58 protein-coding genes (2 of these 58 only partly in view) are annotated in these 56,169 nt (G+C 69.3%); 27 read left to right on the plus strand and 31 right to left on the minus strand.

Annotation, left to right across the window (positions count from 1 at the left end; all coding sequences use genetic code 11):
• The 9 genes from AB0L91_RS14275 to kstR form a co-directional block, all read right to left on the minus strand.
• Nucleotides 1-107: the beginning of an enoyl-CoA hydratase-related protein gene (locus AB0L91_RS14275; protein WP_357346201.1), read on the minus strand. Its footprint begins 694 nt before the window's first position; 107 of the gene's 801 nt are visible here — the first part of the coding sequence; it begins with the start codon at nt 105-107; the stop codon falls past the left edge of the window.
• Between the two features lie 79 nt (nt 108-186).
• A complete protein-coding gene (locus tag AB0L91_RS14280) occupies nt 187-1,359 on the minus strand; it encodes an acyl-CoA dehydrogenase (RefSeq protein ID WP_365010012.1) in 1,173 nt (390 codons plus the stop codon).
• Between the two features lie 63 nt (nt 1,360-1,422).
• The gene (locus AB0L91_RS14285) at nt 1,423-2,289 is read right to left on the minus strand and encodes a metal ABC transporter permease (protein WP_365010014.1); all 867 of its coding nucleotides are present in this window, start codon (nt 2,287-2,289) and stop codon (nt 1,423-1,425) included.
• Complete coding sequence (locus AB0L91_RS14290; RefSeq protein WP_365011299.1) at nt 2,289-3,101, minus strand: ATP-binding cassette domain-containing protein; 813 nt, start codon at nt 3,099-3,101, stop codon at nt 2,289-2,291. Before AB0L91_RS14290 ends, AB0L91_RS14285 begins: the two co-directional genes overlap by 1 nt.
• A 44-nt stretch (nt 3,102-3,145) precedes the next feature.
• Nucleotides 3,146-4,009, minus strand: coding sequence for a zinc ABC transporter substrate-binding protein (locus tag AB0L91_RS14295; protein ID WP_365011301.1), 864 nt, complete (start codon nt 4,007-4,009; stop codon nt 3,146-3,148).
• 93 nt (nt 4,010-4,102) lie between these two features.
• Entirely contained in the window at nt 4,103-4,357 is a 255-nt protein-coding gene (locus AB0L91_RS14300) for a hypothetical protein (protein WP_365010016.1), read from the minus strand.
• A 411-nt stretch (nt 4,358-4,768) separates the two neighbouring features.
• Entirely contained in the window at nt 4,769-5,194 is a 426-nt protein-coding gene (locus tag AB0L91_RS14305; RefSeq protein ID WP_365010017.1) for a hypothetical protein, read from the minus strand.
• A gap of 87 nt (nt 5,195-5,281) precedes the next feature.
• On the minus strand, nt 5,282-7,852 hold the full coding sequence (otsB, locus tag AB0L91_RS14310) for a trehalose-phosphatase (protein ID WP_355270749.1): 2,571 nt from the start codon (nt 7,850-7,852) through the stop codon (nt 5,282-5,284).
• A 313-nt stretch (nt 7,853-8,165) separates the two neighbouring features.
• Nucleotides 8,166-8,780, minus strand: a complete 615-nt coding sequence (gene kstR, locus AB0L91_RS14315) for a cholesterol catabolism transcriptional regulator KstR (protein ID WP_218720591.1) — start codon at nt 8,778-8,780, stop codon at nt 8,166-8,168.
• 127 nt (nt 8,781-8,907) lie between these two features.
• On the opposite strand from kstR, the gene AB0L91_RS14320 reads away from it, so the two are divergent.
• The 8 genes from AB0L91_RS14320 to AB0L91_RS14355 all read left to right on the plus strand — a co-directional run bounded on the left by AB0L91_RS14320 (nt 8,908) and on the right by AB0L91_RS14355 (nt 16,823).
• Nucleotides 8,908-11,031, plus strand: coding sequence for an acyl-CoA dehydrogenase (locus AB0L91_RS14320; protein ID WP_365010020.1), 2,124 nt, complete (start codon nt 8,908-8,910; stop codon nt 11,029-11,031).
• 4 nt (nt 11,032-11,035) lie between these two features.
• A complete protein-coding gene (locus AB0L91_RS14325; protein ID WP_365010022.1) occupies nt 11,036-12,118 on the plus strand; it encodes an acyl-CoA dehydrogenase family protein in 1,083 nt (360 codons plus the stop codon).
• On the plus strand, nt 12,103-13,266 hold the full coding sequence (locus AB0L91_RS14330; RefSeq protein WP_355270755.1) for an acyl-CoA dehydrogenase family protein: 1,164 nt from the start codon (nt 12,103-12,105) through the stop codon (nt 13,264-13,266). The genes AB0L91_RS14325 and AB0L91_RS14330 overlap by 16 nt, the downstream gene beginning before the upstream one ends.
• On the plus strand, nt 13,263-14,207 hold the full coding sequence (locus AB0L91_RS14335) for a MaoC family dehydratase N-terminal domain-containing protein (RefSeq protein ID WP_357346217.1): 945 nt from the start codon (nt 13,263-13,265) through the stop codon (nt 14,205-14,207). The genes AB0L91_RS14330 and AB0L91_RS14335 overlap by 4 nt, the downstream gene beginning before the upstream one ends.
• Nucleotides 14,204-14,626: a MaoC family dehydratase gene (locus AB0L91_RS14340; RefSeq protein WP_365010026.1), complete on the plus strand. Its 423-nt coding sequence runs from the start codon at nt 14,204-14,206 to the stop codon at nt 14,624-14,626. The genes AB0L91_RS14335 and AB0L91_RS14340 overlap by 4 nt, the downstream gene beginning before the upstream one ends.
• Complete coding sequence (locus tag AB0L91_RS14345) at nt 14,623-15,792, plus strand: lipid-transfer protein (protein ID WP_365010029.1); 1,170 nt, start codon at nt 14,623-14,625, stop codon at nt 15,790-15,792. The genes AB0L91_RS14340 and AB0L91_RS14345 overlap by 4 nt, the downstream gene beginning before the upstream one ends.
• Nucleotides 15,793-15,869: 77 nt before the next feature.
• Nucleotides 15,870-16,355, plus strand: a complete 486-nt coding sequence (locus tag AB0L91_RS14350) for a GNAT family N-acetyltransferase (RefSeq protein ID WP_365010032.1) — start codon at nt 15,870-15,872, stop codon at nt 16,353-16,355.
• 27 nt (nt 16,356-16,382) lie between these two features.
• Nucleotides 16,383-16,823 carry an NUDIX domain-containing protein gene (locus AB0L91_RS14355; RefSeq protein WP_355270763.1) on the plus strand — a complete coding sequence of 147 codons (441 nt, stop codon included), beginning with the start codon at nt 16,383-16,385 and terminating at the stop codon, nt 16,821-16,823.
• Here the strand turns inward: AB0L91_RS14355 and AB0L91_RS14360 are convergent.
• Nucleotides 16,793-17,458, minus strand: a complete 666-nt coding sequence (locus AB0L91_RS14360; protein WP_365010035.1) for a transcriptional regulator — start codon at nt 17,456-17,458, stop codon at nt 16,793-16,795. The genes AB0L91_RS14355 and AB0L91_RS14360 overlap by 31 nt on opposite strands.
• Nucleotides 17,459-17,522: 64 nt before the next feature.
• Here AB0L91_RS14360 and zapE point away from each other — a divergent pair, with 64 nt between their 5' ends.
• The 6 genes from zapE (at nt 17,523) to AB0L91_RS14390 (ending at nt 22,765) form a co-directional block, all read left to right on the plus strand.
• On the plus strand, nt 17,523-18,488 hold the full coding sequence (gene zapE / locus AB0L91_RS14365) for a cell division protein ZapE (protein WP_365010037.1): 966 nt from the start codon (nt 17,523-17,525) through the stop codon (nt 18,486-18,488).
• A 138-nt stretch (nt 18,489-18,626) separates the two neighbouring features.
• Entirely contained in the window at nt 18,627-19,562 is a 936-nt protein-coding gene (locus AB0L91_RS14370) for a DUF4129 domain-containing protein (RefSeq protein ID WP_365010039.1), read from the plus strand.
• Nucleotides 19,559-20,086, plus strand: coding sequence for a hypothetical protein (locus tag AB0L91_RS14375; protein ID WP_365010041.1), 528 nt, complete (start codon nt 19,559-19,561; stop codon nt 20,084-20,086). The genes AB0L91_RS14370 and AB0L91_RS14375 overlap by 4 nt, the downstream gene beginning before the upstream one ends.
• 17 nt (nt 20,087-20,103) lie before the next feature.
• Nucleotides 20,104-21,066: a MoxR family ATPase gene (locus AB0L91_RS14380; protein WP_357346233.1), complete on the plus strand. Its 963-nt coding sequence runs from the start codon at nt 20,104-20,106 to the stop codon at nt 21,064-21,066.
• Nucleotides 21,063-22,337 carry a DUF58 domain-containing protein gene (locus tag AB0L91_RS14385; protein ID WP_355270773.1) on the plus strand — a complete coding sequence of 425 codons (1,275 nt, stop codon included), beginning with the start codon at nt 21,063-21,065 and terminating at the stop codon, nt 22,335-22,337. Before AB0L91_RS14380 ends, AB0L91_RS14385 begins: the two co-directional genes overlap by 4 nt.
• Entirely contained in the window at nt 22,334-22,765 is a 432-nt protein-coding gene (locus tag AB0L91_RS14390; RefSeq protein ID WP_355270774.1) for a hypothetical protein, read from the plus strand. The genes AB0L91_RS14385 and AB0L91_RS14390 overlap by 4 nt, the downstream gene beginning before the upstream one ends.
• Before the next feature lie 7 nt (nt 22,766-22,772).
• Here AB0L91_RS14390 and AB0L91_RS14395 read toward each other — a convergent pair whose 3' ends face one another.
• The 3 genes from AB0L91_RS14395 to kstD form a co-directional block, all read right to left on the minus strand.
• Nucleotides 22,773-23,189 carry a pyridoxamine 5'-phosphate oxidase family protein gene (locus AB0L91_RS14395; protein ID WP_365010043.1) on the minus strand — a complete coding sequence of 139 codons (417 nt, stop codon included), beginning with the start codon at nt 23,187-23,189 and terminating at the stop codon, nt 22,773-22,775.
• Nucleotides 23,190-23,292: 103 nt separating this feature from the next.
• A complete protein-coding gene (locus AB0L91_RS14400) occupies nt 23,293-24,153 on the minus strand; it encodes a MaoC/PaaZ C-terminal domain-containing protein (RefSeq protein ID WP_365010045.1) in 861 nt (286 codons plus the stop codon).
• Nucleotides 24,154-24,188: 35 nt separating this feature from the next.
• Nucleotides 24,189-25,868, minus strand: coding sequence for a 3-oxosteroid 1-dehydrogenase (gene kstD, locus AB0L91_RS14405; RefSeq protein ID WP_365010047.1), 1,680 nt, complete (start codon nt 25,866-25,868; stop codon nt 24,189-24,191).
• 253 nt (nt 25,869-26,121) lie between these two features.
• On the opposite strand from kstD, the gene AB0L91_RS14410 reads away from it, so the two are divergent.
• From AB0L91_RS14410 to AB0L91_RS14425, 4 genes are all read left to right on the plus strand, one after another.
• On the plus strand, nt 26,122-26,907 hold the full coding sequence (locus tag AB0L91_RS14410; RefSeq protein WP_365010050.1) for a 2-keto-4-pentenoate hydratase: 786 nt from the start codon (nt 26,122-26,124) through the stop codon (nt 26,905-26,907).
• Nucleotides 26,908-26,930: 23 nt separating this feature from the next.
• Nucleotides 26,931-27,836, plus strand: coding sequence for an acetaldehyde dehydrogenase (acetylating) (locus AB0L91_RS14415; RefSeq protein WP_365010054.1), 906 nt, complete (start codon nt 26,931-26,933; stop codon nt 27,834-27,836).
• 12 nt (nt 27,837-27,848) lie between these two features.
• The gene (dmpG, locus tag AB0L91_RS14420; protein WP_365010057.1) at nt 27,849-28,904 is read left to right on the plus strand and encodes a 4-hydroxy-2-oxovalerate aldolase; all 1,056 of its coding nucleotides are present in this window, start codon (nt 27,849-27,851) and stop codon (nt 28,902-28,904) included.
• A gap of 293 nt (nt 28,905-29,197) precedes the next feature.
• Nucleotides 29,198-29,449: a helix-turn-helix transcriptional regulator gene (locus tag AB0L91_RS14425; protein ID WP_365011303.1), complete on the plus strand. Its 252-nt coding sequence runs from the start codon at nt 29,198-29,200 to the stop codon at nt 29,447-29,449.
• Between the two features lie 58 nt (nt 29,450-29,507).
• Here AB0L91_RS14425 and AB0L91_RS14430 read toward each other — a convergent pair whose 3' ends face one another.
• Entirely contained in the window at nt 29,508-30,266 is a 759-nt protein-coding gene (locus tag AB0L91_RS14430) for an SDR family oxidoreductase (protein WP_365010058.1), read from the minus strand.
• A gap of 71 nt (nt 30,267-30,337) precedes the next feature.
• Here AB0L91_RS14430 and AB0L91_RS14435 point away from each other — a divergent pair, with 71 nt between their 5' ends.
• Nucleotides 30,338-30,697, plus strand: coding sequence for a helix-turn-helix domain-containing protein (locus AB0L91_RS14435; RefSeq protein WP_365010060.1), 360 nt, complete (start codon nt 30,338-30,340; stop codon nt 30,695-30,697).
• Nucleotides 30,698-30,995: 298 nt separating this feature from the next.
• Nucleotides 30,996-31,655 (plus strand): GNAT family N-acetyltransferase, encoded by a 660-nt coding sequence (locus tag AB0L91_RS14440; protein WP_365011305.1) that lies wholly within the window; start codon nt 30,996-30,998, stop codon nt 31,653-31,655.
• A 141-nt stretch (nt 31,656-31,796) separates the two neighbouring features.
• Here the strand turns inward: AB0L91_RS14440 and AB0L91_RS14445 are convergent, their stop codons facing one another.
• The 5 genes from AB0L91_RS14445 to hsaA all read right to left on the minus strand — a co-directional run bounded on the left by AB0L91_RS14445 (nt 31,797) and on the right by hsaA (nt 35,977).
• Nucleotides 31,797-32,342 (minus strand): YdeI/OmpD-associated family protein, encoded by a 546-nt coding sequence (locus AB0L91_RS14445; protein WP_365010063.1) that lies wholly within the window; start codon nt 32,340-32,342, stop codon nt 31,797-31,799.
• 100 nt (nt 32,343-32,442) lie between these two features.
• Nucleotides 32,443-33,018 (minus strand): 3-hydroxy-9,10-secoandrosta-1,3,5(10)-triene-9,17-dione monooxygenase reductase subunit, encoded by a 576-nt coding sequence (gene hsaB, locus AB0L91_RS14450; RefSeq protein WP_365010066.1) that lies wholly within the window; start codon nt 33,016-33,018, stop codon nt 32,443-32,445.
• A gap of 17 nt (nt 33,019-33,035) precedes the next feature.
• Nucleotides 33,036-33,941 (minus strand): iron-dependent extradiol dioxygenase HsaC, encoded by a 906-nt coding sequence (gene hsaC, locus AB0L91_RS14455; RefSeq protein ID WP_355270786.1) that lies wholly within the window; start codon nt 33,939-33,941, stop codon nt 33,036-33,038.
• On the minus strand, nt 33,938-34,810 hold the full coding sequence (hsaD, locus tag AB0L91_RS14460) for a 4,5:9,10-diseco-3-hydroxy-5,9,17-trioxoandrosta-1(10),2-diene-4-oate hydrolase (RefSeq protein ID WP_355270788.1): 873 nt from the start codon (nt 34,808-34,810) through the stop codon (nt 33,938-33,940). Before hsaD ends, hsaC begins: the two co-directional genes overlap by 4 nt.
• Before the next feature lie 3 nt (nt 34,811-34,813).
• Nucleotides 34,814-35,977, minus strand: coding sequence for a 3-hydroxy-9,10-secoandrosta-1,3,5(10)-triene-9,17-dione monooxygenase oxygenase subunit (hsaA, locus tag AB0L91_RS14465; protein ID WP_365010070.1), 1,164 nt, complete (start codon nt 35,975-35,977; stop codon nt 34,814-34,816).
• A 194-nt stretch (nt 35,978-36,171) separates the two neighbouring features.
• On the opposite strand from hsaA, the gene AB0L91_RS14470 reads away from it, so the two are divergent.
• Both AB0L91_RS14470 and AB0L91_RS14475 read left to right on the plus strand, forming a co-directional pair.
• The gene (locus AB0L91_RS14470; RefSeq protein ID WP_365010073.1) at nt 36,172-37,350 is read left to right on the plus strand and encodes a Rieske 2Fe-2S domain-containing protein; all 1,179 of its coding nucleotides are present in this window, start codon (nt 36,172-36,174) and stop codon (nt 37,348-37,350) included.
• A gap of 2 nt (nt 37,351-37,352) precedes the next feature.
• Nucleotides 37,353-37,685: a hypothetical protein gene (locus AB0L91_RS14475; protein WP_357346246.1), complete on the plus strand. Its 333-nt coding sequence runs from the start codon at nt 37,353-37,355 to the stop codon at nt 37,683-37,685.
• On the opposite strand, the gene AB0L91_RS14480 is transcribed toward AB0L91_RS14475, so the two are convergent.
• The 8 genes from AB0L91_RS14480 to AB0L91_RS14515 form a co-directional block, all read right to left on the minus strand.
• Nucleotides 37,686-38,435 (minus strand): DUF427 domain-containing protein, encoded by a 750-nt coding sequence (locus AB0L91_RS14480; protein ID WP_365010075.1) that lies wholly within the window; start codon nt 38,433-38,435, stop codon nt 37,686-37,688.
• A 131-nt stretch (nt 38,436-38,566) separates the two neighbouring features.
• Complete coding sequence (locus AB0L91_RS14485) at nt 38,567-39,817, minus strand: MFS transporter (RefSeq protein WP_365011307.1); 1,251 nt, start codon at nt 39,815-39,817, stop codon at nt 38,567-38,569.
• 23 nt (nt 39,818-39,840) lie between these two features.
• Nucleotides 39,841-40,293 (minus strand): MarR family transcriptional regulator, encoded by a 453-nt coding sequence (locus tag AB0L91_RS14490; protein ID WP_355270798.1) that lies wholly within the window; start codon nt 40,291-40,293, stop codon nt 39,841-39,843.
• Nucleotides 40,294-40,411: 118 nt separating this feature from the next.
• On the minus strand, nt 40,412-41,464 hold the full coding sequence (locus tag AB0L91_RS14495; RefSeq protein WP_365010078.1) for an acyl-CoA dehydrogenase family protein: 1,053 nt from the start codon (nt 41,462-41,464) through the stop codon (nt 40,412-40,414).
• Nucleotides 41,465-41,477: 13 nt separating this feature from the next.
• Nucleotides 41,478-42,485, minus strand: coding sequence for an acyl-CoA dehydrogenase (locus AB0L91_RS14500; RefSeq protein ID WP_365010081.1), 1,008 nt, complete (start codon nt 42,483-42,485; stop codon nt 41,478-41,480).
• 82 nt (nt 42,486-42,567) lie between these two features.
• Complete coding sequence (locus tag AB0L91_RS14505; RefSeq protein ID WP_365010082.1) at nt 42,568-43,710, minus strand: acyl-CoA dehydrogenase family protein; 1,143 nt, start codon at nt 43,708-43,710, stop codon at nt 42,568-42,570.
• A complete protein-coding gene (locus AB0L91_RS14510; protein WP_357346251.1) occupies nt 43,711-44,580 on the minus strand; it encodes an enoyl-CoA hydratase in 870 nt (289 codons plus the stop codon). It abuts the gene before it with no gap.
• Entirely contained in the window at nt 44,577-46,127 is a 1,551-nt protein-coding gene (locus tag AB0L91_RS14515) for a FadD3 family acyl-CoA ligase (protein ID WP_355270806.1), read from the minus strand. The genes AB0L91_RS14510 and AB0L91_RS14515 overlap by 4 nt, the downstream gene beginning before the upstream one ends.
• A gap of 55 nt (nt 46,128-46,182) precedes the next feature.
• Between AB0L91_RS14515 and AB0L91_RS14520 the strand changes: the two genes are divergently transcribed.
• The 4 genes from AB0L91_RS14520 to AB0L91_RS14535 all read left to right on the plus strand — a co-directional run bounded on the left by AB0L91_RS14520 (nt 46,183) and on the right by AB0L91_RS14535 (nt 50,047).
• Nucleotides 46,183-47,370 (plus strand): acyl-CoA dehydrogenase family protein, encoded by a 1,188-nt coding sequence (locus AB0L91_RS14520; RefSeq protein WP_355270808.1) that lies wholly within the window; start codon nt 46,183-46,185, stop codon nt 47,368-47,370.
• Nucleotides 47,367-48,164, plus strand: coding sequence for an SDR family oxidoreductase (locus AB0L91_RS14525; RefSeq protein ID WP_365010086.1), 798 nt, complete (start codon nt 47,367-47,369; stop codon nt 48,162-48,164). Before AB0L91_RS14520 ends, AB0L91_RS14525 begins: the two co-directional genes overlap by 4 nt.
• 64 nt (nt 48,165-48,228) lie before the next feature.
• Nucleotides 48,229-48,840, plus strand: a complete 612-nt coding sequence (locus tag AB0L91_RS14530) for a TetR/AcrR family transcriptional regulator (RefSeq protein ID WP_355270812.1) — start codon at nt 48,229-48,231, stop codon at nt 48,838-48,840.
• A 46-nt stretch (nt 48,841-48,886) separates the two neighbouring features.
• A complete protein-coding gene (locus AB0L91_RS14535) occupies nt 48,887-50,047 on the plus strand; it encodes an acetyl-CoA C-acetyltransferase (protein WP_357346610.1) in 1,161 nt (386 codons plus the stop codon).
• A 54-nt stretch (nt 50,048-50,101) separates the two neighbouring features.
• Here the strand turns inward: AB0L91_RS14535 and AB0L91_RS14540 are convergent, their stop codons facing one another.
• Nucleotides 50,102-50,437 (minus strand): hypothetical protein, encoded by a 336-nt coding sequence (locus tag AB0L91_RS14540; RefSeq protein WP_355270813.1) that lies wholly within the window; start codon nt 50,435-50,437, stop codon nt 50,102-50,104.
• A gap of 179 nt (nt 50,438-50,616) precedes the next feature.
• Here AB0L91_RS14540 and AB0L91_RS14545 point away from each other — a divergent pair, with 179 nt between their 5' ends.
• A complete protein-coding gene (locus AB0L91_RS14545) occupies nt 50,617-52,587 on the plus strand; it encodes a molybdopterin-dependent oxidoreductase (protein WP_365010090.1) in 1,971 nt (656 codons plus the stop codon).
• Between the two features lie 10 nt (nt 52,588-52,597).
• On the opposite strand, the gene AB0L91_RS14550 is transcribed toward AB0L91_RS14545, so the two are convergent.
• From AB0L91_RS14550 to AB0L91_RS14560, 3 genes are all read right to left on the minus strand, one after another.
• Nucleotides 52,598-53,848: an arginine deiminase gene (locus AB0L91_RS14550; RefSeq protein ID WP_365010093.1), complete on the minus strand. Its 1,251-nt coding sequence runs from the start codon at nt 53,846-53,848 to the stop codon at nt 52,598-52,600.
• A 26-nt stretch (nt 53,849-53,874) separates the two neighbouring features.
• Nucleotides 53,875-55,314 carry a basic amino acid/polyamine antiporter gene (locus AB0L91_RS14555; RefSeq protein ID WP_365010096.1) on the minus strand — a complete coding sequence of 480 codons (1,440 nt, stop codon included), beginning with the start codon at nt 55,312-55,314 and terminating at the stop codon, nt 53,875-53,877.
• Nucleotides 55,315-55,679: 365 nt separating this feature from the next.
• Nucleotides 55,680-56,169: the end of a nitronate monooxygenase gene (locus tag AB0L91_RS14560; protein ID WP_365010098.1), read on the minus strand. It continues 596 nt past the right edge of the window; 490 of the gene's 1,086 nt are visible here — the last part of the coding sequence; its start codon lies off the right edge, out of view; it ends in the stop codon at nt 55,680-55,682.

Below are 56,169 nucleotides of genomic sequence, written 5' to 3' on the forward strand. Positions count from 1 at the left end.
CTGAGCTCGGCGGCCATCGTCGGGGTGACGGCGTTCTGCTGGGCCGGCCGGTTGAGCGTGAGCACGGCGACTCCGGCAGAGACATCGACGAGCAGTTCCGAACTCATGGGATCGAATGGTACTAGCGGGCGGGCGTCAGCGGCCGGAGACGGTGGCTTGCGTGGCCCCGGCCTGCCGCGCCCGAGGTCATTCGCGGAGCAGATGCTTGCCGATGGCGTACTTGTGCACCTCGGTCGGGCCGTCGTAGAGGCGGAACGCGCGCATGTCCCGGAACAGCATCTCCACGACCGTCTCGTCGCTGATCCCGATCCCGCCCAGCACCTGCACGCAGCGGTCGGTGACCTTGAACAGTTCCTCGGAGACGTAGGACTTGGCCATCGACGACTCGTGCCTGGCCTGCTGCCCCTGATCCATCAGCCAGCAGCTGTGCCAGATGGTCAGCCTGCACTGGTGCAGCGCCACCTCGTTGTCGGCGAGCATGAACGACACGCCCTCGTGCTCGCCGATCGGCCTGCCGAACGCGGTGCGGGTGCGCGCGTACTCGACGGCGATGTGCTGCGCCCGTTCGGCCGCGCCGAGCCAGCGCATGCAGTGCGTGAGCCGGGCGGGCGCCAGCCGCAGCTGGGCGTAGCGCAGGGCCTGCCCGGTGCGGCCGAGCACGGCCGAGGGCGGCAGCGTCAGGTTCTCGAACCGCACGACGGCGTGCCCGCCGACGTAGTTGCGGTCCATCGTGTTCATGATCCGCTCGATGACGATGCCCTCGGTGCCGCCGTCGGCGAGGAACAGCGTCGGCCCGGCGGGCAGGTGCGGGTTCTCGGCGAGGCGGGCCATGATGATCCAGGTCTTGGCGCCGTCGGCGCCGGTGATCAGCCACTTGCGCCCGTTGATCACGAAGTTCTCGCCGTCGAACACCGCTTCGGTGCGCAGCTGACCCGGGTCGGAGCCCGCGCCGTCGGGTTCGGTCATCGCGAACACCGAGCGCTGTTCGCCGCGGATCATCGGCATCAGGTACCGGTCCACCTGGTCCGGGTCGGCGACTTTGCCGAGCAGGAACATATTGCCCTCGTCGGGCGCGGCGCAGTTCATCGCGACCGGGCCGAGCGTCGACCAGCCCGCGGCCTCGTACACCACCGCCTGCTCGACATGGGACAGGCCGAGCCCGCCGTACTCCACCGGGGCCTGGACGGTCAGCAGCTTCTCGGCCCTGGCCAGGTCGACGAGTTCGGCGCGCAGTTCGTCGGTCGGACCGTGCGCGGTCAGGCGCGGATCGCGTTCGAACGGCACGATCTGTTCGGCGACGAAGGCGCGAACTCGATCCCGCAGGGCGGCCAGATCTTCCGGGACGGCGAAGTCGATCATGCTGTGTAGTCTGCTCGCCCGCGCCCCGGTTCGGGCAATTTCGGCCCCAAGTGGCACCAAATTTCAGTGGGCGGTGGCCAGCCGCCGATTGCGGTGGCCGACGAACCGGCACACCAGATAGATGGTGAACGAGATTCCGGTGACGAACGTCGACACCGGCACCCCGGGCGCCAGCGACAGCAGCAGTCCGCCCACCGCCGCGACCTCGGCGAAGACCACCGACAGCACCGTCGCCCGCAGCGGGCTCGCGGTGAGCTGCGCCGCCGCGGCGGCCGGGGTGATCAGCAGCGCCAGCACCAGCAGCGCGCCGACGATCTGCACGCCGAAGGCGGCGGTGATGCCGAGCAGCACCGCGAACACCACCGACAGCGCCCGCACCGGCACCCCGCGCGCCACCGCGACCTCGGGGTCGGAGCTGGCGAACAGCAGCGGCCGGTAGATCACCGCGAGCACGGCGAGCACGGCCGCGGTGCAGGTGACCAGCAGCGCGAGCCCGTCGTAGCCGACGCTGGCGACCTGGCCGGTGAGCAGCGAGAACTTCGAGCCGGCCCGGTCCGGTGCCAGCCACAGGAACAACACGGACAGGCCGAGGCCGAACGAGAGCACCACCGCGATCACCGAATCGCGTTCCCGCGCACGGGAACCGAGCCAGCCGAACAGGACGGCGGCGACCACCGAACCGGCGATCGCGCCGATCCCGACGCCGACACCGGCCAGCAGCGCCGCCGACGCGCCGGTCAGCGAGAGCTCGCTGGTGCCGTGCACGGCGAACGACATCTGCCTGCTGACGATCAGCGGCCCGATCAGGCCGGCGAGCAGCCCGAGCAGCGCGCTCGCGAGCAGCGCCTGCTGGACGAAGTCGTAGGTGAGCAGGTCGGCGGTGGTGCCGAGGTCGAACATCTGGTGCAGCACCTTGTTCAGCTTGTCCATCAGGCGGTACCGCCGAGCGCGTCCATGTCGTCGCCGGTGCCGACGACGACGAGCCGGTCCCGCACCCGCAGCACCTCGACCTCGGTGCCGTAGAGCTCCGAGAGCGTCGCCGAGGTCATCACCTCGTCGGGGGTGCCGATCCGGAATTCGCCGTCGACCAGGTAGAGCACCCGGTCGACCATCGGCAGGATCGGGTTGATCTCGTGGGTCACGAACAGCACGGCCGTGTCGTGTTCGCGGCGGCGCTTGTCGACGAGTTCGGCGACCAGCCGCTGATTGGCGAGGTCCAGGCTGAGCAGTGGTTCGTCGCAGAGCAATACCGCCGGGTCGCCGACGAGCGCCTGCGCGACCCGCAGCCGCTGCTGCTCACCGCCGGAGAGGGTGTCCAGCGGGGCGTGCGCGAAACGCTGCGCGCCGACCGCGGCCACGGCGGCCTCGACCTTGCGTGCCCGCTCCCGGCGGCCACGCCAGCCGAGTCCCCACCGGTGCCCGTCGACGCCGAGTCCGACCAGATCGACCCCGCGCAGCTGCACCCCGGCATCGATCGTCTTCTGTTGCGGCACATAGCCGATGCCCGGATTGCCGACCCCGGCCGGCGCGCCAGCGACCTCCGCGGTGCCCGAGCCGAGCTCCAGCAGGCCGAGCAGGACGCGCAGCAGCGAGGTCTTGCCGGAGCCGTTGGGGCCGAGGACGGCGATGAATTCCCCTGGCGCCACATCGAGATCGAGATCGCGCCACAGGGTGCGCTCGCCGAAGGACAGGCTTGCCCCGCGCAGCCGGATGGCCCCGCCGACGGGGTCGGCGGGGGCGATCGGCGCGGCGGGCGGGGCCGCTCCCTCGGTCGTGGACACGGCGATCAGCGCAGCGCCGCGGCGAGCGCCTTGGCGTTCGCGGTCTGCCACTGGATGTAATCGACCCCGGCGGGCAGCGTTTCGGTGACCTCGACGACGTTGACCCCCGAGCTCTGGGCGGCGGCCCGCAGGTCCTGGGTGATCTTGTCCTGGGTCTGGGTGTTGTAGATCAGCGCCTTGACCTGCTTGCCGGTGATCAGGTCGCGGGTGGCGGCGACCGCGGCGGGCGCCGGGTCGGTCTCCTGCTCGATCGCTTCCTGGAACTCGTGCGGGGTCTTGTCCTGCGCGGTCGCGGCGAGCAGCAGGTAGTGCGCGAGCGGCTCGGACTGGGCGACCGGCGCGTTCGGGTGCTGGGTGGCGATGGTGCCGGTGATGGTGCTGACGCCGATCAGCTGGTTCTTGAAGGCGGTCGCCCGCTCGGTGTAGGCGGCGGCGTTGGCGGTGTCGACCTCGCCGAGCTGGGCGGCGATCCGGTCGGCGACCGCGGCGACGGTGGTGACGTCGTACCAGACGTGCTCGTTGTCATCGCTCTTGTCGGTCCGCTGCTCGAACGCCTCGACGGTCCGCTTGTTCTTGCCCGAGATGGCCTTCTCGATGAACTCGTCGTAGTGCCCGCCGTTGAACACCACGAGATCGGCGTCGCTGATCTTGGCGGTATCGGTCGCCGAGGTCTCGAACGAGTGCGGGTCGGCCGCGGGATCACTGATGATCGAGGTGACCTGGACATCCGGCCCGGCGACCGCCGTCGCGATGGACCCCCACACATTGGTGGAGGCCACGATCGAGAGACCGTCGCCATCCTTCGAGCTGCCCCCGCAGGCCGTGAGCACGACCGCGGCCGCCACTCCCGCCGTGAGACCGGCACACATGCGGGCGAATCGACTGTTCACGCGGTACTCCTGGCCGTGCTCGATCAGGCACGGGGAGCTGTGCCCTAGATCATAATGGAAATCGTTACCGTTTTACTTTAGCAGGATCGAGTACTCGGTACGAACCACACGGAAATCTGGACCCGAAGTCCGGGCCGGCTGCTGGTCCTGCTCGTAGTCGCGGCGTACTTCGTGTGCGCCTGCCGACAGTTCTGACAGGGTGACCGTGCTGATCGCCATGGCATCGGGCAGGGGCGCCGGGTCGATCCACCGACGCAGGATCATGATGTTGGTGTCGAGCAGGCCGATCCGGGATCGATCCGAGTTCTCAATCGTGAATGAGATCACCCGGCTGCACCCTATTTGATATGGATTCCGAAAAGACAAGCGTGCAGAAACCTGGCTTCTGCCGGTGCAGGTTGATGGCTTCGAGAATGCCTGGCACTGTGGTTCCATCCTGCTGGCGAAGCGTAACGCTCTGCCCGATTTCAAATACTCCGACCATCCTGCCGACAATGAAGCGCTTGCTTATGGAGCTCATCCAAAATACGTCTGTAACATGAAATTCGCTAACGGTAGGCTCCGCTCTACTTGTTCCCATGCATGCTTCGTAGTTGTCCCGCAAAGATCGCCCGGCTCGTCAAGGCGATCGGCGCTTTCAGGTCCGCGAGCGTCAAGTCGCTGCGGCAGGATGTAGATGGCTCCGTGAACCGGTCGGTGACCGCCGACGTCGCTGTCGCCGACGTCGCGATCCGGTGGTCACCGGGGGTTGTGATGTCCCATATAACGCTCGATCTGGGCCAGCCCAGCGCGAAAATCGTCGGTCTCGGCGAGGACGTCGAACGATCTCAAAGTGTCCAAGATCGGCACCTCGCCGAGCGCTTCGAGTTCCTCGATCTTGTACATGATGTAGTCGGCATCCGGGTCATCGGGAGTCCGGCCGATCTCGGCCGCGATGGCTCGGATGCCGGCTTTACCCCCGGTTCGAGCCAGGGCCTCCGTGGCGTCGATCATCACGGTCACGTTCTGGTCATGGAGCATGTCGCTGAGCCTGGCCAGTACGGCCGATTGGCTGGCCCATGGAGCGAGCTTCTCTATTGCGTCGATTCTTACGCTGGTATTTGCGCTCATGGAACGTTCGAGTGCGCTGCTCACGGTATCGGTGTAGCCATCAGCGGATGGCATCGTGGTATCTCCTCTGGTGCGGCGGACCAGTACGAACCACACGGAAAAGCCGGGCTCGGAGTCCGAGCCCGGCTTTGCGGTGATCCGTCAGACCAGGACGTCGGCCGGCTGGCTGAGCAGTTGGGCGCAGCGCAGCAGGCCGAGGTGGCTGTAGGCCTGGGGGTGGTTGCCGAGGGAGCGTTCGGCGACCGGGTCGTACTCCTCGCTCAGCAGGCCGGTCGGCCCGGCGGCCGCGACGAGCTGGGCGAACAGCGCTTCGGCGTCGGAGCGCCTGCCGATGAGCAGGTAGGCCTCCACCAGCCAGGCGGCGCACAGGTGGAACCCGCCCTCGCCGCCGGGCAGGCCGTCGTCGTGGTGGTAGCGGTAGACCGTCGCGCCGCTGCGCAACTCGGCCTCGGTCGCGACCACCGTGGCGGCGAACCGCGGGTCGGCCGGGTCGATCAGCCCGCTCAGGCCGATGTGCAGGGTCGCGGCGTCGAGGTCGGTGCCGTCGTAGGCGGCGGTGTAGGACTGCACCTCCTCGTTCCAGCCCTTCGCCTTCACCTCCTCGGAGATGGTGTCGCGCAGCGTCGCCCACTCGGGATCGACCGGGCGGTCGAAGCGCGCGGCCAGGGTCAGCGCGCGATCGATCGTGAGCCAGCCCATCACCTTCGAGTACACGTGGTGGCGCGGGTTGCCGCGGATCTCCCAGATGCCGTGATCGGGTTCGGTCCAGCGCCGCTGCACCGCCGAGACCATGGCGTGCACCAGTTCCCAGTCGGCGTCGGGCAGCGCCTTGACCGCCTCGACCGCGCCTTGCCGCTCCCGCTCGTGCGCCATCGAGGTGATCAGGTCGACGATCGGCCCGAACACGTCGAGCTGCACCTGCATGTTCGCCGCGTTGCCGACACGCACCGGCCGCGAACCGGCGTAGCCGGGCAGCAGGTCGATGACGGCCTCGGGCGGCAGCGTCTCGCCGTAGATCGTGTACAGCGGGTGCAGGCGCTCCGGACCGGGCAGGGTGTCGAGGACCCGGTGCACCCAGCCGAGGAATTCCTCGGCCTCGGTCAGCGAGCCCAGCGTCACCAGCGCCTGCGCGGTCAGCGAGGCGTCGCGCAGCCAGCAGTAGCGGTAGTCCCAGTTGCGCACGCCGCCGATGTCCTCGGGCAGCGAGGTGGTGGCCGCCGCCAGGATCGAGCCGGACGGGCGGTGCACGAGCCCGCGCAGGGTCAGCGCGGAGCGCTTCATCAGATCCGGCTTGAGCGGCGGCAGCTGCAGCCCGGCCGCCCACTGCGACCAGTACTGCTCGGCCAGCTGACGACGCTGGTGCTCCGGCGTCATCGACGGGGCCAGATCAGCCGTGCCGCAGCGCAATTCGAGGATCACCGGCGCGCTGGCCGGATCGACGACGGCGCGTGCCTGCTCGTTGGTGCCGTCGGAGGAGATCTCCCACTCCACGCCGGGCGAGCGCAGCACCATCGGATCGTTGGTGCCGCTGACCCGCAGGCCGTTGGGCACCGCTTCGATGCGCACCGGCACCTGGCCGAATTCCGGTCGCGGCGCGAAGGTCACGACGGCCTTCGCGTCACCGGTGATCACCCGGGTCAGGTCGGTGCGGTCGGGGGCGACGTCGTGCGGCAGGTAATCGGTGACCTGCAAACTGGCCCAGCGGGTTTGGACGGTCATCGTGCCGTCCACGTACCGCTGCGACAGCGGCAGGCCGGCCCGCTCCGGCGCCACGGTGAAGTGGCCTGCGCCCGCGCCGCCGAGCAGGTGCGCGAACACCGCCGCGGAATCCGGCTCGGGGTGGCAGAACCAGGTGACCGTCGCGTCGGGGGTGAGCAGCGCGACCGAGCGCGGGCTGGCCAGCATGCTCAGCCGCTCGATCCGGGGCGCGCTGGCGCCTGCCAGCCAGGTCCGGCGCTCCTCCACCAGGAACGCCAGCGCGCGCGCCACGTCCTCGGTCGAGCTCACCCGCAGTTTGGCCAGGCTCTCGCCGTCGCCGACCTTGATGCCGACGTCGGGACCCGACAGCACCCGGAACGCCTTCTCGTCGGTGACGTCGTCACCGAAGAACACTGCGGCCGAGGCGCTTTCCTGATGCCGGATGGTGTCCAGCGCGGTGCCCTTGTCGGTGGGAATCACCGCGAGCTCGATCACCGCCTTGCCTTCGGTCACCTGGACGCCGACCCAGCAGGCCGGGCCTTGGCGCACGGAATTCAGTGCGCGCCTGCCGATCTCGGGGCTGGCGTTGCGCACGTGCAGTGCGGCGCTGGCCGGTTTCGACTCGACGGTCACACCGGGGTTCTCGGCCGCGATCTGCGCGAAGGCGGTCTGGATCTCGGCGAGCAGTTGTTTGGCGTCGTTGTCGATCGCGTGCACGAAGCCGACGTCGAATTCCGAACCGTGACTACCGATCAGCTGCACCTCGACCGGCAGGCGCGACAGCGCGGCCAGATCGCGTAGTGCCCGACCGGAAATCACCGCGGCGGTCGTGTTGGCCAACCCCGCCAGCGCGCGTAAGGCGCTGACCGATTCCCGTTGGGGAAACGCTTTCGCGGGGTCGGACACGATCGGGGCAATAGTCCCGTCGTAGTCCGAGGCAACCAAGAGCCGTGGCACGCGCGCAACCGACGCCAGTGCACGGCGGACATCCAAGGGCAGATCCTGTGCGCTCACGCATCCAACCTAGTGATGGGAGGAGTTGATCAGGGGGCGCGAAAAACAATACTGCGTCAATTTTGCCGCGCGAGCGGCGCGGCGGGTTGTGCGCTCGGGTGTCGGCCGGGCTGCTCGCGACCGCGTCGCTAATTCCGGGCCTTTCGCCCATCGGGGTGGACCGTGTTCGCCGAGCTCATCGGGCCCGCGGGCCGGTCGGGGAGGCCCGCGGGGCTGGTAGATGCATGGTTCCGCATATGCGACGTCGGCTATGCATCTTCTCAGGGGAAGACGCGCAGCCGACGCGTGTCAACGGGCGTGGGTGATTTGTGGTCTATCCGCGATCGCCCAGCAACAGGTCGACCGTGAGCTCGAGCCGTTCCGTGACGTCGGTCGCCGAAGCGCGGCGGGTGAGCCACGCGACGAGGTTGGACAGCCACACATCGGAGATGACCCTGGCGATCGCGAGCTGACGCTCGTCGGGCTCGCCGTCGCTCATCGCGCGGGCGAAGACCCGGTCCATCACCTTGCCGACCCGGTCCACCTCGGCGGCCGCCGAGGCGTCGGCGAACATGAACGCGCGCGTCATGGCCTCGGTGAGCAGCGGGTCGCGCTGCATCATCCGGGTGATCTGGGTGAGCAGGCCGTGCATGCGCTCGGACGGGCCGTCGCCGGGTAGCGGACGGCGCTTGCCCTCGAACTGCTCGAATTCCCTGGCCAGCGCCGAGACCAGCAGGTGCACCTTGGACGGGAAGTACCGGTACAGGGTGCCGACGGCGACATCGGCCCGCTCGGCCACCGCGCGCATCTGAACAGCGTCGTAGCCGCCCTTGGAAGCCAGCGACAGGGTGGCGTCGAGGATGCGCTTGCGGCGCTCCCGCTGCGCGTTGGAGCTCAGCTCGTCCTCGGACAGTGTCGTCACGGTGGGCGTGGGGGCCGGACTGTCCATCGTGGAAACCCTTTCGCTGCGAGCGCCTGAAAACACGGGCCAAGTGTAGGTCTCTTGACTTACACCCGGCCCGGATATTAGAACATGTTCTAGGAGTGGGAGCCACGCCGGAAGGGCGGTTTTTCTTGTGACCATCGCCACCACTGACGAGCATAAAGCCGCCGCGGAGTCGCTGCGGGGCTGGGCGAGTTCGGTCGCGCCGATTGCAACAATGCGGGCCGGCGGCGCCGGTAGCTGGCGCCAGTACTGGCCCGCGCTGACCGAGTTCGGCCTGTTCGAGGTCGCGCTCGACGAACAGCACGGCGGCCTGGGCGGCACCGTGGCCGACCTGGCCGTGCTGCTGGAACAAACCGCCGATGACCTGGTCGGCGGTCCGGTACTGGCCACCGCGCTGGCCGCGCTGATCACCCGGGGCGCGGTCGCCGAGGGTGCCCCGTGCGGTATCGCCGTGCCGACCGAGGAGCCCACCGCGAAGGCGGTCGGCACCGACGACGGCTGGACCGTCACCGGCACGTGGGACTTCGTCTACGGCGCCGACGCCGACACCCAGGTGCTGCTGCCGGCGAACACCGTCGACGGCGTGCGCTGGCTGCTGATCCCGGCGGCCGATGTGACGATCACCACGCTGGCGAACAGCGATCACACGGTGCCGCTGGCCCGCGTCACCGCCGCCGACGTGACCGTCGCGGCGGCGCGCGGCTTCGAGGCCGCGGCCGATGTCACCGACCTGTTCGTCGCCCTCGCGGTCGCCGAGCTGGCCGGCGTCGCCGGCTGGTGCCTGCGCACCGCGGTCGACTACGCCAAGGTCCGCGAGCAGTTCGGCAAGCCGATCGGCAGCTTCCAGTCGATCAAGCACATCTGCGCCTGGATGCTGTGCCGCACCGAGCTGATCCGCGCCGTCGCCGCCGACGCGGCCGCCGCGATCGACGAAGGCGGCGCCGAACTGCCGATCGCCGCCGCCGTCGCCGCGGCCACCGCGCTCGACGCCGCGGTCGACACCGCCAAGGACGCCATCCAGGTGCTCGGCGGCATCGGCTTCACCTGGGAGCACGACGCGCACTTCTACCTGCGCCGGGCCAGCGCGCTGCGACAGCTGCTCGGCGGGTCCGCCCGCTGGCGGGCCAGGGTCGCCGAGCTCACCAGGGCCGGGCAGCGCCGCACCACCGGCGCCGAGCGCGTGCTCGGCGACGTGGCGGGCGATACCGCGCTGACCGCCGAGATCGCCGCCATCGCCGCGCTCTCGCCCGAGGAGCAGCAGCGTGCCCTGGTCGAGGGCGGCTTCGTGATGCCGCACTGGCCGAAACCGTATGGGCGCGAAGCCGATCCGATGACCTGCCTGCAGATCGGCGAGCAGCTGCGCCGCGCCGAGCTGACCACCCCCGACCTCGCGGTGGCCGGCTGGGCGGTGCCGACCCTGCTGCGCTACGGCACCGAGGCGCAGATCGAGCGCTTCGTCTGGCCGACCCTGCGTGGCGAGGTCACCTGGTGCCAGCTGTTCAGCGAACCGGGCGCAGGCTCGGACCTCGCCGCGCTGCGCACCACCGCCGAGAAGGTCGACGGCGGCTGGGTGCTGCGCGGCCAGAAGGTGTGGACCTCGCTGGGATCCGAAGCGAACTGGGGCATCTGCCTGGCGCGCACCGATCCCGCCGCGGCCAAGCATCGCGGGATCAGCTACTTCCTGGTCGACATGCACGCCGCGGGCGTGCAGGTGCGCCCGCTGGTGACGATCACCGGGGAGGCCCGCTTCAGCGAGGTCTTCCTCGACGAGGTCTTCGTCCCCGACGAGGGTCTGGTCGGCGCGCTGAACAACGGCTGGAAGATCGCCAGGACCACCCTGTCGGCCGAACGTGTCGCCATGGGCGGCGGCGGTATCGGCGGCGCGCTGGAGGCGCTGCTCGACCGTTTCCCGGTCGGCGGATGGGGAACCGAACTGCGGGAGGACCGCTTCGGCGAGCTCATCACCTCCTCGATCGCAGGCTCATTGCTGGAGCAGCGCATCGCGGTGGCGACGATGGCGGGCGTCGACGCGGGCGCCCAAGCCAGCGTCCGCAAGCTCGTCGGTGTCCGGCACCGGCAGGACCTGGCGGAGTACGCCCTGGAGCTTTCCGAACGAGAAGGCTCCCTGGAAGACGAAGCCCTGAAAGAATTCTTGCTCACACGCTGTCTCTCCATCGCGGGCGGTACCGAGCAGATCCTGTTGACCGTGGCCGCCGAACGGATTCTCGGCCTGCCGCGCGATGCGGACAGTTAGCTCGATGAGGGAGGACGCCGTGGACTTCACCCGCGACGAAAGCGCCGACGCCGTAGCCGAGGTGGTCGTGAGCCTGCTCGAACGTGAGCAGGCCCGAGATATGGAATTGTGGCCGAGCCTGATCGACTCCGGCCTGCTCGCGGTCGCCGTGCCCGAGCAGTTCGGTGGCGACGGCATGGGCCTGCTGGAGGTGTCGGCCCTGCTCATGGAGCTGGCCACCGACGCCGTCGCGGTACCGGCGCTGCCGACCTTCGGGTTCGGCGTGCTGCCGCTGCTGCCGTCGCTGTCGGACGAACTGGCAGGCCGCGTGGTCGCCGAGGTCGGCAAGGGCACCGTGCTCACCGCCGCCCTGAGCGAGCCGGGCGCGCCGTTCACCGCCGCGCCGACCACCAAGGCGGTCCGCGACGGTGACACCGTGCGGATCACCGGCCGCAAGGTCGGCGTGATCTACGCCGAACAGGCGCGCTGGATCCTGGTGCCCACCGACGCGGGCGTCGCGCTCGTGGAGTCGGTCGCGCCGGGGCTCACGCTCCTGCCGGTCGAGGGGTCGGCGGGCATTCCCGAGGCGACCGTGGTGCTCGACGACGTCGAGATCCCCGCCGACCAGCTGCTGCCCGCCGACGTGCTGCCCCGGCTGCACCGGTACGCGCTGGCCGGCATCGGCGCGGTCGCCGACGGCCTGCTCAAGGGGGCGCTCGCGCTCACCGCCGAGCACGTGCGCACCCGGGAACAGTTCGGCAGGCCGCTGGCCGAATTCCAGGCCGTGGCCCAGCAGATCGCCGATCTGTACGTGGTCTCGCGCACCCTGCACGTGGCGGCGGAATCGGCGTGCTGGGCCCTGGCCCAGGACGACGCGTCGCCCGAACACCAGCACCGTATCGACGAGGATCTCGAGGTGCTCGCCTACTGGGCGGCCGCCGAAGTTCCGCGCGCCATGCAGAAATGTCATCACCTGCACGGTGGACTGGGTGTGGATATCACCCACCCGATGCACCGCTACTACTCACAGGCCAAGGATCTCGCCCGTCTGCTCGGTGGCGAGGGCCTGCGCCTCGACCTTCTGGGAGCAAGATGTTCATCGATCTGACCGCCGAACAGCGGCGGTTGCGCGAGGAATTGCGTTCCTATTTCGCCGATCTCGTCACGCCCGAGGAACACGCCGAGATGGCGGTCAACCGGCACGGCGACGCCTACCGCGAGGTGGTGCGCCGGATGGGCCGCGACGGCTGGCTCGGCGTCGGCTGGCCGAAGGAATTCGGCGGCCAGGGTTTCGGCCCGATGGAACAGCAGATCTTCTTCAACGAGGCGGTGCGCGCCGATGTGCCGCTGCCCCTGGTGACGCTGCTGACCGTCGGCCCGACGCTACAGAAGTACGGCACCGACGCGCAGAAGCAGAAGTTCCTGCCCGGCATCCTGTCCGGTGACATCCATTTCGCGATCGGCTACTCCGAACCCGAAGCGGGCACCGACCTGGCCGCGCTGCGCACCACCGCGGTGCGCGACGGCGACGGCGACTGGATCGTCAACGGGCAGAAGATCTTCACCACCGGCGCGCACGAGGCCGACTACGTCTGGCTGGCCTGCCGCACCGGTTCGGTGGAGTCGCGCCACCGCGGCATCACGATCCTGATCGTCGACACCAAGGATCCGGGCTACTCCTGGACCCCGATCATCACCTGCGACGGCGCCCACCACACCAACGCCACCTACTTCGACGACGTGCGGGTGCCCGCGGAGATGCTGGTCGGCGAGGAGAACCGGGGCTGGCGGCTGATCACCACCCAGCTCAACCACGAGCGGGTCAGCCTCGGCCCGTCGGGCAAGATCGAGCAGCTCTACGACCGCCTGCACGACTGGTCGGCGCAGCATCAGCTGCTCGGCGAGCCGGAGGTCCGGCGCGCGCTGGGCCGGGTGCGGACCATGGTGCGGCTCAACGAGTTGCTGAACTGGCAGGTCGCGGCCGCCGACCCGGCCGCGGCGCAGAACACCGTGATCGCCGACGCGTCGGCCACCAAGATCTTCTCCACCGAGTCGCTGCAGGAAGCGGGCCGCGTGGTCGAGGAGATCATCGGCCGCTTCGGCGATCCGGCCGAGCCGGGCACCGCCGAACTGCTGGGCTGGCTGGACCGGCGCACCAAGCAGAACCTCGTCGTCACCTTCGGTGGCGGCGTCAACGAGATCATGCGCGAACTGGTCGCCTCCGCCGGCCTGGAACTGCCGCGCGTCCCCCGATGAACAAGGAGCAGGGCGTGCAGGAAGCACTCTCGAAACTCGCCGCGGCGGGCGAGTCCGCGCCGCGGGCCGGGCGCGACCCGGTGAACCAGCCGATGATCCACAACTGGGTCGAGGCGATCGGCGACACCAACCCGATCTACGTCGACGAGGCCGCCGCCAAGGCCGCCGGTCACCCCGGCATCGTCGCCCCGCCCGCCATGGCCCAGGTGTGGACGATGAACGGCCTGCACGGCGTGCGCACCGCCGACGACCCGCTCGGCCTGGCCACGCAGCTGCTCGACGACGCGGGCTTCACCTCCGTCGTCGGCACCAACTGCGAGCAGACCTACCACCGTTACCTGCGGCCGGGCGAGGAGGTGACCGTCTCGAGCCGGCTCTCGGAGTTCAAGGGCCCCAAGCGCACCGGGCTCGGCGACGGCTGGTTCCTCACCTTCACCACCACCTGGTCGGTCGGTGACGAGGTGGTCACCGAGATGCTGTTCCGCATCCTGAAGTTCGTGCCCGCCGCGAAGGAAGCGCCCGCGGCGTCGGAGATCGCGGTCGCGCCCGCCGAACGGGTCGGTCCGGTCATCTCCAAGGACACCGAATTCTTCTGGGCCGGTACCGAGATCGGCGAGCTGCGGATCCAGCGCCTGCCCGACGGTTCGCTGCGGCATCCACCGATCCCCGCCCTGTGGCAGGACAAGGCGGAGACCACCGATTACGTCGTCGCGGCCGGCACCGGCACGGTGTTCAGCTTCGTCGTGCACCACGCGCCGAAGGTGCCCGGCCGCGAGCTGCCGTTCGTCGTCGCCCTGGTCGAGCTCGACGAAGGGGTGCGCATGCTCGGTGAGCTGCGCGGTATCGAACCGGGCGAGGTCGCCGTGGGCGTGCCCGTCCGGGTCGCCTTCGAAAAGCTGTCCGACGGAACCGTTCTGCCCTACTGGGAGGCCGCGCAGTGACCGCCACGACCGAACCCACCGCCGTCGCGGTGGGTGACCAGCTACCCGAGCTGGTGATCCACGCCGATCCCACCTTCGTGATCAGCACGGCCCTGGCCACCAGGGATTTCCAGGACGTGCACCACGACCGCGACAAGGCGGTCGAGCGTGGGTCCAGCGACATCTTCGTCAACATCCTCACCGACACCGGTCTGGTGCAGCGCTTCGTCACCGACTGGGCCGGGCCCACCGCCCTGGTGAAGTCGATCGCGCTGCGGCTGGGCGTGCCGCTGTACGCCGGTGACACGCTGACCCTCTCGGGCACCGTCACCGCGGTGTCCGGCGCGCTGGTCACCATCGATGTGCGCGGCCGCGACAGCCTCGGTGAGCACATCACGGCGACCGCGGTGATCGCCCTTCCCTCTCTGGAGATCTCATGACGGGCCTGTCCGGGCATGCCGCCATCGTCGGCATCGGCGCCACCGATTTCTCGAAGGACTCCGGCCGCAGCGAACTGCGGCTGGCCGCCGAGGCGGTCAGCGCGGCACTGGCCGACGCCGGGCTCACGCCCGCCGACGTCGACGGCCTGACCACCTTCACCATGGACACCAATACCCAGGCCGCGGTGGCCAGGGCGGTCGGCATCCCGAGCCTGAAGTTCTTCAGCCACATCGGCTACGGCGGCGGCGCGGCCTGCGCGACCGTGCAGCAGGCCGCCATGGCGGTGGCCACCGGGGTCGCCGACGTGGTGGTCGCCTACCGCGCGTTCAACGAGCGCTCCGGCGCCAGGTTCGGGCAGTTCTCGCCCGCGCTGGCGGCCGCGCCGACGTCCTCGGGCATCGACGCGGGCTGGGCCTACCCGCAGGGCCTGGGCACCCCGGCCGCGCAGGTCGCCATGGTGGCGCGCCGGTACATGCACGTCACCGGCGCGACCAGCGCCGATTTCGGCGCCGTCGCGGTGGCCGATCGCAAGCACGCCGCGGTGAACCCGAACGCCTTCTTCTACGGCAAGCCGATCACCCTGGAACAGCACCAGGATTCGCGCTGGATCGCCGAACCGCTGCACCTGCTCGACTGCTGCCAGGAGTCCGACGGCGGCGTCGCCATCGTGGTCACCAGCGCCGAGCGCGCCCGCGACCTGCCGCAGCGTCCCGCGATCATCGCGGCCGCCGCCCAGGGCAGCGGCGCCGACCAGTACGTGATGACCAGCTACTACCGCGACGCCATGACCGGCCTGCCGGAGATGGGTCTCGTCGGTGACCAGCTGTGGGCCCAGAGCGGCCTGAGCGCCGCCGACATGCAGGCCGCGATCCTCTACGACCACTTCACCCCCTTCGTGCTGATGCAGCTCGAGGAGCTGGGCTTCTGCGGTCGTGGCGAGGCCAAGGACTTCATCACCGACGGCGCGATCGAGATCGGTGGCAGGCTCCCGCTCAACACCCACGGCGGCCAGCTGGGCGAGGCCTACATCCACGGCATGAACGGCATCGCCGAGGCGGTGCGCCAGATCCGCGGCACCTCGGTCAACCAGGTCGATGACCTGGAGCGCATCCTGGTCACCGCGGGCACCGGCGTTCCCACCTCGGGGCTGGTGTTGACCGCGTAGTCGGCACTCCTCCTCGCTGTAACGTCGAGGCCCGTCGCGGAACCGAACTGGCGTCGAGCATCGAGAACGAGGTGGAGATGACTACCCAGCCAGAGACCGCGACGACCATCCGCCGCGCCGGAACCGCCGACGACCTGGCCGCCGCCGCGCGGCTCCTGGTCGACTTCAACCGGGAGTTCGGCGAGCCCGCCCCCGAACCGGACGAGCTGGCCGCGCATCTGGCCGACCTGCTCGCCGCGGGCGACACCGATGTCCTGCTCATCGGCACGCCCGCGGTGGGCGTCGCGGTGCTGCGGGCGCGCGTCAGCACGTGGTCGGCGACCGTCGAGGTGGATCTCGACGAGTTCTACGTGGTCCCGGGCGTACGCGGCCGCGGCCTCGGTTCGGCCCTGCTGGCCGGTGTCCTCGATCGCGCCCGCGAGCGAGGGGCGACCTTCATCGGCCTGTCGACGTCGGAGGACGACACCGCGGCCCGGCGGGTCTACGAGAAGCACGGCTTCGCCTGCCACGAGGGCGCCGCCGCCGGACCGATGGCCCTGTACTACCAGCGGGACCTGGACTGATCCGGCGGGTTTCGTAGGCTCGACCGGGTGACCCCACGCCACCTGGTCGACGTCCACCTACTGCTGATCCGCGACGGCGCGCTCCTGCTGAGTCTGCGCCGCAGCGGTGACGAGTACGACCACCGCTGGCATCTGCCGTCGGGCAAGGTGGAGCTCGGCGAGTCGGTGACGGCCGCCGCAGCCAGGGAAGCCGCGGAGGAGGTCGGGGTGGACATCGACCCCGCCGCGCTGCGGCTGATCCATGTCGCGCACGTGACCGCGCCCGGCCGGGACGCACGCCTCGGGCTGTTCTTCCGCGCCGATCGGTGGCAGGGCGAGCCTTTCAATCGGGAACCCGATAAATGCTATGCGGTGCAGTGGTTTACACCGCATGAACTCCCCGCGGATCTGATCGAGTATTCCGCGCTCGGAATCGCCGCGCTGAATTCGAACGAGCCCTATTCCGAATTCGGTTGGGCAGGCGCCTGATCAGATGCGGCCGAATCGGCGACGGCGGTCAGGAATATCGACAGCGGGCGGGTGAGTTGCTCGACGCTGTCCGGCGTACCCGCCGGTACGTCGGCGCGGGTGCCCGCGAGCCGATCGAAGACCAGGCCTTCCAGTAGCGCGAGGAAGTCGCCCGCCGAGTCGAGGGGCTGGGCCGCGCCGAGGGCGGTGAACAACTCGGTGGCCCGGTCCAGCGAGAACAAACTGCCTGCCAGGCGGGACCGCGCCGGGGGATCGGCGAGCACCTCGACGATCAGCGCATGGCGGGCGATGAGCTCGTTGCGGCGCTGGTCCAGCAGCTGATCCAGCCAGCCGGCGACCCCGCGCGTGATGTCGTCCGCGGGCCCGCCCTGGCGGCTGAGCCCGGTCTGTGCTGCGTGTTTGCCGAGCGAGCCGGGCCTTTCGCGCATCGCCGCGAAGTCGGCGCGCGAGCGCGCGGTGATGCCGTCGGCGACCGCTTCGATCAGCGCCTGCCTGGTGCGGAAGTAATAGGACGCCGAGCCGAGCGGCAGTCCCAGCCGGGAGTCGAGCGCGCGGTGGGTGAGCGCGCGGATTCCGCTGGTCGCGATGAGGTCGATCGCGCCGGTCACCAGCTGTGCGCGGCGGTCTGTGGACATCGTCACCTTCCCTGGTCGTCGTTCCGTCGGTCCTCTACAACTGTAGAGGACCGAGGAGGTTGGCATGACACCAGGAACGGTTGTTCTGGATCCGGCGCAGGTCGCGGCGGCCGACGCGCTCGCGGCGCTGCTCGATCGCCACGGCAGGCCGCGCAGGCGTCATCGCGGCGTCTACCTGCACGGCAGGCCCGGCCGCGGCAAGACGATGGTGATGGACCGGTTCTTCGCGAGCGCGGCGCCGGAACGCAAGCGCCGCTTCCACTTCCACACCTTCTTCGCCGCGCTGCACACGGCCGCGCACACGCTCGGCTCCATCGAACGGGCCGTCGGTGACCTGCTCGGCGACGCCGATCTCGTGTGTTTCGACGAGTTCCACGTCCATGACATCGGCGACGCCATGCTCATCGCCCGCCTGCTCGAGACCCTGTTCGCCGAGCGCCGCACCCTGGTCGTCACCTCGAACTACCCGCCACGCGAGCTGCTGCCGAACCCGCTGTTCCACGACCGATTCGTGCCGACCATCGAGCGCATCCTGGCCCACCTCGACGTGGTCACCCTCGACGGACCGCTGGACTACCGCACCATCGGCGCCCACCGTGACAGTGGTTTCGTCGCCGGTCGCTACATGCTCGCGCCGGACGAACCCACCGACGACGGCGTCGACCTCGACCTGGGCGACGGCCGGACCGTGCGGGCGCGCGAAGTCGACGGCGACGCGGTCACCTTCGACTTCGCGCACCTGTGCGGCGCGCCGACCAGTGCCGCCGACTACCTGCGCCTGACCGGCCGATTCCGCCGCTGGACCGTCTGCGCGGTCCCTGCGCTGCGCACGGTGCCACCCGACTGGGCGATGCGCCTGGTCAATCTCGTCGACGTCCTCTACGACGCCGACCTGCCCTGCACGATCCACGCGCCCGAGCCGGTGACCACGCTGACGGCGGGCGTCCCCGCGGTGCCCGACCTGGCCAGAACCGCGAGCAGACTCGGTGAGTTGCCCCTGGTCGGCGCGGCGATCGTTCGCGGCGCGTAACAAGACACGGAATTCGGGGGGACAATAAATAGGGAGGTCATCCAAACTATCGATTTCCTCCCGAGCGAACCACTCGGCGTGTAACTATGTGGCTGTTTTGTGCAGGCTCTGGGGTTTGGTGGTACAGCTGTGATCGGGGTGAGTCAGCCCATTCCGCGTGCGATCGTCGTGATCGCCCTGCTCGCCGCCGCGACGATCGCGTTGCGGGGTTATCTCCCCGGTGCCGGACCCGCCGAATCGAACGGCACGCCCTCGCCGCTGCTGGTCGCGGTGATGCCGGTGTTGCTGCTGGTGTCGGTCGTGATCCTGGTCGCCGGGGTGATCGCCAGTCAGCATCGTCTCCCGCTGGCCATGCCGCAAGCCGAACGTGAAGCGACACCGCGCTTCCGGTGGCGCAGGCTGGCCCTGCTCGGACCGATCGTGCTCGCCGTGATCGCGCTGGTCTTCGCCGGCGGCGTCACCGCACTGTTCCTGCTGCCGGGAGCGCGTCCGATGCGCCCGGCCTCGGAGACCCTGCCGGAGGGCTCGGGTCCCGTCCCGACCCCGACCGACGCGCCCGCACCCGATCCCGGCACCGGTGCCGCCGAACTCACCGGCACCGCGCTCATCATCGCCGCGGTGCTGGCCGTCGTGCTGATCGTGGTGGCCCTGCTCGGACTCGTCGTGGTCGCGATGGCCACCCGCCGCGAGCCCGTGCAGGCCGCCGCGGCCGCACCCGAGGTCACCCCCAGCGCGGTCGACTCGCTCACCAGGGCCGCCGAGATGGGCCTGGCCGCGATGAACGCGCCGGGCCAGGACCCGCGCACCGCGATCATCGCCTGTTACGTGGCCATGGAGCGCGGTCTGTCCAGCGACCGCGCCGCTCGCCCGCAGGCCTCCGACACCCCCATGGAAGTGCTGGCACGCGCGTTCGAAAGCGGTGTGCTGCACGACGCTTCGGCGCGCGAGCTGGTCGCGCTGTTCGAGGAGGCGCGGTTCAGCCCGCACTCGATGCTCGAATGGCAGCGCATGCGCGCCGAACAATTGCTGCGCATCGTCCTGTCCGATCTGCAGCGAAGGCTGGTACCCGCATGAGCGCGACAACGCCGGAATCCGGTGCGGCGATGAGCCGTTCGGCCGTCATCGTCACTGCGGTCGTGGTGGTGCTGCTGATGGAGGTCGCGCTGGTGCGGATGGCCCGCGACACCGTCCTGCTCGCCGTCGCCCTGCCGGTCGCGATCGCGCTGGCCACGCTGCTGTGGTCGCTGCGCAGGCGCGTGGTGCGCGAGGAACCGCTGACCGAGTACATCGACAACGGCCCGGCCGAGATGCTCGGCCGCTGGCACGCGCGCGCGGAGATGCTGACCGCCCGTGCCGACGGCACCCGCGCCGACTGGGACCGCCACCTGCGGCCCCTGCTGGCCAAGGAATTCGAATTGTCGACCGGATTGCGGGTAGCCAAGAACCGGCGGGCCACCGAGGTGGCCGGGCAACTGCAGTTCGGACCCGAACTGTGGCGCTGGGTCGACCCGGCGAATTCCGCACTGCGCGACCAGACCGGTCGCGCGCCGGGTAGGGAGGCGCTGGACGAGATCCTGCGCCGATTGCAGACGATGTGAGGGGTTAGAGGCCACCGATGACCATGCCGTTGAACGTGACCGTCCAGCGCTCCGACGCCGTGCTGCGTGAGCTGGGCCGAGTCGTGGTCGGCAAGCGAGATGAGTTGCAGCTCATCATGATCGCCGTGCTGTCCGGAGGACACATCCTCATCGAGGACCTGCCAGGTCTGGGCAAGACGCTGATCGCGCGGTCCTTCGCGGCCGCGCTCGGCCTGGATTTCACCCGCGTGCAGTTCACACCCGATTTACTGCCCGCCGACCTGCTCGGCTCGACGATCTACGACATGTCGTCGGGCCGTTTCAACTTCCGTCGCGGTCCGGTTTTCACCAATGTCCTGCTCGCCGACGAGATCAACCGCACCCCGCCCAAGACGCAGGCGGCGCTGCTGGAGGCGATGGCCGAGGGGCAGGTGAGCATCGACGGCGAAACCTTCCTGCTGCCACAGCCTTTCATCGTGCTGGCCACCGACAACCCGATCGAGTACGAGGGCACCTACCCGCTGCCGGAGGCCCAGCTCGATCGCTTCGCCATCCAGCTGCGGCTGGGGTATCTGTCCGAGCAGGACGAGACGCAGATGATCCGGCGCAGGCTCGAACGCGGCGCGACGCCGCCGCAGGTCGGTCAGGTCGTCGACGCGCAGGGCCTGATGGAGATGCGCCAGTCGGTCGAGTTCGTCACCGTGCATCCCGATGTCGTGAACTACGTGGTCGCGCTCGCCTCGGCGACGCGCAGCCACCCGCAGGTCGAGGTCGGCGCCAGCCCGCGCGCCGAGCTCGATCTGGTGCAGATGTCGCGGGCCCGCGCCCTGCTGCTCGGCCGCGACTACGTGATCCCCGAGGACGTGAAGGCACTGGCGGTGCCCGCGATGGCGCACCGCATCACGCTGCGGCCGGAGATGTGGGTGCGCCGCATCCGGGGTGAGGACGTCATCTCCGAGCTACTGCGCCGGCTACCGGTGCCCCGCGCCACCAGCACATGAAGCACCGCGACGAATCCAGGACGGTCGAGGTCGACCTGCGCTGGCGGCCCGCCCCGCTGGTGTTCATCCTGGCCGGGTGCGCCGCGGCGGCACTGGTCGTCGCGGTGTTGCGCGGGCAGTGGCAGCTGGTGGTCTTCGCCGCCCCGATGCTCGGTGTGCTCGCCACCGCGCCGTGGCAGCAGAACCCGACCAGGATCCAGGTCGACGGCAGCGGCACGGTGCGCTGTTTCGAGGGCGAGGTGGTCGGCTGCAACGCCGCCGCCTTCGTCGACAGCGGGCACGCGCTGCTGCGGATGACGCCCGTCCCGCTGACCGGCCTCGAGGTGGAGGTCGAGGAGTCGCACGATTCCGGCGGCGCGCCCGCCGGCCTCCAGCTGGCGCTCTCGGCGAAACGCTGGGGCCGATATCCGGTGCAGGTCGAGGTCTCCGCGCTGAGCCCGGCCGGCTTGGCGGTGGCCACCGCCGAGCTGCCCGCGGCCGAGCTGTACGTGTACCCGATCGCCGACCCGCAGCGAATGCGCCTGCCGCGCACCGAACTTCCCGACCGGATCGGCACCCACCTCACCCGCAAGCACGGTCCCGGTGTCGAGTACGCCGACATCCGCGCGTACGCGCCCGGCGACCAGTTGCGCACCGTGAACTGGCCGGTGAGCGCGCGCCGCGGCAGGCTCTATGTCACCGAACGCTTCACCAACCGTTCCGCCGACGTGGTCGTCCTGGTCGACACCTCCCAGCAGGCGCCAGGCCCGGCCACCGCCTCGCTGGAGCTGTCGGTGCGCGGCGCGGCGCAGGTGGTGCAGTCCACCCTCCAGGCCGGCGACCGGACCGCGGTGGTGTGCCTGGGCGACACACCGCGCTGGCTGCGTCCCGACATCGGGCGCAGGCAGTTCTACCGGATCGTCGACACGGTGCTCGGTGTCGGTGACGAGCACGTCGAGACCACCGGAACGCTGGCACCGCACGCCGCGGTGCCGATCGGCGCGATCGTGGTCGCGTTCTCCACCCTGCTCGACACCCAGTTCGCGCTCGCCCTGATCGACCTGCGCAAACGCGGTCACGTGGTGATCGCCGTCGACGTGCTGCGTGGGACACCGTTCGAGGACGGCCTCGACCCGACCATGGCCAAGATGTGGCAGCTGGAGCGGGCCTCGATGTACCGCGACATGGGCACCGTCGGCGTCGACATCATCGCCTGGCCCGCCGAGACCAGGCTCGATCAGGCCATGCGCCTGCTGCCCGACCATCGCCGAACAGTCCGGGTGCGCCGATGACCAGATTCCTCGCCCTGCTCGCCGGACTGCTGCTGGTGGCCGCGGTCGCGCTGATCAACCCGTTCGCCGGGGTGGCCGCGCTCGCGCTGGTGATTGTGAGCTGGTGGTGGCGGCCCGCCGCCGTCGGCGCGGTGCTCGTGGTGATCGCGGCGCTCGCCTTCGCCGACGTCGGGGTGATCGCCGCGGCCGCGACCGGCCTGGTCGCCACCACCTACCTGCTCAACGCCGCCGTGCTGCACGCCCCGGAAGGCGTTGTGCCGACGACGATTCCGTCGGTCGGCGGCGCGGTGCTGTTCACCATCGCCGCCGCCACCGCGGCCCTGGTCCCGGTGGAATTGAGGTGGGCGCCGCTGGCCGCGCCCATCCTCATCGTCCTCATCTACGCCCTGCTGGTCGGCGGACTCACCCTGCGCCCGCCCGCCGGTTAGCCACGCGCTACCCGAGCAGGGCGCCCAGCCAGTGTTCGGGCTCCAGCCAGACGGTGACGTGCTCGCCCAACTGCTCGTGCGCGAAGACCAGGTACTGCTCGAGGGCGTCGCCGCTGAGATACCGCGCCGCGATATCGGCGATCTGCGCGCCGGTCGAGGGCTGGACATCGGCCACCGGTCCCTCCACCGACACGTACTTCACCTCGGGCTCGACCGTGTCGACCATCAGGGTGAATCGACCGGCCTCGGTGATCGCCCGCATCTTCGCCGAGGCGGGCAGGGTGGTGATCCACGGCCGGTCACCGGGGGTGTAGGCGTACCAGATGGGGACGGTCAGCGGGCCCCGAGCGGAGCGGGCGACCGACAGCGCGGCCACGTGCGGTCGCGCGAGAAACTCTTGCTTTTCCGTGTGTGTGAGCGCCATCGTCCGATGGTCGCACCGCGCACCGACAGGTCTACCGCGCGCAAACGAATGCCCTGGTGACGAGACCGGCACGGGCCGATCCGCCACCAGGGCAGTGTTTCGATCAGGCGATCTTCAGCGCGATCTCGCCGAGCACCGGCGCGTCCTCGCGTTCGACCACGGTGGCGGCGCCGATCAGCTCGTCGCCCTCGCGCCACACCTTGATCCGCAGCGTCTCGCCCGGGTACAGCACCCCGGCGAACTTGGCCCGGAAGCCGCCGACCCGGCTCGCGTCACCGTCGAGCAGGCCGTCGGTGAGCGCCTTGCAGACCACGCCGTAGGTGCACAGGCCGTGCAGGATCGGCGCGGGGAACCCGGCGCCCTTGGCGAACTCCGGGTCCGAGTGCAGCGGGTTGCGGTCACCGCAGAGCCGGTAGAGCAGGGCCTGCTGCGGCAGCGTCGGGATGATGAGCTCCGCGTCGGGCGCCCGGTCCGGCAGCGCGGCCTTGGCACTCGGGCCGCGCTCGCCGCCGAAACCGCCCTCGCCCCTGGCGAAGATCGAGGAGCGGACGGTCCACAGCGGCTCGCCGTCGGAGCCGACCACGGTGTTCTCCTGGACGATCACCGCGTTGGCGCCCTTGTCCCAGATCTCGCTGATCCGGCCGGTGCTGCTCGCCTTGCCGCTGGCCGGAATCGGCTTGTGCACCACCACTTCCTGGTGGCCGTGCACGACCTTGGCCAGGTCGATCTCGATGCCGGGGAAGCTGACCCGCGGCGCCTCGGTCTCGCGCAGGGTCGGCGCGACCGTGGCGAACGTGGGCAGCACCTGGGGCGCCTGGTCGTCGAGATAGGTCAGCTCGACCGGGTCCGTCGGGTGCGCGCCCGCGCCGAGGCCGAGGTGGTAGAGCTGCACGTCGGTGGGCGTCCAGCTGAACTCGCGCTCCGGCAGCGGGGCGCCGAGCGCGGTCTGGAGGTCGATGGGCATTGCTTACTCCTGCGAGGTCGGGGTCGGTGCGTGCGTCACGCGGTGGCTTTCGCCTTCTCCGCGATGTCGAGCACCGCGAGGTAGGCGAAGGTGATCGCGGGGCCGATGGTCGCGCCGGGGCCCGCGTAGGTGTGGCCCATCACCGGCGCGCTGGTGTTGCCCGCGGCGTAGAGGCCATCGATCACCGAATCGTCTTCGCGCAGCACGCGACCGGCGGTGTCGGTGACCAGGCCGCCCTTGGTGCCCAGGTCGCCGGGGACCATCTTGGCCGCGTAGAACGGGCCCTGCGAGATCTCGGCCAGGCACGGGTTGGGCTTCACGGTGGGGTCGCCGTAGTAGCGGTCGTAGTGGCTGTTGCCGCGACCGTAGTCCTCGTCCTTGCCCGCGGCCGCGAAGCCGTTGAACCGGGTCACCGTGGTGCTGAGGCTCTCGGCGGGCACGCCGATGCGCTCGGCCAGTTCCTCGATGGTGTCGGCCTTGACGATGTAGTCGTTCTCCAGCCAGCGCGAGGGGAAGCGCTGCCCCGGCTGCAGCCCGGCGAAGATGTAGCGGTTGCGGTAGCGCTGGTCGAACACCAGCCAGGCCGGGATGTTCTCACCCGGGCCCGCGCCCTGGCCGTACTCACCGCCGTACATGGTGTGCACCGCCTCGACATACGGCGCCGACTCGTTGCCGAACCGCTCGCCGCGGTCGTTGACCATGATGGTGCCGGGCAGATTGCGCTCGGCGAGGGCGAACCAGGGCTTGCCGCCCTTGAAGATGGTCGGACCCCACCAGGCGTCCTCCATGAATCCGACCGTCGCTCCCGCTGCCATGCCCGCGACGATGCCATCGCCGGTGTTGGCCGCGGCGCCCGTTGTCCACTCAGTGGTTATCGGCTGCCGCTGGTACTTGGCGCGCATGTCGGCGTTGTGCTCGAACCCGCCGCTGCCGAGCACGACGCCGTAGCGCGCGGTGAAGGTGACCGACTCGCCGTCGACGGTGGCCTTGACCCCGGTGACCTTGCCGTCGGTGACCACCAGGTCGGTGAGCGGGGTGTTCAGCAGTACAGGGACGCCCGCGTCGAGCAGGCCCTTGCGCATGGCGGCGATGATCGCCTGGCCCATGCCGAGCAGGTGCTTGCCGGTGAACTTGGCCAGGTAGGTGCGCGCGCCGACGCGCAGCGCGCGCATCATGCCCTTGGGGTGGCGCTTGATCAGGTTGAGCCGCACGAAGTCGGCCTGCATGACGACCACGTTCAGCGGCGCCTTGGCGTAGGGCGGTTCCAGATTGGCCAGCTCCGCGCCGAGCACCTTGCCGTTGAACGGCGTCGGCTCGCACGAACGCCCGTCGCCGAGGCCGCCCGGAGCCTCCGGGTAGTAGTCGGAGTAGCCGGGCACCCACTTCATCTTCAGCGGGGTGTGATCGAGGACGAAGTCGAACGCCTCGGCGCCGCGATCGAGGTAGGTGTCGATCTTCTCGGCGGGCACCACGTCGCCGATGATGCTGTGCAGGTAGGTGCGCGCGTCCTCGCGGTCGTCGGGCCGGCCGGAGGCCTTCAGCGCCTTGTTGCCCGGAATCCACACGCCACCGCCGGATCGGGCCGTCGACCCGCCGTAGTGCGCGGCCTTCTCCAGCAGCACCACGCTCAGTCCCTTGTGGGCCGCGGCGAGGGCGGCCGTCATCCCGGCGGCGCCGCTACCGACCACCACCACATCGTATTCCCGATCACTCATGTGCAACACGTTATAGAAGGGGTCCGATGTTTGACAGTCCAAACTGGAACTTGTTCCAGTGGGCTCGGCGTTTCCCCTCCACATACTGGAACGTGTTATAGAAATCACCTGAGGTTGCGTTGTATTGTCAGGTGAATGGGCGACGGTCGTCCGGGAAACCCGTTACAGTTTTGTGGTCTGGAGGCCTCGCTGTGCGGCCTGCTCCGACCGACGTGTTGCCACAACCATCGACCGTGCTGCCAAGGAGGTCCGCGTGCTGCCTGACGCGGTACGAACTCAACTCGCCGACGAACTGGCCCGTGCCGAAGACGATCGGGTGGCCGTGCCGCCGCTCGTCGACCGGTATCCCGACATCGACGTCGTCGACGCCTACGAGATCCAGCTGCTCAACATCCGGCGCAGGCTGGGCGGTGGCGCGAAGATCGTCGGCCACAAGGTGGGGCTGTCGTCGAAGGCGATGCAGGAGATGATGGGCGTCGACGAGCCCGACTACGGTCATCTGCTCGCCGAGATGGAGGTCTTCGAGGACGTTCCCGTCGACACCTCCAAGTACCTGCTGCCGCGCGTGGAGGTCGAGGTCGGGTTCGTGCTCGGCGCCGACCTGCCCGGCGAGGACTGCACCGAGGCCGACGTGCTGGCCGCGACCGTCGCCTACGCGCCCTCGATCGAACTCATCGACTCGCGCATCAACGACTGGAAGATCGGTCTGACCGACACCATCTCCGACAACGCCTCCTCGGCCGGTTTCGTGCTCGGCAAGGAGCGCGTGGCGCCCGGCGACATCGATATCAAGGGCATCGACGCCGTGCTCACCCGCAACGGTGAGGTCATCGCCGAGGGCCGCAGCGACGCGGTGCTCGGTGATCCGGTGATCGCGGTCGCGTGGCTGGCGCGCAAGGTCGCGACCTTCGGGGTGCGGTTGAAGAAGGGCGACATCGTGCTGCCCGGTTCCTGCACGCGCGCCATCGACGCTCGCCCCGGTGACGACTTCCACGCCGAGTTCTCCGGACTCGGTTCCGTCCGCCTGCGTTTCAGCTGACCAGACTTCCCAAGGAGTACACCGTGACCAGCAAAGTCACCGCCGCGATCGTGGGGTCCGGCAACATCAGCACCGACCTGCTCTACAAGCTGCTGCGCTCGGACAAGATCGAGCCGCGCTGGATGATCGGCATCGACCCCGACTCGGAGGGGCTCAAGCGGGCACGCGGGCTGGGTCTGGAAACCTCCGCCGAGGGCGCGGACTGGCTGCTGGCCCTCGACGAGAAGCCCGACCTGCTGTTCGAAGCCACCTCCGCCTACGTCCACCGCGCCTACGCGCCGAAGTACGAGGCCGCGGGCATCCGCGCCGTCGACCTGACCCCGGCCGCGGTCGGCCCGGCCGTGATCCCGCCGGTCAACCTGGACTCGCTGCGTGACGCGGCGAACGTCAACATGATCACCTGCGGTGGCCAGGCCACGATTCCGATGGTCAACGCGGTCTCGCGGGTCGTGCCGGTGTCCTACGCCGAGATCGTGGCCTCGGTGTCCTCGGTCTCGGCCGGTCCCGGTACCCGCGCCAACATCGACGAGTTCACCAAGACCACCTCCAAGGGTGTGGAGACCATCGGTGGTGCCGAACGCGGTAAGGCGATCATCATCTTGAACCCGGCCGAGCCGCCGATGATCATGCGCGACACCATCTTCTGCGCCATCCCCGAAGACGCCGACCGCGACGCGATCTCCGAGTCGATCTTCCGGATGGAGAAGTCGATCCAGGAGTACGTGCCCGGCTACCGGCTGCTCAACGATCCGCAGTTCGACGATCCGTCGCTGGTGTCCGGTGGCCTGGCGAAGGTGTCGATCTTCGTCGAGGTCGAAGGCGCGGGCGACTTCCTGCCCCCGTACGCGGGCAACCTCGACATCATGACGGCCGCGGCCACCAAGGTCGGCGACGTGCTGGCCGATCAGATCATCTCGGCTCGGGTGTAAGGAGATTCGACCATGAACAACATCCTGCAGCCCTTCTCGGGCGAACTCGATGTGCGCGTCACCGATACCTCGCTGCGTGACGGCTCGCACCACAAGCGCCACCAGTTCACCGTCACCGAGGTCCGCGACATCGTCGGCGCGCTCGACGCGTCCGGTGTGCCGGTCATCGAGGTCACCCACGGTGACGGCCTGGCCGGGTCCTCGTTCAACTACGGGTTCTCCAAAACCCCGGAGCAGGAACTGATCAAGGCCGCCGCGGAGACCGCCAAGCAGGCCAAGATCGCGTTCCTCATGCTGCCCGGTGTCGGCATCAAGGAAGACATCAAGATCTCCCAGGACAACGGCGCCTCGATCTGCCGGATCGCCACCCACTGCACCGAGGCCGACGTCTCCATCCAGCACTTCGGCTACGCCCGTGATCTCGGCCTGGAAACCGTCGGGTTCCTGATGATGGCCCACTCCACCACGCCGGAGAACCTGGCCAAGCAGGCCCGGATCATGGCCGACGCGGGCTGCCAGTGCGTCTACGTCGTCGACTCCGCCGGCGCCCTCGTCCTGGAACAGGTCTCCGACCGCGTCTCGGCCCTGGTCGCCGAACTCGGTGACGACGCCCAGGTCGGCTTCCACGGCCACGAGAACCTCGGCCTCGCCGTCGCCAACTCCGTCTACGCCGTGCGCGCCGGCGCCACCCAGATCGACGGCTCCGCCCGCCGCTTCGGCGCAGGCGCGGGCAACCTGCCCGTCGAAGCCTTCATCGGCGTCTGCGACAAACTCGGCATCAAGACCGGCGTCGACTTCTTCGCCGTCACCGACGCCGCCGAAGACGTCGTCCGCCCCGCCATGCCGTCGGAATGCCTCCTCGACCGCCAAGCCCTGATGATGGGCTACGCAGGCGTCTACTCCAGCTTCCTGCGCCACGCCGAACGCCAAGCCGAACGCTACGGCGTCTCCGCCGCCGAAATGCTCGTCCGCGCAGGCAAGCGCAAGCTCGTCGGCGGCCAGGAAGACCAGCTCATCGACATCGCCCTGGAACTCCAGCGCGAAGCCTCGGCCACCGCTTCGGCCTGACCGCCCACCCCGAAACGGCGTGACCCGAACCCTCGGGCCACGCCGTTCGGCGTTTCGGGACAACTTGATCGATTCCGCCCGAACAGCCGGGATGCACCGCGTCGGTTATTCCATTTCTGCATGATCGCGCAGAATCGTCTTGCTGACGGTCTTCGTCAAGACGCGGATGGTTGAGCGGCGTGAGATAGCTCGGGCGCGCGGCGTGATGCGGCGTTGCGACGCCGAGCGGCATGTTCTGGAGGAGGGCGACGATGACGGAGCGTAGTGAGTGGGCTGACCTGCGGGATCAGCGGATGCGGGAGCCTGGGGCGGCGGAGGCGTACGACGCTGCGCGACTGGCTTTCGAACTGGGTCGGACCATTCGGGGTATGAGAGAGAGCCGCGGCTGGAGCCAGTCCGCGCTGGCGGACGCTGCGGGGATGACCCAGTCCGCTGTCGCTCGCTTCGAAGCCGGCGGCACCGTACCAAGCTTGCCGGTGCTCGAGCGTCTGGCCCGCGCCCTCGACGCCGACCTGGTCGTGCAGGTGCGTCCCCGCGTCGCCTGACTCCGACCGCGATCGACTGCTCGGTCGGCGCTGGATGCTGCGCGTGATCGGGGAGTCTTCAGCGTGAAGCTTCCGTCGCGGCAAGGTAGTCGTCGCCGCCGACATAGAACGTCTCCCCGTCGGTGGCGGCGCTCGTGCTCGCCCGGACGATGACGCGCGCGAAATCTTCGATAGTGGGCAGCGGGCCTGCCGCACGGCGTGATTCGACACTGCTCGGGTCACGCCGTTCCAGCAGGCGGACGATGATGGTGCCGTCGATCATGTCGCCGGATACCACCGTGAAACCGACTCCATGTGCCCGGAACTCGGGAATCAGGGCGCGCAGCGCGTCCTCGCCTGCTCGCTTGCTGGTGGCGATCGGGATGTAACCCTGTGGTACATCGGTCTTTTCGTGGATGAAGTGCGCTTGATGGCTGGTAACGAAGACGATCCGGCCGCCCGCCGGCAGCAACGGCAGCAACGATGTCGCAAGATTCACCTGGGCATCTCGGTTGAGCCGAAGCGCGTATCCGGGATCGGCATCGCGTTCCAGTCCGCCGGAAGCGTTGAGTACCAAGGTGTCCAGGCGACCGAATGCCTGCCGGATCTCGGCGGCCATCTCCGTGACCTGCTCCGGATCGGACACGTCCGCGCCGAGTGTCGACGCGCTGCCACCAGCGCCGATGATTCGGTCCACCACGACCTGTGCTCGCTTGCGCTTCTCTCGGAAGTTCACGATCACGTGCGCCCCTGCTGCCCCGAACTGCACGGCCGCCTCTGCCCCGATCCCACGAGAGGCGCCGGTCACCAGCACCACCCGCTGCGCCGTCGAATCCATGATCATTCTCCTTCCGCCGTCCCCGAGCGGTCCAGATGCTTCTGATTCAGAAGCAACTATCGTGCTTCTGAATGAGAAGTGCAACAGGGGACAGCGTCCCCGCCGAACCCTCCGAGAAGATCCTGGCCGCGATCGACCTGCTCGGTCAGCGCTGGATGCTGCGCGTGATCTGGGAACTCGAACCCGGCCCCCTCGGTTTCCTCGACCTGCGCCGCCGGATGGGAAATTGCTCGTCGAGCATGCTCTCCGACCGCCTGCAACAACTCCAATCCGCCGGCCTCACCCGCAAACACGGCCCGCGAGGGGCCTACGAACTGACCACCGAAGGCTCGCTCCTGGCCGAATCCCTTCAACCTCTCTGGGACTGGTCCGAACAATGGACCCCCAGCGGCGACGGCAACGGACGGATCCCCTGGCGCCCCGCCCGCTAGCCGCGGCCGCCTGGACGGTTGGTCACAGCGCTGCGCTGCAAGCGGCCGGTCGGGCGCTGCTCACGGAACACCTCGGTTCGCGAAAAGTGCTGGACAGGGGGGATATAAGTGGTTCATGAGTGATGACTTGGGGACGTTGTTCTGTGGAGGCGCGATGGCGGCTCGGGTCGAGCGGCTGGAGGCGGATGCCATTGTGGGGGCTACGCGGGTGGCGGCGGGGCGGGGGTCGGGTGGGTTCGTGCGGGAGTTCGCTGGTGGGGCGGCGTGTTTCGCGGAGGTGGGGTCGCCGTTGAACAAGGTGGTGGGGGTCGGGTTCGGTGGGGTGCCTTCGGTGGGGGAGTGGGCGGAGATCGAGGCCGCGTATGCGGCGGTGGGGGTGCCGGTGCAGGTGGAGCTGGCGCAGTTGGGGGATCCGCGGATCGGGGCCGAGTTGACCGGGCGGGGGTATCGGTTGGTGTCGTTCGAGAATGTGCTGGGGACGGAGCTGGGCGGGCGACGGTGGGTGGGGTCCGCCGACGTCGAGGTGCGGCGGGACGAGGGGGATGGGCTCGAGCAGTGGCTCGATGTCGTCGTCGACGGGTTCGCGCATCCGGATGACGAGGGTGTCCCGTCGCACGAGGAGTTTCCGCGGGAAGCGCTCGCCGCCGTGATGCGGGATATGGCCGCCACCGGTGACACCCGTCGGTATCTCGCCTATCGGGACGGGGTGCCTGCCGGTGGGGCGAGCATGCGGACCGACGGTGGCGTCGCCGCGCTCGCGGGTGCGGCGACGCTGCCAGCGCATCGCAGGCACGGAGTACAGACCGCGCTCCTGTCGACGCGCCTGACGGAGGCGGCCGCGGCAGGGTGCGACCTCGCGGTGATCACGACCCAGCCCGGCTCCAAATCGCAACAGAATGCGCAGGGCAGAGGGTTTTCGCTGCTCTACACCCGCGCGGTATTGGTCAAAGAGGTCTGACGGGTCCGGGCGCATGGCCAGCCCCCACGATGCGAACACTCCGGCGGCGGGCCCGTGCACCGCTCACTCGGTGTGGCCGACAGCCCAGCCCGCGTACCGGCGGCGCTTCGACGCTGGTAGCGGCACCACAATCGCGTTGCGCTACAGGGCGTTGACGACCTGGGCGACTCGTGTCGCGCGTTCGGCGGGAGTGGTCGCCTTGAGGATCGGCAGGAACAGCCGGTACTGATCGGAGCGGCCGAGTGCGGCGTAGGCGGCTTGTGCCTCGGGTGCGTCGGCGAGTGCGGCGACGAGGTCGGCGGGTGTCTCGGCGGTGCGCTGGCGTTCGTACGCGCCCGCCCAGCGTCCGTCGGCGACGGCTTCTTCGATGGCCGCGAATCCGGCGGGGCGCATCCGGCCGGCCGCGATGAGCGCCTCGGCCTTGGCCACATTGACCTGCGACCATGGGCTGCGCGCCCGGCGCGGGGAGTACCGCTGCAGGTAGTGATGGGCGTCGAGGCCGCGGCGATGGCTGTCGATCCAGCCGTAGCAGAGCGCGCCGTCGAGGGTTTCGGTGATCGTCACCGACGGTTCGGGGGCGCCCTTCTTGGCGATCCGCACCCAGACCTCACCGGCGGTGTCGTGATGGGCGGCCAGCCACGAATCCCAGTCGCTCGCTTCGGCGCAGGTGATGTAGTCGATGGTCATGGAAACCATGATCCGCCCCAAAGTGCTCACCGAATGAGCACTTAAAAGCGAAAGAAACGGGTGCGGCCGCGCATTGTGTGGGCGGCCGCACCCGCGGGACTCACAGCCAGGTGTCGAGGCTGGTGGTCGTGAGGAAATGGTCCAGGTCCGCGCGCCAGGGCGCGGGGGTGGTCTTGTCGGGTTCGATGCCGGTGTACTGGCCTCGGTAGAACAGCAGCGGACGACCGTTGGTGGTCTCCGATTCCGACAGGGCGTGCACCCGGCCGATGACGATGTAGTGGTCACCGCCGTCGACGACGGAGTCGACGGTGCACTCGATGGTGGCCAGCGACTCGTCGAGCACCGGCACCCCCAATTCGGAGGTGTGCCAGGCGACTCCGGCGAACTTGTCGGTCTCCCGCGAGCCGAAGCGCGCGCAGGTCGGCTGCTGCGCCTCGGCGAGCACGTTCACGCAGAACTTGCCCGCCGCCTCGATCGCCGCCCAGGAGCGCGACCCCTTGGTGGGGCAGAACAGCACCAGGGGCGGGTCGAGGGAGAGGGCGGCGAAGGACTGGCAGGCGAAGCCGATCGGCTCGCCCGCCGGATCGAGCGCGGTGATCACGGTGATGCCGGTGCAGAACTGCCCCAGCACATTACGGAATTGCCGGCCGTCGATCGCCGGTGTCAGTTCGGTCATGTCCCTCGCCGCCATTCCTATTGCTGCTTGAATCCGACGGTGAAGTCGTGACCCCACAGGCTGACCGCGGTCGACTCGCGCGCGATCCAGTCGTCGTCGTCGACTTCGAGTCCCTCACAGCCGAATTCGATGTCGAATCCGCCGGGAGTCTTCATGTAGAAGGACAGCATCTTGTCGTTGATGTGCCGGCCGAGGGTGGCCGACATCTTCACCTTCTTGCGGTACGCGCGGTCCAGGCAGAGGCCGACGTCGTCGGAGTTCTCCACCTCGACCATCAGGTGCACGATGCCGGTCGGGTTCGGCAGCGGCAGGAACGCCAGCGCGTGATGGCGCGGGTTGCAGCCGTAGAAGCGCAGCCAGGCCGGGTCGCCGTCGGCGGGACGGCCGACCATCTGCGGTGGCAGCCGCATGGAGTCACGCAGCCGGAAGCCGAGGACGTCCTGGTAGAACGCCTGCGCGGCGGCATCGTCGGTGCAGGTCAGCACCACGTGGCCCAGACCCTGCTCGGCGGTGACGAACTTGTGGCCGTAGGGGCTGACGAAGCGGCGGCCCAGGTACTGCGCGCCGTAGAACGCCTCGAGGGTGTTCCCGGACGGATCCTGGAACCGGATCATGCCCTCGACGCGCCGCTCGCCCAGCTCTTCCTTGGTGCCCTCGGTGAAGGCGACCCCGGCCTTGTCCAGGGTCTCCCGCAGCCGCTGCAGGCCGGGACCGTCGGTGACCTCCCAGCCCGAGACCAGCAGCCGGTCCTGCTCACCCGGGACGATCACCAGGCGGGCGGCGAAATCGTCCATGCGCAGGTAGAGCGCGTCGGGGTTCAGCCCGGTGCCCTCCATCATGCCGAGGACCTTCAGGCCGTACTCGCGCCAGGCCGCCATGTCGGTGGCCTCGATGCGCATGTAGCCCAGTGCGCGGATACTCATTGCTTCTCCTCGAGGAAATCGACCGTGAGCCGGTTGAATTCGTCGAACTTCTCCAGCTGCGCCCAGTGGCCGCAGCCACCGAAGACGTGCAGCTGCACGCGCGGGATGACCTTGGTGGCCACCAGCGCGCCGTCGAGCGGGTTCACCCGGTCCTCGCGACCCCAGATGAGCAGCACGGGCTGACGCAGCTTGTACGCGTCACGCCAGAGCATGCCCTTCTCGAAGTCGGCGCCGGCGAAGGACTTGCCCATCGCGCGGACCGCGGCCAGCGATTCGGGCGTGCTCGCCAGGGCGAACCGCTCGTCGATCAGTTCCTCGGTGATCAGCGACTGGTCGAAGACCATGATCCGCAGGAACTTCTCCAGGTTCTCCCTGGTCGGCGCGTAGCTGAAGGCCGAGAGCAGCTTGACGCCCTCGGTCGGGTCGGGCGCGAACAGGTTGGTGCTCAGTCCGCCGGGGCCCATCAGCACGAGCTTGCCCGCGCGCTTGGGGTTGTCCAGGGCGAAGCGCACCGAGGTGCCGCCGCCGAGCGAATTGCCCAGCAGGTGCACGCGATCGGTGATCTGCAGGTGATCCAGCAGCGCGAGCAGCGCGGTGGACGCGTGCACGAAGTACTGCGGGTGGTCGACCGGCTTGTCGGACTTGCCGAAACCGGGCTGGTCGAGCGCGATCACGTGGAAGTTCTCGGCCAGCACCGGGATGTTGCGGGCGAAGTTCGACCACGCCGAGGCGCCGGGCCCGCCGCCGTGCAGCAGCACGATCGTGGGGCCGTTGCCGACGCCCGCCTCGTGGTAGTGCAGCTTCAGTTCGGGGGTGACCTGCGCGTAGCGCGAGGTCGATTCGTAGGTGAGTTCAGCGGTCTGGGTCATCGGCTACACCATGGCGTCGGTGACGGGCAGGCCGAACTCGTGCGTGCCGTACATGACGTAGGCGCGCTCGGGATCGTTGGCCGCGTGCACCCGGCCCGCGTGCGCGTCGCGCCAGAAGCGCTGCAGCGGCGTGCCGTTGGCCAGGGCGGTGGCGCCCGAGGACTCGAAGAGCTTGTCGATCGAGGCGATCACCCGGCCGGTCGCGCGGACCTGGTCGCGGCGAGCCCGCACGCGCAGGTCGAACGGCACATCCTGGCCTGCCTGCAGCAGCGCGTACTCCTCGGCGACATTGCCCGAGAGCTGACGCCACGCGGCGTCGATGTCGCTGGCCGCCTCGGCGACGCGCACCTTGGCGAACGGATCGTCCTTGGCGTTCTCGCCGGCGAAGGCCGCGCGCACGCGCTTGCCCTGGTGCTCGACGTGCGCCTCGTAGGCGCCGTAGCCCATGCCGACGATCGGCGTGGAGATGGTGGTGGGGTGGATGGTGCCCCACGGCATCTTGAAGACGGCGTCGGTGTTCTGCTCGAGGCCGGGCGCGCGGCCCTCGCTCATCGCGCGGAAGCTCAGGAAGCGGTGCGCCGGGACGAAGACGTCCTCGACGACCACGGTGTTGGAGCCGGTGCCGCGCAGGCCGACGACGTTCCAGACGTCGTCGATGCGGTAGTCCGAGCGCGGGATCAGGAAGGAGCCGAAGTCGACCGGCTTGCCGTTCTTGATCACCGGTCCGCCGAGGACGGCCCAGGTGGCGTGATCGGAACCCGAGGACCAGGCCCACGAGCCGCGCACGATGTAGCCGCCGTCGACCGCCTGGCCCGCGCCCATCGGGGCGTAGGAGGAGGAGATCCGCACGTCGGTGTCCTCGCCCCAGACGTCTTCCTGGGCCTGCTGGTCGAACAGCGCGAGGTGCCAGTTGTGCACGCCGATGATGCCGGCCACCCAGCCGGTGGAGCCGCACGCGCTGGCGATCTTGCGGACCGTGTCGTAGAAGACGACCGGATCGGCGGCGTGGCCGCCCCACTGCTTGGGCTGGAGCAGCCGGAAGAACCCGGTCTCCTGCAGCGCCTTCATGGATTCGTCGGGAATGCGGCGCAGGTCTTCGGCCTCCTGCGCACGTTCACGCAGTGTCGGCAGCAGTGCCTCGACCCGTTCGGTCACTTCTTGCGTCATTTCGGAGCCCGCTCCTGCCTTGTCGGATCGACAACCGGTTCTTGTTCGACTCTGAGATTAGAACAGGTTCTCATTTCTGTCGAGAAGATCGCCCTACCTCGGATATAACAGGGGCTCGGAGCGAAGTTCGCTGGATAGCTGGCGTGAAGCGCCCTCGTTTTGTAACGTGTTCTAGTGAAGAAGGAGGGTTCGGGATGGCAGTCAACCCCAAGGTGAGGGAACTCGATGTCGGTACAACGCCGACCAGGTTTGCGCGCGGCTGGCACTGTGTCGGCCTCACGAAGACCTTCCGCGACGGCAAGCCGCACGCGATCGAGATCTTCGGGACCAAGCTCGTGGTGTGGACCGACACCAACGACGAGATTCGCGTGCTCGACGCCTACTGCAGGCATATGGGCGGCGACCTGAGCATGGGCACGGTCAAGGGCGACGACATCGCCTGCCCGTTCCACGACTGGCGCTGGGGCGCCAGCGGCAAGTGCACGTCGATCCCCTACGCGCGCCGCGTTCCGCCGCTGGCGCGCACCCGGAAGTGGACGACGCTCGAGCGCAACGGCCAGCTGTTCATCTGGCACGACCACGAGGGCAACGAGCCGCCCGCCGAGGTCACGATCCCGCACATCGAGGGTCCCTACACGGACTCCGAGGGCAACCCGCGCGAGGATCATGACAGCGGCTGGACGCCGTGGACGTGGAACACGATGCGCATCGAGGGCTCCAACTGCCGCGAGATCATCGACAACGTCGTTGACATGGCGCACTTCTTCTACATCCACTATGCCTTCCCGACGTACTTCAAGAACGTCTTCGAGGGGCATGTGGCGACGCAGTTCCTGGAGACCAAGGGTCGGCCGGACATCGGCATGGCGGCCAAGTACGGCGGTGAGACGCTGCTCAAGTCGGAGGCGTCCTACTTCGGCCCGTCCTACATGATCAATCCGCTGGTCAACATCTACGGCGGGTACGAGATCAAGGTCGTGCTGATCAACTGCCACTACCCGGTCAGCCAGGACGAGTTCGTGCTGCAGTACGGCCTGGCCGTGGAGAAGCCCAAGGGCATCGACGACGCGACCGCCGAGAAGCTGGCGGCCTCGATGACCGAGTTCTTCGGCGACGGCTTCCTCCAGGACGTCGAGATCTGGAAGCACAAGTCCAAGGTCGAGAACCCGCTGCTGTGCGAGGAGGACGGCCCGGTCTACCAGCTGCGCCGCTGGTACGAGCAGTTCTACGTCGATGCCGCCGATGTCACCGAGAAGATGACCCAGCGCTTCGAGTTCGAGGTCGACACCACCAAGGCCAACCAGGCCTGGGAGGCCGAGGTGGCGGAGAACCTGCGCCGCAAGGCCGAGGCAGAAGCCGAAGCGGGCGTGTAACCATGTCACCGACCTGGGCCAAAGCCCCCGATTTCGCCGATCAGCCCGTGCGGCAGGCCGCGGTGCGGGCCCAGACCACGGTCGACAAACAGCACTACCTGGACGACGGCCTGACACCGGTGCGGTGTCAGGCCTGTTCCGCCGAGGTGCTGGTGCGCAAGTCCAGCGCGCACCAGACCTCGGTGCAGTGGACCGAACGACCGGACACGCACTGCCCGGTCTTCGCCCAGCTCAGCGCGCACGGTGCCCGGCCGGGCAGGCCGGAATCGTGCCCGTCGCTGGAGAAGTCCATCAAGTGGGCGGTCGACGAGGGCGTGCTCGAGATCCCCGAATGATCAGCTGAACGGGGTGTGCGGCCGGTCCTGCCGGACGCCGTCGAGGTAGATGTCGACCTTCTCGTTGTAGAAGCACGCCAGGCCGGCGATCTTCTGGCTCTCCGGCAGCGGCGTGCGATAGATCCACACGATGTCGCGGTGTTCGGTGCCGTCGATCTCGACGTTCCAGTAGTCGGCGGTGCCCTTGTACGGGCAGCTGGTGTGGGTGTCGGAGGCGGTCAGCAGATCCATCCGGACATCCGGCAGCGGCAGGTAATACCGTGCGGGCAGGCCGGTTTCGAACAGGATGCGCGGTGAGGTGGAGTCGGCGACGGTGACGCCGTCGATTTCGACCCGGACGTTCCGTGAGCTGCCGAGGATGTCGACCCGGGAGTACGGGTCGCGCGGGTGTACGAAGATCGGCTCGTCCTCTTCGAACCAGTCGAAGGTGGCGAAATCCAGGCGTACGGCATCTTTCAGGTCGGGGAACGGTGAGTCGAGATACCGGATCGCCGAACCGTCGGCTCGTAAGCCGTCGATGACCAGGTCGTACCCCGTCGCCGTTCCGCGGCCTGTGTGCTGCTCGCTGATTCCGCTCGGTTCCAGGTCAGCGCTGATATCGACGAGTGGCACATAGTAGGTGGGGTAGTAGGGGATCTCCCAGACGAGCAGTGGCCGCAGCGTATCGGCGACCATTCGTCCGTGCAGGTAGGCCCGCACACGCTTCGGTGAACCCGCGAACTTGGGCCGCCAACGTTTGGCATCAGTCACCTATCCGACGGTACGCGCGTGTCTGGCAGTGCCGCACGCTCGCGGATATAGCACCGCAGTCGATCGCCGGGCTACGTCGAACGCCCCCGCGGCTGTTCGCAACGGGGGCGTTCATCGACCGGGGCGGCTGGTCAGTCGCCGACGGTGATGGCCTGTGCTTCCTCGACGCTGTGCGGCGCCGGGTCGTGCTCGTCGAGGTGGGCCAGCGCCGTGCGGCCGACGTACAGCGCGCCGACGGCGGCGGCGGTGAAGGCGGCGCCGAGCCAGAACGGCAGCGAGACGCTGTGCTCGCCGAGCTTGCCCGCCACCCACGGCGCCGCGGCGCCACCGGCGAACCGGACGAAGCTGTAGGCCGCCGACGCGGTGGAGCGCTCGACCGGCGCGGAGATCATCACGGCCTCGGTGATCAGCGTGTTGTTCACGCCGAGGAACAGGCCGGCGATGACGACGCCGACGACCAGCACGACCTTGTGCTCGGTGAACATGCCCATCACGGCCAGATCGACGGCGAACAGGCCGAGCGACAGGGCCATCATCGGCAGGGTGCCGAAGCGCGCCTGCAGTCGCGGCGCCAGGAACACCGAGGCCAGCGCGAGCAGGATGCCCCAGCCGCAGAAGATGAAGCCGATCGCGTAGGTGCCCATGTCCAGGGGGAACGGGGTGTAGGCGAGCAGGGTGAAGAAGCCGAAGTTGTAGAGCAGCGCGGTGATGCTCACGGTCAGCAGACCCCGGTGCCGCAGCGCCTTGAACGGCGCGGTGATCGAGGTCGGCTTCGCGGGCTTGGGCATCTCGGGCAGCAGCACGACGATCGCGATGAACGCGACGGCCATCAGCACCGACACCCCGAAGAACGGTCCGCGCCAGCTGATCCCGCCGAGCAGGCCGCCCAGCAGCGGGCCGGTGGCGATGCCGATCCCCAGCGCGGCCTCGTAGAGGATGATCGCCTTGGCGACACCGCCGGTGGCCGCGCCGACGATGGTGGCCAGCGCCGTCGCGATGAACAGCGCGTTGCCCAGGCCCCAGCCCGCGCGGAAGCCGATGATCTCGCCGATCGTGCTCGACATGCCCGCCAGCGCGGCGAACACCACGATGATCGCCAGGCCGGACAGCAGCGTCTTCTTGGCGCCGAAGCGGCTGGAGATGACCCCGGTGATCAGCATGGCGACGCCGGTGACGGCCATATAGCTGGTGAACAGCAGCGAGACCTGCGACGGGCTCGCGTGCAGTTGTTCGCCGATCGGCTTGAGGATGGGGTCGACCAGGCCGATGCCCATGAACGCGATCACGCTCGCGAAGGCGACGGCCCAGACGGCCTTGGGCTGTCCGGACGGGGTGGTGGTGGCTGCGGCGGCGGTGTCGTCGGCGCGAGTCAACTGGGGAATGCTCACTGGCGCTCCTGGTTGCATCACTGATGACCGCGGGCAACCGCACGCAGGGCTGTCAGCAGGTCGTTCATGTCGGTGTCGAGCCGGATCAGGCGATCGAGATCGAAGTCGGCGAGTCCGGGAGCCACGGCGGCCGCGAAGGCGCGCCTGGCCTCGACGAGGCGGTTCCGGCCCGCCGGGGTCAGTTCGATGAGAACCGCCCTGGAGTCCTGCGGGTCCCTGCTGCGGGAGGCGAAGCCGTCGGCGACGAGCCGACCGATCAGCGCCGTTGCCGCCGGTTGGGAACATCGATCGATCCGGGCGAAATCACTGACCCGCAGACCGCCGTGCTCGTCGAGCACGGCGAGGGCACGCAGGACCGCGCGGGGCAGATCGTCGTCGCTGATCGCCCCGGCGAGCCTGGTGAGCCGACCGGCAGTGACCAACAGGTCGACCACGATGTCGTCCGGGGATGGCTGCTCTGTCTGCTGCACGAACAATATTATTGCATAAGCTAACTATCTAATTCCAGCGGTCGCTCCGGTGACCTCTCGCACAGCCGCCGAAAGCCCCGGCCGCGGGGTCGCGACCAGGGCTTTCGAAGGGATGCGGTCAGGCGGCCGCGACCGGGCGACGGCCGGTGCCGAAGAGCTCGGAGGTGGCGTGCGCCCGCTTGAAATACAGGTGGGCGTCGTGCTCCCAGGTGATGGCGATACCGCCGTGCAGCTGGATCGTCTCGGCGGCCACGTGCGAGAAGGTCTCGGTGCAGTGCTTGCGCGCGACGTAGACGTCCTCGGCGGCCGAGGCGCTGTTCTCCGCCACGGCCTGGGCGGCGGCCAGCGCCGTCGACTCGGCCGACTCCACCAGCACGTACATATCGGCCATCCGGTGCTTGAGGGCCTGGAAGCTGCCGATCGGCCTGCCGAACTGCACGCGCGAGGCGGTGTACTCCACCGTCATCTCCAGGCAGCGCCTGGCCGCGCCGACCTGCTCGGCGGCCAGCGCCGCCCAGGCGATCTCGCGCAGCCGGGTGCGCAGGGCGGCCGGGTCGGCCGTGCCGATCCGCGTCGCCGGGGTGTCGGTGAAGGCGACGACGGCCAGCTCGCGGGTCGGATCGAGGGCGGGCGTCGGGGCGACGACCACGCCCGCCGCGTCGGCCGTCGTCTCGTACAGGCCGTCGCCGGTGAGTACCAGCAGCAGGTCGGCCTGGGCGCCGTGCAGCACGTAATGCGCCGCGCCGTTGAGCTTTCCATCGCTCGCGGTGACGCCGGAGGCGTCCCAGCCCGCCGCGTCGGCCCAGCACAGCGCGGCCGTGCGCGAGCCATCGGCGAGGTCGGGCAGCAGCCGGGCGCAGGCCTGCTCGTCGCCCGAGAGCAGGATTGCCTGCACGCCGAGCACGGCGGAACCGAGCATCGGGACACCGGCCAGCGTGCGGGCCAATTCGCCGACCACCATCAGTGATTCGACCAGGCCCGCGCCCGCGCCGCCCCACTCCTCCGGCACCGCGAGCGCGGCGACCCCGACCTGCTCGCACAGCATGGTCCACAGCTTCGGGTCGTACCCGAGGTCGGTGTCCATGGCGGCGCGCACCGCGGCCGGCGTGGCGTGCTTGGCCAGCAGGGCGCGGACGGAAGTGCGGAATTCGAGCAGTTCATTCGATGACATGAGATTCCTTCGATCAGCCCGCGGCGGGCGCGGCGCGCAGGGCGTCGGCGATACGGCCGCGGTGGAAATCGGCGGTGCCCCAGGCGGTGCGCAGGGCCGCCACCTTGGTGATCCACAGCGACAGGTCGCATTCGGCGGTGTAGCCGATGGCGCCGTGCACCTGCAGACCGGCCCTGGAGGCGCGGTGGGCGGCGTCGCCGCAGGCCACGATGGCCGCCGACACGTCGCGCGCGCGATCGTCGGAGTCCAGCGTGAGGGCGGCGCGGTAGAGCAGCGGCTCGGCCAGATCCAGCGCGATCAGCACGTCCGCGAGCTGCTGCTTCACGGCCTGGAACTCGCCGATGGCGCGGCCGAACTGCTTGCGCTGCTTGGCGTAGGTGGTGGTCTGGTCGAGCAGCGCGCGGCCCGCGCCGAGCAGCAGCGCGGCACAGGCGAGCACGCCGAGATCGAAGGCGTAGTCGATGGCGTCCTGCGCGTCCTCGGCCACGGCCTCGTCGGCCTCGACCTGGAACAGCTTGCGCGCCGGATCGATCGAGGCGAGCGGTCCGGCCGCGGTGCGCCGCCCGACCGCCAGCGTGCCACCGTCGGCGACCAGCACCAGGTCGGCGGCATCGGCGTCGAGGGCGATACCGCGCTGCGTGGCACCGAAACTGACGGTGCCCAGCAGCGCGCCGCCCGCGAGCGCGGGCAGCCAGCGCCGCGCGGGCTCGGTGTTCGGAAGCCGCTGCAACAGTGCCGGAATCACCGCGGCCGATTCGATCACCGGGCCCGGCGCGGCGGCCCGGCCCAGCTCGACGAGCGCGACGACGAGGTCGACCGGGGTGGCTTCGGCGCCGTCGTACTGCTCGTCGACGATCAGGCCGAAGGCGCCCATCTCGGCCACCTGGCGCAGCAGCGCGGTGCCCTTGGCGGTGTCGCCCGCGGCCCAGGCGCGGGTCGCGGCGGGCGCCTGCGCGGCGTCGAGGACCTTGCGCAGTTCGGCGGCGAAGTCCTGCTGTTCGGTGGCGAGTGCGAACTTCATCGCGGAACTCCTGTGGTCGAACGGGTGGCCGGCCGACACGCTGTGGCCGAGCGGCTGTGGGCAGAAGCCGAGGCGGCGAGGGTCATCGCTTGCTCTCCCGCGGCAGGCCGAGGATGCGCTCGGCGATGATGTTGCGCTGGATCTCGTTGGTGCCCGCGTAGATCGGGCCCGACAGCGAGAACAGGTAGCCGTCGGTCCACTTGCTGGTCAGTTCGGCGGCGGGGCCGAGCAGGTCGAGTCCCGTCTGGTGCATGGCGATGTCGAGCTCGGACCAGAACACCTTGGTGATCGAGGACTCCGCGCCGAGCTGGCCGCCGTCGGTCAGCCGGGTGACGGTGCCGAAGGTGTGCAGCCGGTAGGCCTCGGCGCCGAGCCAGGCGTCCACCACGGCATTGCGCGCGGCGGTGTCGGTGGGCTCGGACGTCTCGGTCCACAGGTCGATCAGCCGCTGCGCGGTCGCGCTGAAGCGGCCGGGGCTGCGCAGCGACAGGCCGCGCTCGTTGCTCGAGGTCGCCATGGCGACCCGCCAGCCCTCGTTCGGCGCGCCGATGACATCGCGGTCGGGGACGAAGACGTCGTCGAGGAAGATCTCGGCGAAGCCGGGCTCGCCGTCGAGCTGCGGGATCGGCCGCACGCTGACGCCGTCGGCGGACAGCGGGAACATCACGTAGGTCAGGCCGTGATGGCGCTGCGCGTCCGGGTCGCTGCGGAACAGGCCGAAGGCCCAGTCGGCGTAGGTGGCGCGCGAGCTCCAGGTCTTCTGGCCGTTGAGGATCCAGCCGCCCTCGGTGCGGCGCGCGGTCGAGCGCAGGCTCGCCAGGTCGCTGCCCGATTCGGGCTCGGACCAGGCCTGCGCCCAGATGTCGTCACCGCGCGCCATCCGCGGCAGGATCCGGGCCAGCTGCTCCTCGGTGCCGTGCTCGAACAGGGTCGGCGCGAGCAGGAAGATGCCGTTCTGGGCGACGCGCCCCGGCGCACCCGCCGCGTAGTACTCCTGCTCGAACAGCACCCACTCGAGGATGGAGGCGTCGCGGCCGCCGTACTCGGTGGGCCACGACACCGCCGACAGGCGGGCCTCGGCCAGCTTCGCCTCCCAGGCACGGTGGGCTTCGAAACCCTCGGCGGTGTCCATGGACGGCAGCGGTTCGCTGGGGACATTGGCGGCGAGGAACTCGCGCACCTCCAGCTGGAACTCCCGGACTGCCGGGTCGATCTCGAGGTCCACTTACTTCGTCCCGTTCTGTTCGGTCGCGGCGCCCTTCATCGAGCGGGCGGTCATCCCGCCGAGCGAATCGGCGCCGACTTCGGCGTTGTGCGCGTGCGCGAAATGGTGCAGCCCGAAGACCGAGTCCATGCCGGAGCGCATGCCCATCAGGTCTTCGGCCTGGTTGACGGCCTTCTTGGTGAGCGCGAGCCCGAATTGCGGCATGGCGGAGATCTTCTCGGCCAGCGCCAGCACCTCGGACTCCAGGTCCTCGCGCGGCACGACCCGGTTGACCATGCCCCACTCCTTGGCCTGGGCGGCGTCGAACCGGTCACCGGTGAAGAGGAACTCCTTGGCCGCGCGCGGCCCCATCACCCACGGATGCGCGAAGTACTCGACGCCCGGGATACCCATCCGGACAACGGGGTCGGAGAAGAACGCGTCGTCGGAGCAGACGATCATGTCGCACACCCAGGCCAGCATCAGCCCGCCGGCGATGCAGGCGCCCTGCACCATCGCGACCATCGGCTTGGGGATCTCCCGCCAGCGGCGGCACATGCCCAGGTACACCTCGGACTCGCGCGCGAAGCGCTGATCGCCGCCCGCGCGGTCGAGGTGGTCCCACCACAGCGCGGCCTTGTTCTCGTAGTGCGCGTCGTGGTCGCGGCCCGGGGTGCCGATGTCGTGGCCCGCGCTGAAGTGCTTTCCGTTGCCCGCCAGCACGATCACCTTGACCTCGGGGTCCTCGACGGCCCGCACGAAGGCGGCGTCGAGGGCGTAGGTCATCTTCGAGTTCTGCGCGTTGCGGAACTCGGGCCGGTTCATGGTGACGACGGCGACCGACCCGCGCACCGCATAGGTGACGACCTCGGTCTCGGTTTCGGAACTCACGACTTCTCCTCACGAAGCTCACGCTTGAGCACTTTGCCCGCCGCGCTGTAGGGCAGCTGGTCGCGGAACTCCACGAGCCGGGGCACTTTGAAATTGGCCAATGTGGACGCGGCGAAGGCGATCACCTCGTCCGCGGTCAGCGTCGAGCCGGCCTTGCGGACGACGACGGCCTTGCCGACCTCGCCCATCCGCTCGTCCGGGATGCCGATGACCGCCGACTCGGCGACGCCGTCGAGCCTGGCCAGGGTCTGCTCGATCTCGGCGGGGTACACGTTGAATCCGCCGGTGATGTACATGTCCTTGAGCCGGTCGGTGATCTTCAGGTAGCCGCGCTCGTCGACGACGCCGATGTCGCCGGTGTGCAGCCAGCCGTCGGCGTCGATGGCCTCGGCGGTGGCCTCGGGATCGTCGAGGTAGCCGAGCATCACGTTGGGGCCGCGCAGCAGCACCTCACCGGCCTCGGACAGGCGCAGTTCGAAGTCGGCGATCGGGCCGCCGCAGGTGTTGGCGATGGTGGCCGCGTCGTCCTCGGGGCGGCACATGGTGCCGAATCCGGCCGACTCGGACAGGCCGTAGGCGGTGATGACCACCTCGAAGTCGAGGTCGTCGCGCATCCGCTCGATCAGCACCACCGGCACCGTCGCCGCGCCGGTCACCGCCACGCGCAGCGAGGACAGGTCGCGCGCGTCGCGCTGGGGATGCTCGAGGATGGTCTGGTAGATCGTCGGCGGGCCGGTCAGCACGGTGATCCGCTCGGATTCGATCAGCGCGAGCGCGGCGGGCACGTCGAAGGTGGCCTGCGGCACGATCGTGGCCCCGGTGACCAGGCAGGCGAGGATGCCCGCCTTGTAGCCGAAGTTGTGGAAGAACGGCGGGATCATCAGGTAGCGATCGCCCGCGCGCAGGGTGGAGCACTCGACCCAGCCGCGGACCACGCCCAGCGCCTGCCGGTGCGCGACGAGCGTGCCCTTGCTGCGGCCGGTGGTGCCGGAGGTGAACAGGATGTCGGAGATGTCGTCGGGGGAGACGGCGTTCGCCCGCTCCTCGCCCGCCTCGGCGGTGACGGTCGCCGCCAGCTCGAGCAGCGCCGACCAGCTCAGCGACCCGTCGTCGACGGCGGATTCGCCCTCGACCGGGATCACCACGACGGTGCCGATCTTCAGCTCCGGCGCGGTCTCGCGCAGTTCGGCGGCGCGATCGCGGCCGAGGAACGACCCGGCGACGAACAGCGCCTTCGCGTCCACCCGGACCAGCACGTCGGCCGCCTCGGCGGCGACATAGCGGGTGTTGAGCGGCACCAGCGCGGCGCCGACCGAGTGCGCGGCCAGCGCGGCCACCACCCAGTGATGGGTATTGGGCGCCCACATCGCGACCCGGTCGCCGCGGTCGATCCCGCGGGCGATCAGGGCGCGCGCCGCGATCCGTACCTGATCGAGCAGGTCGGACCAGGTCAGGCGGGTCGCGCCGTCGATCAGGGCCGGCTCGTGCGGATGCGCCGCGGCGACGTCTCGCAGAGCCTGCGGGGTGGTCTGTGCAGGGGTTGTCACGGGGTCCTCACCAATCGGCTAACAAAGCAAGTGCTTGGTAGGTTATCCTACCGACGTGGGCGTGATCCAGACCTCAGATTCCGATACCGCGACCTCCGACGCGGAGTTTTGCGCGGAAATACGCGACTGGCTGGCCGAAAACCTGGCCGGAGAGTTCCGTGACCTGCGCGGCACCGGCGGGCCGGGGCGCGAGCACGAGTTCTTCGAAGAGCGGCTGGCCTGGGACCGGCACCTCGCCGCGGCGGGGTGGACCTGCCTCGGCTGGCCGGTCGAGTGGGGCGGCCGCGGTGCCAGCGTGCGCCAGCAGGTCATCTTCCACGAGGAGTACGCGAAGGCCGACGCGCCCGCGCGCGTCTCGCACGTGGGTGAGGAACTGCTCGGCCCGACGCTGCTGGCCTTCGGCACCGAAGAACAGAAGAAGCGATTCCTGCCGGGCGTGCGCTCGGTCGGCGAGCTGTGGTGCCAGGGCTACTCCGAGCCGGGCGCCGGCTCCGATCTGGCCGCGGTGAGCACCACCGCGCGCCTGGACGGCGACCGCTGGGTGATCAACGGCCAGAAGATCTGGACCTCACTCGCGCACGTCGCCGACTGGTGCTTCGTCATCGCGCGCACCGAGAAGGGGTCGAGCAGGCACAAGGGCCTGTCCTACCTGCTGGTGCCGATGAACCAGCCGGGCATCGAAGTCCGCCCGATCGAACAGCTCACCGGCACCTCCGAATTCAACGAGGTGTTCTTCGACGACGCCGTCACCGAGGCCGGTCTGGTGGTCGGCGAGCCGGGCGACGGCTGGCGCATCGCCATGGGCACGCTGACCTTCGAGCGCGGCATCTCCACGCTCGGCCAGCAGATCCGCTTCGCCCGTGAGCTCGCCGACATCGAGGCGCTGGCCCGGCGGACCGGCGCCGCGGACGACCCGCTGATCGCCGAGCGCATCGACAACGCCTGGGTCGGCCTGCGGGTCCTGCGCGCGCACGCGCTGCGCACCATGAGCGAGGACGTCGACGACGCCGGTGGCGCGTCGGTCTCGAAGCTGTTGTGGGGCAACTGGCATCGCGGGCTCGGCGAGCTCGCCATGGCGGTGCAGGGCGCCGCCGGGCTGGTCCTCGGTCCCGACGACATGACCGCATGGCAGCGGCTGTACCTGTTCAGCCGCGCCGACACGATCTATGGAGGTTCGAACGAAGTGCAGCGCAACATCATCGCCGAGCGTGTGCTCGGCCTGCCGCGGGAGGCCCGCCCGTGACCGGTCCGCTCTCCGTCCCGCCCCCGTCCATCCCCGGCCACGGCCTGCTGACCGGCCGCAAGGCCGTCATCACCGCCGCGGCGGGCACCGGCATCGGCTCGGCCACCGCGCGCAGGCTCTTGGAAGAGGGCGCTGACGTCGTCGTCTCCGACTGGCACGAGCGCAGGCTCACCGAGACCGCCGAGCTGCTCGCCAAGGAGTTCCCCGAGCGCAAGGTCGGCGCGGTGGTCTGTGACGTCCGCGATACCGCGCAGGTGAACCAGCTGCTCACCGACGCCGCCGCCGAACTCGGCCGGATCGACGTCATGGTCAACAATGCCGGCCTCGGCGGCGAGACCCCGGTCGTCGACATGACCGACGAGCAGTGGGACCAGGTGCTCGACATCACCCTGACCGGCACCTTCCGCTGCACCCGTGCCGCGCTCGGGTACTTCCGGTCGGCGGGCCACGGCGGCGTGATCGTCAACAACGCCAGCGTGCTCGGCTGGCGCGCGCAGCACGGCCAGGCGCACTACGCTGCCGCCAAGGCCGGCGTGATGGCGCTGACCAGGTGCAGTGCGGTCGAGGCCGCCGAGTTCGGGGTGCGGATCAACGCCGTCGCGCCGAGCATCGCGCGGCATCCGTTCCTGGACAAGGTCAGCTCGAGCGAGCTGCTCGACGCCCTGAGCGAGCGGGAGGCCTTCGGTCGCGCCGCCGAGCCGTGGGAGGTCGCCGCGACGATCGCCATGCTGGCCAGCGACTACACCTCGTACCTGACCGGCGAGGTCGTCTCGGTGAGCAGTCAGCGCGCATGACGAGCGGGCGCCCGAGTGCGGAGTTTCCAGAAACCAAGCAAGTGCTTGGTTGTAGGATGACGTCGTGACCGCATCCGACACCGTGAAACGTTCTCGCCGCGCCGAACTCCTCGACCTCGCCGCGAACCTGTTCGCCGAGCGCGGGTTGCGCGCCACCACGGTGCGCGACATCGCCGACTCGGCGGGCATCCTGTCCGGCAGTCTCTACCACCATTTCGACTCCAAGGAGTCGATGGTCGACGAGATCCTGCGCGGCTTCCTCGACGACCTGTTCGGCCGCTACCGCGAGATCGCGGCCGCCGGGTTGAGCTCGCGAGCGACCTTGGAAGCCTTGGTGATCGCCTCCTACGAGGCCTTCGACCGGCACCACGCCGCGGTCGCCATCTACCAGGCCGAGGCCAAGAACCTGCGCGACGTCGAGCGGTTCGGCTACATCCGCGACTTCAACACCGAGTTCCGCGAGCTGTGGCACAAGGTGCTGGCCGCCGGTGTGTCCGACGGCAGCTTCCGCCCCGAACTCGACGTCGAACTGGCGTTCCGCTTCCTGCGCGACACCGTGTGGGTCGCGGTCCGCTGGTACACCCCCGGTGGCCCGATCACCGTGCAAAGCCTTGCTCAGCAATATCTCACCATCGTGCTCGACGGGCTGACCGTGCCCGGGAGCACCGCGAAATAGGAGTTCCATCATGACCGCATCCGCCGAGCGCCGCCCCTACGCCCCGTTGCGGGAGGCCTATGTGATCGATGCGGTGCGTACCGCGGTCGGCAAGCGCGGTGGCGCGCTGGCCGAGGTGCACTCCGCCGATCTCGGCGCGGCCGCGCTGCGTGGTCTCGTCGAGCGCACCGGCATCGACCCGGCGATCGTCGACGACGTGATCGTCGGCTGTGTCGACAACCTCGGCCCGCAGGCGGGCAACATCGGCCGCACCATGTGGCTGGTCGCCGGCTACCCCGAGGAGGTGCCCGGCGTCACCGTCGACCGGCAGTGCGGTTCCAGCCAGCAGGCGATCAACTTCGGCGCGCAGGCCATCATGAGCGGTACCGCCGAGGTCATCGTGGCAGGCGGCGTGCAGAACATGAGCGCCATCCCGATCGGCGCCGCCATGCTCGCGGCCAAGCCGTACGGCTTCGAGTCCTCGTTCATCGGCGCGAAGGGCTGGGACTCGCGCTACGGCACCGGCGAGGTCTCCCAGTTCAAGGGCGCCGAGATGATCGCCGAGAAGTGGGGCATCAGCCGCGAGGACATGGAGCGCTGGGCGCTGCAGAGCCACGAGCGCGCCAAGGCCGCCATCGCCGAGGGCCGCTTCGACAACGAGATCGTGCCGGTCGGCGACTTCACCGTCGACCAGGGTCCGCGCGAGACCAGCCTGGAGAAGATGGCCTCGCTGCAGCCGCTGTCGGAGGGCAGCCCGCTCACCGCGGCGGTCGCCAGCCAGATCTCCGACGGTGCCAGCGCGACGCTGCTCGCCTCGGAGTGGGCGGTCAAGGAGTACGGCCTCACCCCGCGCGCCCGCATCCATCACGTGAGCGCGCGCGGCGCCGACCCGATCTTCATGCTCAGCGCGCCGATCCCGGCGACCCAGTGGGCGCTGGAGAAGACCGGCCTGACCATCGACGACATCGACGTCATCGAGATCAACGAGGCCTTCGCGCCCGTGGTCCTGGCCTGGATCAAGGAGATCGGCGCCGATCCGGCGAAGGTGAACGTCAACGGTGGCGCCATCGCGCTCGGTCACCCGCTCGGCGCGACCGGCGCCAAGCTGTTCGCCACGCTGCTCAACGAGCTGGAGCGGGTGAACGGTCGCTACGGCCTGCTCACCATCTGCGAGGGTGGCGGCACGGCGAACGTGACGATCATCGAGCGGCTGGACGCGGACAAGTAGTTCCGGACGAAGTCTGGTGGTCCTCGGCGGATTCCGCCGGGGACCACACCTCGTTCACCACCAATAGGTCACGACATCCCAGCGTTGGAGTGTCCCGGGGAAATCGCAATGGGCCCAGGACTGCTGGCCATCCCACGCGATCGGGCCGCGGCGTTCGTAGGTGGCCCAGCTGCTGCCGAACCAGCCCCACCAATGCCTGCATTCGATCCGCACCTGATGCCGGACCGGCCAATAGCACTGTGAGTACGCCGACGTGTTGTTGATCGGATACGCCGAGCATCCCGACGGACCCCACTGCGCCTGTACCGGCGCCGCACCCATCACCACCCCCGCGCCGAGCAGCATCGCCGCCGACGCGCTGACCACCATCTTCTTGCCGAGCTTTATCATCTCCTACCTCCCACCGAGCGTGGGGGCACGACGCCCCGACCTGTGACAGGGCCTCCGCGCATCTCGTGCTCCGACGGCGCCACAGCCGTGAAACCGTCCTTACGTGACTTACATCACATTCCGGGCGGTCGGTGTTACCGCTGTCGGCCGCCGGGCGGCTGTCGTACCCCCGGCCTACGATGGGTCGGGTGAAGGTGCTCGGTGCGTGCCCGCTCGATTGCCCCGACGCGTGCTCGTGGGTGGTGACCGTCGAGGACGGTGCGGCCACCGCGCTGCGGGGGAACAAGGAGCACCCGGTGACCCGGGGCGCCTTGTGCGTCAAGGTCAATCGCTATCTGGAGCAGGTCGGCTCGCCCGACCGGCTGCGCTATCCGCTGCGCCGGGTCGGGCCCAAGGGCTCGGGCCGCTTCGAGCGGATCAGCTGGGACGACGCGCTCGACGAGATCGCCACCCGGCTCACCGGCATCATCGACGAATTCGGCGGCGAGGCGATCTGGCCGTTCCACGGCACCGGCAGCCTCGGCTATCTCCAGGGCCTCGAGGGCTATCCCGGTCGCCGGATGTTCAACGTGCTCGGTGCCTCGCACCACGCCGCGACGATCTGCTCGGTCGCCGGCGGCGCCGGCCTGCGCTACACGCTCGGTACCTCCGGCGGCATGGATCCCGAGGATTTCGCGAAGTCGGAGCTGATCCTGCTGTGGGGCACCAACCCGCTCACCTCCGGGCACCACCTGTGGAAGTTCGTCCAGGACAGCGGCGCCTACCTGGTGTCGATCGATCCGGTGCGCACCAAGACCTCCGAACGCTGCGACGAGCACATCGCGCCGCTGCCCGGCACCGACGCCGCGCTCGCGCTCGGGCTGCTGCACGTCATCGTCTCGCTCGGCGCGCAGGACGAGCGCTTCCTCGCCGAGCACACCGAGGGCTGGCCCGAATTCCGCGACCGCGTCCTGGAATTCACCCCCGAGCGCACCGCGGCGATCACCGGCGTGCCGCAGGAGCGGATCGTCGCACTCGGTGAACGGATCGCCCGCACCAGGCCGACCGCCATCCGCGCCTCCCAGGGAATGCAGCGGCACGCGGGCGGCGGCATGGCCCTGCGGGTGCTGGCCTGCCTGCCCGGCGTCACCGGCGACTGGGCGATTCCCGGTGGCGGACTGCACTATTCGACCAGCGGCCACTTCCGGCTCGACGACGCCGCGCTGGTCCGCGACGACCTCCTGCCGCACCCGGTCCGCACCCTGTCGATGACCCGGCTCGGCGAAGCCCTGCTCGAGACCGAAAACCCGCCGGTCAAGGCGCTGTTCGTGATCGGCGCGAACCCGGTCGGCTCCAACCCCGACCAGCGCCGGGTGATCGAAGGACTCTCCCGAGACGACCTGTTCACCGTCGTGCTCGAGCACTTCGGCACCGACACCGTCGACTACGCCGACATCGTGCTGCCCGCCACCATGCAGCCCGAACACCTCGACGTGATCGCGGGCTACGGCCACCTCTACCTGGTCTGGAACGAACCCGCCGTCGAACCGCCGGGCGAATGCCTGTCCACCACCGAGACCTTCCGCAGGCTCTCGCGCCGCCTCGGTCTCACCGAACCGGCGCTCTACGACTCCGACGAGGAACTGGCCAGGCAACTGCTGAAGGGCCACGACCTGGACCGGCTCCGCGCCGACGGCTTCCTGAAGATCCAGCCCGGCTCGGTCCCGGCGGGCAAGCTGCAATTCGTCTCGGCGCGTGCCGAACTGGCGGGCCACGATCCGCTCCCGGACTACACGCCACCGGCCGACCAGGGCGACGGGCTGGTGCTGATCTCCGCCGCCTCGCACTACTTCCTGAACACCTCCTTCGGCGGCAATCCCGAATTACGCCGCCGGGCAGGCGAATCCACCATCACCCTGCACCCCGACGACGCCGCCACGCGCGGCATCGCCGACGGCGCCGACGTGCTGGTGTCCAACGCGCGCGGATCGTTCGAGGCCGTGGCCGAGGTGTCGGACCGGGTCCGGCCGGGCGTCGCGGGCACCACGAAGGGCCGCTGGGCCAAGTTCACCAACGGTGCCACCGTCAACGCGACCATCGCCGAACGGGATTCGGACTACGGCGGCGGCGCGGTCTTCCACGACAACCGGGTCGAGGTGCGTCCGCGCTGATCCGCCGGGCTCAGAACTCCACGGCGTCGCGGATCAGCGGGCAGGTCATGCAGTGGCCACCGCCGCGACCGCGACCGAGTTCGGCGCCGACGATGGTGATCACCTCGACGCCTTCCTTGCGCAGCGCCGCGTTGGTGTGGGTGTTGCGGTCGTAGGCGAACACGACACCCGGCTCGACGGCGACGAGGTTGTTGCCGCTGTCCCACTGCTGGCGTTCGTTGGCGTAGTAGCCGCCGCCGGTCTCCACCACCCGCAGCTTCGGCAGCTTCAGCGACTCGGCCACCACGTCGAGGAACGGCGCGGTCTCCTCGGTCACCTCGACACCGGGGGCACGGTCGCTGGGCCGCAGGGAGAACGGGTGGATGCCGTAGACGATGTCGGGGTAGACGGTGACCAGATCGCGGTCGGCGAAGGTGAACACGGTGTCGAGGTGCATGGCCGAGCGTAGCTTCGGCATCCCGGCCACGATCACCCGCTCGGCGGCGCCCGCCGCGAACAGCGCCGCGGCCACCTGGGTGATCGCCTGCCGCGACGTCCGTTCGCTCATCCCGATCAGGACCACCCCGTTGCCGACCGGCATCACGTCGCCACCCTCGAAAGTCGCCAGCCGCCAATCCCGTTCGGGGTCGCCCCACCAGACCTTCGCGCCGGTGAAGTCGGGATGGAAGGCGTAGATCGCGCCCATCAGCAGCGTCTCGTCGTGCCGGGCGGGCCAGTACAGCGGATTGAGCGTCACACCGCCGTAGAGCCAGCAGGTGGTGTCGCGGGTGTAGAGGGTGTTCGGCAGCGGCGGCATCAGGTACTCGCGGACACCGGTCTGCTCGCGCGCCAGCGCCAGGTAGCCGGAACGGAATTCCGCGGGCAGGTCCGCGGTCGCGAGGCCGCCGATCAGGTAGGTCGCCAGGGTGCGGTCGTCGAGCGAGTCCAGGTAGGCCCTGGTGTCGTCGATCAGCCCGAGCCCGACCTCGTCGGCCACGATCTTGCGATCCAGCATCCAGTCCTTCGCGCCGGGCACGGCCATCGTCTCGGCGAGCAGATTGTGCAGCTCGACCACCTCGACGCCGCGGTCACGCATCTTGGTCATGAAGTCGAAGTGGTCGCGTTTGGCGTTCTGCACCCACAGCACATCGTCGAAGAGCAGGTCATCGCAGTTGGTCGGGGTGAGCCGCTCGTGGGCCAGGCCGGGCGCGCAGACCAGCACTTTGCGCAGCGTGCCGACCTCGGAATGGACGCCGAACGCGGTGGCGGGGGTTCCAGTCATTTCTGCTCCTCGAAAGATCGACGGACTCAGATCGAGATGGCTCCGGTCGCCAGGCCGACGATGCCGACCACGGCGCCGAGGGCGACGGCGGCGAACAGCACCGCCTCCCAGGGTGAGAACGCCCGCTTGCCCGCCTCGCGACGGGTCAGGACGAACAGGAGGGTGCCGGGCGCGTAGATGATGCACGACAGCAGCAGGAACTCGAGTCCGGCCGCGACGAGCATGAACGCGGTGTAGAACGTGGCGACGAAGGCGATGAGGAGCTCTTTGGTGCGGTCGCCCGGCTGGATCCGCTCGTAGGTCTCCCTGGTGTAGGCGAGCTTGAGCGCGTAGGCCGCGGCCAGCAGGTACGGCACCAGCGACAGCGAACTGCACAGCTTGAGGGTGAAGGTGAAGGCGTCGTCCGAGAACAGTGTCGTGACCAGCACGATCTGGATCAGCACCGTGGTGAAGACCAGCGCGACCGCGGGCACATCGGCGTTGTTGACCCGAGCCAGGAACGACGGCATGTCCCGGTCCTTCGCCGCGACGAACAGCACCTCGGCGGCCATCAGCGTCCAGGCCAGGTAAGCGCCGAGAACCGAGATGATCAGGCCGATGCTGATGAACCAGGCGCCCCAGGTGCCGACGGCGGATTCGAAGACCGGCGACATCGAGGGCTGCTGCGCGGCGGCCAGTTCGTCGCGCGGCATGATGCCGAACGACACCATGGTCACCGACGCGAAAATGGCGAGCACGCTGACGAATCCGAGCACGGTGGCGCGGCCGATGTCCTCGCGCTTGCGCGCGTACCTGGAGTACACGCTCGCGCCCTCGATGCCGAGGAAGACGAAGACCGTCACCAGCATGGTCGAACGCACCTGTTCGACCAGCGATTCGGAGTACGCCTCGCCGCCCCAGAAGTTGTCCGCGAAGACACCGGGGTCGAAGTAGAACAGCAGCACCACGATGAACACCAGGATCGGCACCAGTTTGGCCACGGTGACGATCTGGTTGATGGTCGCGGCCTCCTGCACTCCGCGCAGCACCATGAAATGGAACGCCCAGATGCACACCGTCGACAGCAGCACCGCGGGCACGGTGTTGCCCTCGCCGAAGATCGGCAGCACCTGCCCGAGGGTGGACTTGATCAGCACCCAGTAGCTGACATTGCCGACGCAGGCGCTCGCCCAGTATCCGAACGCGGAGAAGAAGCCGAGGTACTCGCCGAACCCGGCCTTGGCGTAGGCGTAGACACCGGCGTCGAGGTCGGGCTTGCGCACGGCCAGCGTCTGGAAGACGAACGCCAGCATCAGCATTCCGGTACCGGCGATCGTCCAGGCGATGATCGCGCCGAATCCGCCGGTGGCCTGCCCGAAGTTGCGCGGCAGCGAGAAGACGCCGGCACCGACCATCGAGCCGACCACCATCGCCGACAAGGTCAGCAGCGGCATCTTCTTCGTCGCGGTCTGTTCCGAGGCTGTCATCGCGCTACTCCTCCGGATCGGTGGTGCCGGTGGGGCGGACGCGGGCCGAAGGATTCGGCAATCATCTCGCATACCAGCAGCGACGAGGCCGGAATTGCGGATGGCGACCGGTTTCCCCGCTACCTCCCACGGTGATATCGATGCCCGGCAAATTCTAGGCGACCGGATGACGTCGGCGACGGCTTCGAGCCCGTGTCGTGCTGGGTCGTGTGCGCGCGCCGAGCCCGAAAAGAGCACCGGACCCGGTGCGCACCTCGTGAGTGCGGCACCGGGTCCGGTGTTCGATCGCCCCATGGTGACCGACGGTTGGCTCTGGGCCGTCGATCGGGGGCGAGCTTGTGGTGGGAGCCGGGTACGGCTCCTGGTCAGTGGGCCTCGGCGGCAGGCTCGGTGGTCAGCGCCGAGACGGCCTCGATCCGGGCGACGGCGTCGGCGACGATCCCGTCGATCAGCTCGGCCACGGTCGGCAGGCTGTCGATGATGCCGGTGACCTGGCCCGCGGGCAGCACGCCCGCGTCGGTGCGGCCCTCGACGAGACCGGCCTTGGTCAGCATCGCCGAGTTCGCCGCCATGACGACCTGGGACCAGCTGAGGTCCTTGGTCTTGCGCATGGCGAGACCGTCGCGCATGATCGTCGACCACTTCATGCCGGTCATGGACTTGAACTTGGCCGCGTTGCCGACCGCCGCCGACAGTCCGCGCCAGCCGCCGGAATGCTCCAGCTTGTCGACCAATTCGGTGTTCAGCATCCGGTGCGGCATGCCGTCGACCTTCACCGAGACCACCGTGTCCTGCAGGCCGCGCGCCAGGTACTCCTGCTTCACGGCCTCGGGGACGGTGCTCTCCTGGGTGAGC

The sequence above is a fragment of the Nocardia sp. NPDC051833 genome, from assembly GCF_040681225.1.
In the GTDB taxonomy this organism is placed as follows: Bacteria; Actinomycetota; Actinomycetes; order Mycobacteriales; family Mycobacteriaceae; genus Nocardia.

Bases quoted from the DNA above. Each gene is read 5' to 3' on its own strand.
- hsaC (WP_355270786.1), bottom strand. From the start codon at position 33,941: ATGAGTATCCGCGCACTGGGCTACATGCGCATCGAGGCCACCGACATG.
- AB0L91_RS14540 (WP_355270813.1), bottom strand. From the start codon at position 50,437: ATGATAAAGCTCGGCAAGAAGATGGTGGTCAGCGCGTCGGCGGCGATG.
- AB0L91_RS14550 (WP_365010093.1), bottom strand. From the start codon at position 53,848: ATGACTGGAACCCCCGCCACCGCGTTCGGCGTCCATTCCGAGGTCGGC.
- AB0L91_RS14555 (WP_365010096.1), bottom strand. From the start codon at position 55,314: ATGACAGCCTCGGAACAGACCGCGACGAAGAAGATGCCGCTGCTGACC.
- AB0L91_RS14380 (WP_357346233.1), top strand. From the start codon at position 20,104: ATGACCATGCCGTTGAACGTGACCGTCCAGCGCTCCGACGCCGTGCTG.
- AB0L91_RS14400 (WP_365010045.1), bottom strand. From the start codon at position 24,153: ATGCCCATCGACCTCCAGACCGCGCTCGGCGCCCCGCTGCCGGAGCGC.
- AB0L91_RS14495 (WP_365010078.1), bottom strand. From the start codon at position 41,464: ATGTCATCGAATGAACTGCTCGAATTCCGCACTTCCGTCCGCGCCCTG.
- AB0L91_RS14345 (WP_365010029.1), top strand. From the start codon at position 14,623: ATGACGGGCCTGTCCGGGCATGCCGCCATCGTCGGCATCGGCGCCACC.
- AB0L91_RS14430 (WP_365010058.1), bottom strand. From the start codon at position 30,266: ATGGATTCGACGGCGCAGCGGGTGGTGCTGGTGACCGGCGCCTCTCGT.
- hsaB (WP_365010066.1), bottom strand. From the start codon at position 33,018: ATGACCGAACTGACACCGGCGATCGACGGCCGGCAATTCCGTAATGTG.
- hsaD (WP_355270788.1), bottom strand. From the start codon at position 34,810: ATGACCCAGACCGCTGAACTCACCTACGAATCGACCTCGCGCTACGCG.
- AB0L91_RS14285 (WP_365010014.1), bottom strand. From the start codon at position 2,289: ATGGACAAGCTGAACAAGGTGCTGCACCAGATGTTCGACCTCGGCACC.
- kstD (WP_365010047.1), bottom strand. From the start codon at position 25,868: ATGAGTGATCGGGAATACGATGTGGTGGTGGTCGGTAGCGGCGCCGCC.
- AB0L91_RS14350 (WP_365010032.1), top strand. From the start codon at position 15,870: ATGACTACCCAGCCAGAGACCGCGACGACCATCCGCCGCGCCGGAACC.
- AB0L91_RS14330 (WP_355270755.1), top strand. From the start codon at position 12,103: ATGTTCATCGATCTGACCGCCGAACAGCGGCGGTTGCGCGAGGAATTG.
- hsaA (WP_365010070.1), bottom strand. From the start codon at position 35,977: ATGACGCAAGAAGTGACCGAACGGGTCGAGGCACTGCTGCCGACACTG.
- AB0L91_RS14385 (WP_355270773.1), top strand. From the start codon at position 21,063: ATGAAGCACCGCGACGAATCCAGGACGGTCGAGGTCGACCTGCGCTGG.
- AB0L91_RS14390 (WP_355270774.1), top strand. From the start codon at position 22,334: ATGACCAGATTCCTCGCCCTGCTCGCCGGACTGCTGCTGGTGGCCGCG.
- AB0L91_RS14360 (WP_365010035.1), bottom strand. From the start codon at position 17,458: ATGTCCACAGACCGCCGCGCACAGCTGGTGACCGGCGCGATCGACCTC.
- AB0L91_RS14395 (WP_365010043.1), bottom strand. From the start codon at position 23,189: ATGGCGCTCACACACACGGAAAAGCAAGAGTTTCTCGCGCGACCGCAC.
- AB0L91_RS14305 (WP_365010017.1), bottom strand. From the start codon at position 5,194: ATGCCATCCGCTGATGGCTACACCGATACCGTGAGCAGCGCACTCGAA.
- AB0L91_RS14295 (WP_365011301.1), bottom strand. From the start codon at position 4,009: ATGTGTGCCGGTCTCACGGCGGGAGTGGCGGCCGCGGTCGTGCTCACG.
- AB0L91_RS14325 (WP_365010022.1), top strand. From the start codon at position 11,036: ATGAGGGAGGACGCCGTGGACTTCACCCGCGACGAAAGCGCCGACGCC.
- AB0L91_RS14470 (WP_365010073.1), top strand. From the start codon at position 36,172: ATGGCAGTCAACCCCAAGGTGAGGGAACTCGATGTCGGTACAACGCCG.
- dmpG (WP_365010057.1), top strand. From the start codon at position 27,849: ATGAACAACATCCTGCAGCCCTTCTCGGGCGAACTCGATGTGCGCGTC.
- AB0L91_RS14545 (WP_365010090.1), top strand. From the start codon at position 50,617: ATGGGTCGGGTGAAGGTGCTCGGTGCGTGCCCGCTCGATTGCCCCGAC.
- AB0L91_RS14500 (WP_365010081.1), bottom strand. From the start codon at position 42,485: ATGAAGTTCGCACTCGCCACCGAACAGCAGGACTTCGCCGCCGAACTG.
- AB0L91_RS14375 (WP_365010041.1), top strand. From the start codon at position 19,559: ATGAGCGCGACAACGCCGGAATCCGGTGCGGCGATGAGCCGTTCGGCC.
- AB0L91_RS14435 (WP_365010060.1), top strand. From the start codon at position 30,338: ATGAGAAGTGCAACAGGGGACAGCGTCCCCGCCGAACCCTCCGAGAAG.
- AB0L91_RS14445 (WP_365010063.1), bottom strand. From the start codon at position 32,342: ATGACCATCGACTACATCACCTGCGCCGAAGCGAGCGACTGGGATTCG.
- AB0L91_RS14475 (WP_357346246.1), top strand. From the start codon at position 37,353: ATGTCACCGACCTGGGCCAAAGCCCCCGATTTCGCCGATCAGCCCGTG.
- AB0L91_RS14425 (WP_365011303.1), top strand. From the start codon at position 29,198: ATGCGGGAGCCTGGGGCGGCGGAGGCGTACGACGCTGCGCGACTGGCT.
- zapE (WP_365010037.1), top strand. From the start codon at position 17,523: ATGACACCAGGAACGGTTGTTCTGGATCCGGCGCAGGTCGCGGCGGCC.
- AB0L91_RS14335 (WP_357346217.1), top strand. From the start codon at position 13,263: ATGAACAAGGAGCAGGGCGTGCAGGAAGCACTCTCGAAACTCGCCGCG.
- kstR (WP_218720591.1), bottom strand. From the start codon at position 8,780: ATGGACAGTCCGGCCCCCACGCCCACCGTGACGACACTGTCCGAGGAC.
- AB0L91_RS14280 (WP_365010012.1), bottom strand. From the start codon at position 1,359: ATGATCGACTTCGCCGTCCCGGAAGATCTGGCCGCCCTGCGGGATCGA.